This is a genomic window from Neobacillus sp. GCM10027624, from assembly GCF_042675345.1.
Classification (GTDB): domain Bacteria; phylum Bacillota; class Bacilli; order Bacillales; family Cytobacillaceae; genus Neobacillus; species Neobacillus cucumis_D.
The window spans coordinates 519,044-576,714 of record NZ_JBHTHD010000013.1 but is presented as its reverse complement, the minus strand read 5'-3'; the positions used below and the strand labels follow the sequence as shown (position 1 = coordinate 576,714).

The 57,671-nt window shown below is 39.3% G+C and carries 54 protein-coding genes and 1 riboswitch (2 of these 55 running past the window's edge); of the genes, 11 read left to right on the top strand and 43 right to left on the bottom strand.

The window, feature by feature from the left end; all coding sequences use genetic code 11:
• Window positions 1-1,954 carry the 3' portion of a glutamate synthase-related protein gene (locus tag ACFQZ9_RS23765; RefSeq protein WP_498945810.1) on the top strand. 2,516 nt of this gene lie to the left of the window's left edge, so 1,954 of the gene's 4,470 nt are visible here — the last part of the coding sequence; the start codon falls outside the window, past its left edge; the stop codon is at window positions 1,952-1,954.
• Window positions 1,955-2,125: 171 nt separating this feature from the next.
• Window positions 2,126-3,202 carry an FUSC family protein gene (locus ACFQZ9_RS23760; RefSeq protein ID WP_498945809.1) on the top strand — a complete coding sequence of 359 codons (1,077 nt, stop codon included), beginning with the start codon at window positions 2,126-2,128 and terminating at the stop codon, window positions 3,200-3,202.
• A 15-nt stretch (window positions 3,203-3,217) separates the two neighbouring features.
• Here the strand turns inward: ACFQZ9_RS23760 and ACFQZ9_RS23755 are convergent, their stop codons facing one another.
• The 5 genes from ACFQZ9_RS23755 to fabL form a co-directional block, all read right to left on the bottom strand.
• A complete protein-coding gene (locus ACFQZ9_RS23755; protein ID WP_498945807.1) occupies window positions 3,218-4,984 on the bottom strand; it encodes an ABC transporter ATP-binding protein in 1,767 nt (588 codons plus the stop codon).
• An 86-nt stretch (window positions 4,985-5,070) separates the two neighbouring features.
• Entirely contained in the window at window positions 5,071-5,601 is a 531-nt protein-coding gene (gene ntdP, locus ACFQZ9_RS23750) for a nucleoside tri-diphosphate phosphatase (RefSeq protein WP_198312093.1), read from the bottom strand.
• A 198-nt stretch (window positions 5,602-5,799) separates the two neighbouring features.
• On the bottom strand, window positions 5,800-6,057 hold the full coding sequence (locus ACFQZ9_RS23745) for a YgaB family protein (protein WP_198312092.1): 258 nt from the start codon (window positions 6,055-6,057) through the stop codon (window positions 5,800-5,802).
• A 178-nt stretch (window positions 6,058-6,235) separates the two neighbouring features.
• Complete coding sequence (locus tag ACFQZ9_RS23740) at window positions 6,236-6,559, bottom strand: gamma-type SASP family protein (RefSeq protein WP_498945806.1); 324 nt, start codon at window positions 6,557-6,559, stop codon at window positions 6,236-6,238.
• A 78-nt stretch (window positions 6,560-6,637) separates the two neighbouring features.
• Window positions 6,638-7,387 (bottom strand): enoyl-[acyl-carrier-protein] reductase FabL, encoded by a 750-nt coding sequence (gene fabL / locus ACFQZ9_RS23735; RefSeq protein WP_498945805.1) that lies wholly within the window; start codon window positions 7,385-7,387, stop codon window positions 6,638-6,640.
• A 114-nt stretch (window positions 7,388-7,501) separates the two neighbouring features.
• Here fabL and yfhS point away from each other — a divergent pair, with 114 nt between their 5' ends.
• Window positions 7,502-7,687: a mother cell protein YfhS gene (gene yfhS, locus ACFQZ9_RS23730; protein ID WP_498945804.1), complete on the top strand. Its 186-nt coding sequence runs from the start codon at window positions 7,502-7,504 to the stop codon at window positions 7,685-7,687.
• 20 nt (window positions 7,688-7,707) lie between these two features.
• On the opposite strand, the gene mutY is transcribed toward yfhS, so the two are convergent.
• On the bottom strand, window positions 7,708-8,808 hold the full coding sequence (gene mutY / locus ACFQZ9_RS23725) for an A/G-specific adenine glycosylase (RefSeq protein WP_498945803.1): 1,101 nt from the start codon (window positions 8,806-8,808) through the stop codon (window positions 7,708-7,710).
• 125 nt (window positions 8,809-8,933) lie between these two features.
• On the opposite strand from mutY, the gene ACFQZ9_RS23720 reads away from it, so the two are divergent.
• Window positions 8,934-9,914 (top strand): metal-dependent hydrolase, encoded by a 981-nt coding sequence (locus ACFQZ9_RS23720; RefSeq protein WP_498945802.1) that lies wholly within the window; start codon window positions 8,934-8,936, stop codon window positions 9,912-9,914.
• Window positions 9,915-9,944: 30 nt separating this feature from the next.
• Here ACFQZ9_RS23720 and ACFQZ9_RS23715 read toward each other — a convergent pair whose 3' ends face one another.
• A complete protein-coding gene (locus ACFQZ9_RS23715) occupies window positions 9,945-10,202 on the bottom strand; it encodes a YfhJ family protein (RefSeq protein ID WP_498945801.1) in 258 nt (85 codons plus the stop codon).
• Between the two features lie 133 nt (window positions 10,203-10,335).
• Between ACFQZ9_RS23715 and ACFQZ9_RS23710 the strand changes: the two genes are divergently transcribed.
• Window positions 10,336-10,518, top strand: coding sequence for a small, acid-soluble spore protein K (locus tag ACFQZ9_RS23710; protein WP_198312085.1), 183 nt, complete (start codon window positions 10,336-10,338; stop codon window positions 10,516-10,518).
• 12 nt (window positions 10,519-10,530) lie between these two features.
• Window positions 10,531-10,674, top strand: a complete 144-nt coding sequence (locus ACFQZ9_RS23705) for a YpzG family protein (protein WP_133337305.1) — start codon at window positions 10,531-10,533, stop codon at window positions 10,672-10,674.
• A gap of 107 nt (window positions 10,675-10,781) precedes the next feature.
• Here the strand turns inward: ACFQZ9_RS23705 and ACFQZ9_RS23700 are convergent, their stop codons facing one another.
• Window positions 10,782-11,105 carry a YfhH family protein gene (locus ACFQZ9_RS23700; protein WP_498945800.1) on the bottom strand — a complete coding sequence of 108 codons (324 nt, stop codon included), beginning with the start codon at window positions 11,103-11,105 and terminating at the stop codon, window positions 10,782-10,784.
• A 79-nt stretch (window positions 11,106-11,184) separates the two neighbouring features.
• On the opposite strand from ACFQZ9_RS23700, the gene ACFQZ9_RS23695 reads away from it, so the two are divergent.
• Window positions 11,185-11,862, top strand: a complete 678-nt coding sequence (locus ACFQZ9_RS23695; protein WP_498945799.1) for an SDR family NAD(P)-dependent oxidoreductase — start codon at window positions 11,185-11,187, stop codon at window positions 11,860-11,862.
• Window positions 11,863-11,869: 7 nt separating this feature from the next.
• Here the strand turns inward: ACFQZ9_RS23695 and recX are convergent, their stop codons facing one another.
• A complete protein-coding gene (gene recX, locus ACFQZ9_RS23690) occupies window positions 11,870-12,679 on the bottom strand; it encodes a regulatory protein RecX (protein ID WP_498945798.1) in 810 nt (269 codons plus the stop codon).
• Window positions 12,680-12,858: 179 nt separating this feature from the next.
• Here recX and ACFQZ9_RS23685 point away from each other — a divergent pair, with 179 nt between their 5' ends.
• Together ACFQZ9_RS23685 and ACFQZ9_RS23680 are read left to right on the top strand one after the other, a co-directional pair.
• A complete protein-coding gene (locus ACFQZ9_RS23685; RefSeq protein WP_310172496.1) occupies window positions 12,859-12,993 on the top strand; it encodes a YfhE family protein in 135 nt (44 codons plus the stop codon).
• A gap of 104 nt (window positions 12,994-13,097) precedes the next feature.
• A complete protein-coding gene (locus tag ACFQZ9_RS23680; protein ID WP_310172180.1) occupies window positions 13,098-13,286 on the top strand; it encodes a YfhD family protein in 189 nt (62 codons plus the stop codon).
• Window positions 13,287-13,570: 284 nt separating this feature from the next.
• On the opposite strand, the gene ACFQZ9_RS23675 is transcribed toward ACFQZ9_RS23680, so the two are convergent.
• The 11 genes from ACFQZ9_RS23675 to ACFQZ9_RS23625 all read right to left on the bottom strand — a co-directional run bounded on the left by ACFQZ9_RS23675 (window position 13,571) and on the right by ACFQZ9_RS23625 (window position 26,854).
• Window positions 13,571-14,248: a glycosyltransferase family 2 protein gene (locus tag ACFQZ9_RS23675; protein WP_498945796.1), complete on the bottom strand. Its 678-nt coding sequence runs from the start codon at window positions 14,246-14,248 to the stop codon at window positions 13,571-13,573.
• A 28-nt stretch (window positions 14,249-14,276) separates the two neighbouring features.
• Window positions 14,277-16,094 (bottom strand): glycosyltransferase, encoded by a 1,818-nt coding sequence (locus tag ACFQZ9_RS23670; RefSeq protein WP_498945794.1) that lies wholly within the window; start codon window positions 16,092-16,094, stop codon window positions 14,277-14,279.
• A gap of 180 nt (window positions 16,095-16,274) precedes the next feature.
• Complete coding sequence (locus ACFQZ9_RS23665; RefSeq protein ID WP_498945793.1) at window positions 16,275-17,510, bottom strand: homoserine dehydrogenase; 1,236 nt, start codon at window positions 17,508-17,510, stop codon at window positions 16,275-16,277.
• 70 nt (window positions 17,511-17,580) lie between these two features.
• A riboswitch (SAM riboswitch) is annotated at window positions 17,581-17,692 on the bottom strand.
• Window positions 17,693-17,784: 92 nt separating this feature from the next.
• Complete coding sequence (locus ACFQZ9_RS23660; RefSeq protein WP_498945792.1) at window positions 17,785-18,456, bottom strand: GNAT family N-acetyltransferase; 672 nt, start codon at window positions 18,454-18,456, stop codon at window positions 17,785-17,787.
• Between the two features lie 17 nt (window positions 18,457-18,473).
• Window positions 18,474-19,136, bottom strand: a complete 663-nt coding sequence (locus ACFQZ9_RS23655; RefSeq protein ID WP_498945790.1) for a GNAT family N-acetyltransferase — start codon at window positions 19,134-19,136, stop codon at window positions 18,474-18,476.
• 11 nt (window positions 19,137-19,147) lie between these two features.
• Complete coding sequence (locus tag ACFQZ9_RS23650; RefSeq protein WP_498945788.1) at window positions 19,148-19,996, bottom strand: carbon-nitrogen hydrolase family protein; 849 nt, start codon at window positions 19,994-19,996, stop codon at window positions 19,148-19,150.
• Between the two features lie 214 nt (window positions 19,997-20,210).
• Entirely contained in the window at window positions 20,211-21,143 is a 933-nt protein-coding gene (gene mmuM / locus ACFQZ9_RS23645) for a homocysteine S-methyltransferase (protein ID WP_498945787.1), read from the bottom strand.
• Window positions 21,144-21,526: 383 nt separating this feature from the next.
• Window positions 21,527-22,963, bottom strand: coding sequence for an amino acid permease (locus ACFQZ9_RS23640; RefSeq protein ID WP_498945785.1), 1,437 nt, complete (start codon window positions 22,961-22,963; stop codon window positions 21,527-21,529).
• A 90-nt stretch (window positions 22,964-23,053) separates the two neighbouring features.
• Complete coding sequence (locus tag ACFQZ9_RS23635; RefSeq protein WP_498945783.1) at window positions 23,054-24,508, bottom strand: aldehyde dehydrogenase family protein; 1,455 nt, start codon at window positions 24,506-24,508, stop codon at window positions 23,054-23,056.
• A gap of 56 nt (window positions 24,509-24,564) precedes the next feature.
• Window positions 24,565-25,605 (bottom strand): homoserine dehydrogenase, encoded by a 1,041-nt coding sequence (locus ACFQZ9_RS23630; RefSeq protein WP_498945781.1) that lies wholly within the window; start codon window positions 25,603-25,605, stop codon window positions 24,565-24,567.
• 28 nt (window positions 25,606-25,633) lie between these two features.
• Window positions 25,634-26,854, bottom strand: a complete 1,221-nt coding sequence (locus tag ACFQZ9_RS23625; protein WP_498945779.1) for a cystathionine gamma-synthase family protein — start codon at window positions 26,852-26,854, stop codon at window positions 25,634-25,636.
• Between the two features lie 426 nt (window positions 26,855-27,280).
• Between ACFQZ9_RS23625 and ACFQZ9_RS23620 the strand changes: the two genes are divergently transcribed.
• Entirely contained in the window at window positions 27,281-28,030 is a 750-nt protein-coding gene (locus ACFQZ9_RS23620) for a GntR family transcriptional regulator (protein WP_498945778.1), read from the top strand.
• Window positions 28,031-28,357: 327 nt separating this feature from the next.
• On the opposite strand, the gene argH is transcribed toward ACFQZ9_RS23620, so the two are convergent.
• From argH to ACFQZ9_RS23545, 15 genes are all read right to left on the bottom strand, one after another.
• Complete coding sequence (argH, locus tag ACFQZ9_RS23615; RefSeq protein WP_498945777.1) at window positions 28,358-29,734, bottom strand: argininosuccinate lyase; 1,377 nt, start codon at window positions 29,732-29,734, stop codon at window positions 28,358-28,360.
• 95 nt (window positions 29,735-29,829) lie between these two features.
• Window positions 29,830-31,041 carry an argininosuccinate synthase gene (locus ACFQZ9_RS23610; RefSeq protein ID WP_498945776.1) on the bottom strand — a complete coding sequence of 404 codons (1,212 nt, stop codon included), beginning with the start codon at window positions 31,039-31,041 and terminating at the stop codon, window positions 29,830-29,832.
• An 80-nt stretch (window positions 31,042-31,121) separates the two neighbouring features.
• Window positions 31,122-32,093 carry an ornithine carbamoyltransferase gene (gene argF, locus ACFQZ9_RS23605; RefSeq protein ID WP_498945774.1) on the bottom strand — a complete coding sequence of 324 codons (972 nt, stop codon included), beginning with the start codon at window positions 32,091-32,093 and terminating at the stop codon, window positions 31,122-31,124.
• Window positions 32,094-32,096: 3 nt separating this feature from the next.
• Window positions 32,097-35,309 carry a carbamoyl-phosphate synthase (glutamine-hydrolyzing) large subunit gene (gene carB, locus ACFQZ9_RS23600; protein WP_498945772.1) on the bottom strand — a complete coding sequence of 1,071 codons (3,213 nt, stop codon included), beginning with the start codon at window positions 35,307-35,309 and terminating at the stop codon, window positions 32,097-32,099.
• The gene (locus ACFQZ9_RS23595; RefSeq protein WP_198312124.1) at window positions 35,296-36,372 is read right to left on the bottom strand and encodes a carbamoyl phosphate synthase small subunit; all 1,077 of its coding nucleotides are present in this window, start codon (window positions 36,370-36,372) and stop codon (window positions 35,296-35,298) included. The genes carB and ACFQZ9_RS23595 overlap by 14 nt, the downstream gene beginning before the upstream one ends.
• A 5-nt stretch (window positions 36,373-36,377) precedes the next feature.
• Window positions 36,378-37,577: an aspartate aminotransferase family protein gene (argD, locus tag ACFQZ9_RS23590; protein WP_498945770.1), complete on the bottom strand. Its 1,200-nt coding sequence runs from the start codon at window positions 37,575-37,577 to the stop codon at window positions 36,378-36,380.
• On the bottom strand, window positions 37,577-38,374 hold the full coding sequence (gene argB / locus ACFQZ9_RS23585) for an acetylglutamate kinase (RefSeq protein WP_498945768.1): 798 nt from the start codon (window positions 38,372-38,374) through the stop codon (window positions 37,577-37,579). The genes argD and argB overlap by 1 nt, the downstream gene beginning before the upstream one ends.
• Before the next feature lie 15 nt (window positions 38,375-38,389).
• Window positions 38,390-39,616, bottom strand: a complete 1,227-nt coding sequence (gene argJ / locus ACFQZ9_RS23580) for a bifunctional ornithine acetyltransferase/N-acetylglutamate synthase (RefSeq protein WP_498945767.1) — start codon at window positions 39,614-39,616, stop codon at window positions 38,390-38,392.
• Window positions 39,617-39,652: 36 nt separating this feature from the next.
• Complete coding sequence (gene argC / locus ACFQZ9_RS23575) at window positions 39,653-40,690, bottom strand: N-acetyl-gamma-glutamyl-phosphate reductase (RefSeq protein ID WP_498945766.1); 1,038 nt, start codon at window positions 40,688-40,690, stop codon at window positions 39,653-39,655.
• 217 nt (window positions 40,691-40,907) lie between these two features.
• The gene (locus ACFQZ9_RS23570; RefSeq protein ID WP_198312065.1) at window positions 40,908-41,339 is read right to left on the bottom strand and encodes a DUF4395 domain-containing protein; all 432 of its coding nucleotides are present in this window, start codon (window positions 41,337-41,339) and stop codon (window positions 40,908-40,910) included.
• Window positions 41,340-41,487: 148 nt separating this feature from the next.
• Window positions 41,488-42,762, bottom strand: a complete 1,275-nt coding sequence (locus tag ACFQZ9_RS23565; RefSeq protein WP_498945764.1) for an ammonium transporter — start codon at window positions 42,760-42,762, stop codon at window positions 41,488-41,490.
• Window positions 42,759-43,169 carry a hypothetical protein gene (locus ACFQZ9_RS23560; RefSeq protein WP_498945763.1) on the bottom strand — a complete coding sequence of 137 codons (411 nt, stop codon included), beginning with the start codon at window positions 43,167-43,169 and terminating at the stop codon, window positions 42,759-42,761. The genes ACFQZ9_RS23565 and ACFQZ9_RS23560 overlap by 4 nt, the downstream gene beginning before the upstream one ends.
• A gap of 137 nt (window positions 43,170-43,306) precedes the next feature.
• Window positions 43,307-44,737, bottom strand: coding sequence for an NAD-dependent succinate-semialdehyde dehydrogenase (locus tag ACFQZ9_RS23555; RefSeq protein ID WP_498945762.1), 1,431 nt, complete (start codon window positions 44,735-44,737; stop codon window positions 43,307-43,309).
• A gap of 42 nt (window positions 44,738-44,779) precedes the next feature.
• Complete coding sequence (gene gabT, locus ACFQZ9_RS23550) at window positions 44,780-46,159, bottom strand: 4-aminobutyrate--2-oxoglutarate transaminase (protein WP_198312062.1); 1,380 nt, start codon at window positions 46,157-46,159, stop codon at window positions 44,780-44,782.
• Window positions 46,160-46,168: 9 nt separating this feature from the next.
• A complete protein-coding gene (locus ACFQZ9_RS23545; RefSeq protein ID WP_286180213.1) occupies window positions 46,169-47,578 on the bottom strand; it encodes an amino acid permease in 1,410 nt (469 codons plus the stop codon).
• A gap of 213 nt (window positions 47,579-47,791) precedes the next feature.
• On the opposite strand from ACFQZ9_RS23545, the gene ACFQZ9_RS23540 reads away from it, so the two are divergent.
• A complete protein-coding gene (locus ACFQZ9_RS23540) occupies window positions 47,792-49,186 on the top strand; it encodes a sigma-54 interaction domain-containing protein (RefSeq protein WP_198312061.1) in 1,395 nt (464 codons plus the stop codon).
• Between the two features lie 46 nt (window positions 49,187-49,232).
• Here ACFQZ9_RS23540 and ACFQZ9_RS23535 read toward each other — a convergent pair whose 3' ends face one another.
• From ACFQZ9_RS23535 to ACFQZ9_RS23500, 8 genes are all read right to left on the bottom strand, one after another.
• On the bottom strand, window positions 49,233-49,688 hold the full coding sequence (locus tag ACFQZ9_RS23535) for an N-acetyltransferase (RefSeq protein WP_198312060.1): 456 nt from the start codon (window positions 49,686-49,688) through the stop codon (window positions 49,233-49,235).
• Window positions 49,689-49,905: 217 nt separating this feature from the next.
• A complete protein-coding gene (gene glaH / locus ACFQZ9_RS23530; protein ID WP_498945760.1) occupies window positions 49,906-50,844 on the bottom strand; it encodes a Fe(II)-2OG oxygenase family protein in 939 nt (312 codons plus the stop codon).
• 306 nt (window positions 50,845-51,150) lie between these two features.
• Window positions 51,151-52,368 (bottom strand): L-2-hydroxyglutarate oxidase, encoded by a 1,218-nt coding sequence (lhgD, locus tag ACFQZ9_RS23525; protein ID WP_498945759.1) that lies wholly within the window; start codon window positions 52,366-52,368, stop codon window positions 51,151-51,153.
• Window positions 52,369-52,385: 17 nt separating this feature from the next.
• The gene (locus ACFQZ9_RS23520; protein WP_498945758.1) at window positions 52,386-53,042 is read right to left on the bottom strand and encodes a GntR family transcriptional regulator; all 657 of its coding nucleotides are present in this window, start codon (window positions 53,040-53,042) and stop codon (window positions 52,386-52,388) included.
• 187 nt (window positions 53,043-53,229) lie between these two features.
• Window positions 53,230-54,132 carry a nickel transporter permease gene (gene nikC, locus ACFQZ9_RS23515; protein WP_198312057.1) on the bottom strand — a complete coding sequence of 301 codons (903 nt, stop codon included), beginning with the start codon at window positions 54,130-54,132 and terminating at the stop codon, window positions 53,230-53,232.
• Window positions 54,133-54,144: 12 nt separating this feature from the next.
• Window positions 54,145-55,152 (bottom strand): ABC transporter permease, encoded by a 1,008-nt coding sequence (locus ACFQZ9_RS23510; protein WP_198312056.1) that lies wholly within the window; start codon window positions 55,150-55,152, stop codon window positions 54,145-54,147.
• A gap of 89 nt (window positions 55,153-55,241) precedes the next feature.
• Window positions 55,242-56,855, bottom strand: coding sequence for an ABC transporter substrate-binding protein (locus ACFQZ9_RS23505; RefSeq protein WP_498945756.1), 1,614 nt, complete (start codon window positions 56,853-56,855; stop codon window positions 55,242-55,244).
• A 56-nt stretch (window positions 56,856-56,911) separates the two neighbouring features.
• On the bottom strand, window positions 56,912-57,671 hold the 3' portion of the coding sequence (locus ACFQZ9_RS23500; RefSeq protein ID WP_198312054.1) for an ABC transporter ATP-binding protein. Its footprint extends 209 nt past the window's final position; 760 of the gene's 969 nt are visible here — the last part of the coding sequence; the start codon falls outside the window, past its right edge; its stop codon occupies window positions 56,912-56,914.

The following is a 57,671-nucleotide window of genomic DNA, read 5'->3' as shown; positions in this document are numbered from 1 at the left end:
AATTTCATCCATGTCATTCGGTTCGCAGAATGAAATTGCCTTTAGAGCATATGCAGAAGGCGCTGACCGTTTAAATATGGTGAGCTTAAATGGTGAAGGCGGGGAAATTAAAGATATGCTTGGTAAATACCCAAAAACACGGGGACAGCAAATCGCTTCCGGTCGTTTTGGAGTAAATGCCGAACTGTTAAACTCTTCGAACCTGTTAGAAATTAAAATTGGTCAGGGTGCAAAACCTGGTGAAGGCGGACATTTACCTGGCTCAAAGGTAACAGCAAAGGTTGCTGCTGCACGTAATGCAACATTAGGCTCTGATTTGATTTCGCCATCAAACAACCATGATATTTATTCGATTGAAGATTTGGCGCAAATGATTCTAGAATTAAAAACAGCAAACGATCAGGCGAAAATTGCTGTTAAAGTTCCTGTTGTTCCAAATATCGGTACAATTGCAGTTGGAATTGCAAAAGCCGGCGCAGATATTATTACACTAAGTGGTTTTGACGGTGGCACAGGTGCCGCAAGAATTCATGCCCTACAGCATGTTGGCTTACCAGTAGAAATTGGCGTAAAAGCAGCACATAACGCCCTATTGGAAAGCGGACTCCGCCATAAAGTTGAAATTTGGGCAGATGGCGGTATGAAAAGTGCAATGGATGTAATCAAAATCATGCTTCTAGGGGCAAATCGTGTTGGCTTTGGAACATTAGCCATGCTGTCAATCGGCTGTACTACTTGCCGCGGTTGCCATTTGGATACTTGTCATGTTGGGATTGCAACTCAAATTGAATCAGAGGTTCAAGCAAAGGAACATGGACTAAGACGTTTTGTTCCACGTCAATTTGATTTAGCCGTACAAGGAATCATGAATCTTTTCACTGCTTTCGGTCAGGAATTAAAGGTACTTGCAGCCTCCCTTGGAATTCGTGATCTGCAGGAAGCAGTCGGCCGCTCAGATTTATTAGTACAAACAAGCGGACACCAAAACTTAGACCTTTCCTATTTGCTAAAAACACTTGAAATCAGTCAATTTACGAAAACAGAGGTTTCAAAAACAATTGCTGAAGCTCAAATGCAGGTAGCCGTTGGGGCAGAATATCTTGATGCAAGCATTGATCAATTGCATAGTTCCCGTGAGTTTGAAAGTGTTACATCAGAGCAAAGGGTTTTAGGAAGCCGTGTTTCCTGCCACCGTGTTAGAGGCAGACTTGATGGTTCATACAAACAGTTAAAACCTGTACAGTTGAAGTATCGCGAAGGTTCCATTCCAGGAAATGGCTTAGGTGCATATAACAGCGAAGGCATCGTAATAACCGTTAATGGCGGCGGTCAAGATGGTGTTGGTAAGACATCCTTCGGAGGTAATATTCAAATCCTGAAATCGAAGGGCAAGAATGGCCGTTATTACAATGGCTCAGTTGGAAAAGGCTTTGGGTATGGTGCCCAAAAAGGACTTTTAATTGCACAGGGTAATGCTGATGCCCGTGCTGGAATTCGTCTGTCAGGAGCTGATTTAATCATCGGCGGTTCAGTAAAAAAACAAATTCCTGTGCAGGAAAATGGCAATATTGGCTCCAATGCAAACATTAAGGGATTTGCCTTTGAATATATGACAAATGGCCGTGGTCTTGTTTTGGGAGACCCAGGTCCATGGATTTGCGCTGGTATGACTGGTGGTGTAGTCTATACACGCCTTCAGCCTGAAATGGGATTAACAAAAGAGGCGATTCAAAGAAGAATTGCCAAAGGGGCTAAAGTCTCTGTTAACCCATTAAATGAAAATGGAAAAAATGATGTGAATGAACTTTTAGGCCAATACATCAGCTTACTTGAGAATGATGGCCAGGTTGAAGAAGCAAAACAGCTTCAATCCCTTCTAGCTAATTTGGAAGACCATTTCGTGCAAATTGTTCCGGTTAAAGAGCAAGCAGATCCATCCGTTTCAACAGAATGATTCAAAAGGAAAAACCATCCGCAAATCGCGGATGGTTTTTTTGTAGAAATTTCTTACATAAAATTCATATTAAATCTCTTGATTATATGTTTTAATCCATGTATAGTCTTTTATTGTTTCACATTGAACAAACTAGTATTAGATAATTTTTTGAAAGGAATTTATGCTTTTATGAAGTTAGGCGCCCGCATTTTAAAAACGGGAATAGCAATCATTTTGTCCCTTTATCTTGGTCAGCTGCTGCATTCGCCATCACCGGTATTTGCCGGCATCTCTGCCATTTTTGCGATTCAGCCAACCATTTATCGTTCGTATTTAACCATTATTGAACAAATTCAAGGAAATATCATCGGGGCATTACTCGCGGTATTTTTCGTTCTTACATTAGGAAATCATTTTACCGTCATTGGATTAGCTGCCATTATTGCCATAAGTATCAATCTTAAGCTGAAACTGGAAAATACCATCGGTCTCTCCCTCGTCACATTGGTCTCGATTATGGAAACTACTGGCGGGAATTTCATTCCGTTTGCGGCCATCCGGTTCTCTACCATCATGATTGGGGTATTTTCAGCCTTTATAGTCAATTTAGTGTTTATGCCGCCAAAGTATGAAAGTAAGCTTTATTTTAAAATATCGAGCACCACCGAAGAATTAATCCGGTGGATTCGCTTAAGCACCCGGCATGACTTTGAACATCATCTGCTGAAAGAAGAGATTGAAAAGCTTAAAGATAGTCTCATTAAAATGGAACAGTTTTATGGGATGTACAAGGAAGAACATAATTATTTTAAGAAAAAAAACTTGGAAAAGTCACGCAAGCTGGTGGTTTACCGGCAAATGATTTTCACGGCCAAAAAAGGTGTCGATACCTTAAGAAAACTTCATCGCTTTGAAAATGAAATCCTCCTGCTGCCGGAACATTTTCAACAGGCGATTCAAGAGCAGCTGGATAACCTTATATACCACCACGAACAACTCATGCTCCGGTTTATTGGGAAAGTACCGGAACCTGCAACCGGTTCTGGAGGAAATGATTTTTTAAATAAAAAAGAGCTATATGACCTTTTTATCGCTCATCAAAGGGAATACACGGAACCAGATAATCCGCATCTTTATCATATCATGCAAATCACTGCATTTATTATTGACTACGGAGAACAACTTGAACATCTTGACACGTTAATCTCCAGCTTCTATTCCTATCATGATAATGAGGTTCCCATTGAAGAAAAAGGCCAGGAATAAAAAACCGAAGCAGATTTATGCTTCGGTTTTTTCCTTTTGGTCCAGCTGTTGAACCTGAAATAATTTATAATAATTCCCTTGTTTCGACATTAATTCTTCATGGCTTCCTATTTCGACAATTTCACCATGTTCGATGAGAACAATCCGATTGGCATGGGTAATCGTTGATAATCGGTGAGCAACAATAAAGGTAGTCCTGTCCTTTGCAAGCTCCTCAAGGGATTCTTGAATAAGATGTTCACTTTCCAAATCAAGGGCTGATGTTGCTTCATCCAAAATTAAGATAGGCGGATTCTTTAAGAATACACGGGCAATCGCAATTCGTTGTTTCTGGCCGCCAGAAAGCTTTACGCCCCTTTCCCCCACCCGTGTGTTATAGCCCTCTGTAAGATTTAAAATAAATTCATGAGCATTTGCCGCTTTCGCCGCTTGAATAACCTCTTCTTCTGAAGCATCTGGTTTTCCTAACAAAATATTTTCTTTCACCGATTCACTGAAAAGAATATTATCCTGAAAAACCACTCCAATTTTGTCTCGTAAGGATTGTACCTTAAAGTGACGGATATCAACCCCATCCAGTATGATTCTTCCTTCTGTTACATCATAAAACCTAGGGATTAAGCTTACGAAGGTTGATTTTCCACCGCCGCTCATCCCAACTAAGGCGATGGTCTCCCCCTTTTTAACATCTAAGGAAATATTCTTTAATACCTTCTCTTCTGTTTCTCCATACGAAAAATTAACTTTCTCGAATGAAAGATCTCCATTAACGGTTGTACAGTCAATGGCATTCGGTGCATCGACAATATCATATTTTTCATCCAGAAATTCAAACACACGGTCCATAGATGCGAAGGATTGAGTAATAGTTGTTGAAGAGTTAACCAATCTTCTTAATGGATTATATAGCTTATCGATATAAGCAAAAAAGGCCACCATTGTCCCTAAAGAAAGATCATGATGGATGACTAAATAGGCAGAATAACCAATGACAATTAAGGGGGCAATATCCGTAATCGTATTAACTGCAGAGAACGCCTTCGCATTCCAGCTTGTGTGCTGTAGTGCTTTTTCTAAAAAGTTCTTATTCTGCTTATCAAATTGAGTCTGCTCGTAGTCCTCAATCGCAAAGCTCTTAATGACAGGCATCCCTTGGACCCGTTCATGTAAATAGCTTTGGACCTCTGCAAGAGCCTGCGAACGAATTCTGGTAAATTTGCGCAGATTTCCAAAAAAGTATCTTACAGAAATAGCGTAAAGCGGGAATAGCAGGATGGAAACAATCGTCAGCTTCACATTCATCGAAAACATAATAATAATGGCAATGACAATGGTTGCAATATCCAACCATAGATTCATTAAACCGGAAATGACGAAGGTTTTCGTTTGCTCGACATCATTAATTACACGAGATATAATTTCACCAGCTCTTGTGTTCGCATAATATCTAAAGCTCAATTTCTGAATATGGGTATATAGCTGATCGCGGATATCATAGAGAATTTTACTTGAAGTCCATTGTGCAAAGTATTGCCGATAATATTCAATTGGCGGCCTAAGAATGACGAAAATAACAATCATTACTCCCAGCATGGTCATTAACTTATGAATTTTCGCCTCATCGGCTAATGAGTGATTATTAATAATATCATCAACCACGTATTTAATCAGCATTGGGATGATTAACGGGATTCCGAACTTTATAACCCCGATCATAATGGTTCCGAGGATTTGAACCCTGTATGGCTTAACAAACTGTAGGTACCTGCGTATACTATTCAAAGAATTCTCCCCTGTTCTACATATGCTTTTACATCCAAATAAAAACCTGTTGATGATTGTTTCAACAGGTCTAAAAGCATTTTTATCTAGCGTCGATATGTTAAATAACGTTCATACCAAATATCAATGAAGTCTGGTGCAAAAGGGCCTTTCCGCTGACGAATCCAGCGAATGAGCTTATCTACGTTTCTCTTCAGAATTTGGTCGATTACTTCAGGGTATTTCATCTCTCGGCGATGGCGCTCATATTCATCTTCATCTAATAAATTAAATGTCATATCGGGATAAACCTTTATATCCAAATCATAATCAATATATTTCAGCGCTTCCCCGTCAAAAATAAACGGAGAACTTAAGTTACAATAATAATAAATCCCGTCTTCCCGAATCATTCCAATCACATTGAACCAGCATTGGGAATGAAAGTAACAAATAGCCGGCTCCCTAGTAATCCATGTTCTTCCATCTGATTCTGTTACAATCGTCCGATCATTTCCGCCAATCACTAAATTTTGCGATCCTTTTAAAACGGTTGTTTCTTCCCAGACCCGATGGATGTGCCCATTGTGTTTATAGCTATGTATTTGTACTGGTTCTCCTTCGATGGGTACGCCCATATTCTCCCCTACCTTCATTCCTGAACGCTTTGTAACCTATTCGAATAAATTTTTAAAAACCGGTAAATGGCAACAAAGTACAATTCCTCTTTTATATTATTATAACGGTTGAACAAGGATTTTAAAACAAAAGAGCCATTGAATTCAATGACTCTTAAGGAAAAATTTACGTATTTTCTTATATTTAGCCTTTTTTCACTACCTTGAAGGGGTTAAGTTTGTTACTTGATAGGACTGGATGACATCTTCTGTTTGTTTTTCAAATATTAATTGAATCTCTTTTAATTCTTTTTTCATTTGTTGAATATCAGACTGAATACTCTCAAGCTCCGTTTCATTTTGCAGCTTTTGCAATTCTGCTTCAATCTCAAGACAGCGTTCCAGCTCGGCTTGAAGGTATAATAATTTTTCCATTGTGATCATTTGTTCGGAAACTAATCGGTTAAATTGATCCAACCCATCACCGCCTTATATTTTGTACTATATAAGTATTCTTGAACAAATCCATTTCTCCTTTGACTATTTATGTAAACTTTATGGAACATTTGTCGAATTAACGAAGAGGGATTAATTTAGAAATAAAAAAGAAGGCACTCTTCCGATTGAGAGCGCCTTCCATCTGTGTTAACTTATTTTAGCTTTGACCAAATTGGCCAGAACCTTGGTTTTTACGAGCTTCTGCAGCTTGGTTTTGCTTTCTAACCTCTGCAGCATTTGTTTCGCTACCAAATTCTGTACCAAATGCTCCAGCTGCACCTGCTGCACCTGCACCAGCATTAGCACGAGCTGATTGAGCATTTTGTTGTCTTACTTCTTGAGCGTTTGTTTCGCTCGCAAATTCAGTTCCAAATGCTCCTGCAGCACCTGCACCTGCTTGAGATTGAGCGTTTTGTTGTCTTACTTCCTGGATATTAGTTCCAGCTGAAGTTTTGTTGGCTTGTTGGTTGAATTTTGCCACCTGTAATCACCTCCACGAAATTAATGTACCCCCGAGGTGTGTGGACTATCCAAATTATTTTTGAAAAATAATTTTTTCTTAAACCAATAAGGAAATACCGCCATCCACAATAATGGTTTGTCCTCTAATCATGCTTGATGCATCTGATAATAAGAACATAACCGTATTAACCATATCATCAATTTCGACCATTCTTCCCGCAGGTGTTTTGTCTTTTGCCTCCTGAAGGAGTTCTTCGCGATTTGGAAAATGCTTCAGTGCCTCGGTATCAACTGCTCCACCGGAAACAGCATTCACGACAATATTTTTTTGAGCAAGCTCGACCGCTAAATACCTTGTTAAAGCTTCAAGTGCCGCTTTAGAAACACCCACTACCGTGTAATTTTTTAGATAGCGAATGGAACCTAGTGAGCTTATACTGACAATTTTTCCGCCACCGTTCTTCTCCATCAGCTTTGCAGCTTCCTGCGCGCAAAATAATAATGCCTTACTATTAATGTTCAACGTCCAGTCCCAATGAGATTCTTCAAGCTCCATTAACGGACGCTGCACACCGGAGGCAGCATTGTTAACAAAAATATCTAATCGTCCAAACTCTTGGTCAATTTGAGCAAACATATCTTTTACTTTATTTACATCCCCAACATTGGCTTTAATGATCAGTACTTTTCTACCAAGGGCTTCGATTTGTTCGGCGGTTTCTAAGGCTCCACTCTTACTTCTGGCATAATTAATGACAATATCATACCCTTCTTTGGCTAATCTGAGAGCCGTTGCTTTTCCAATTCCCCTGCTGCTTCCTGTAATTAATGCTACTTTTTGTGACATATGTATATTTCCCTTCTTCATTTGTGATTTCTTATTATTTTATCGCTTCTATGCATAGAAGACAATTGATTACAAAAGACTAAGTTGAATAACATGATTGAAAGGAAGAGGTAAATGTATAATGGGCGAGATATGACAGAACTTTCAATGATTTCGATTAAAGAGTGGGATGATCAAGAATTATCCTTTTTTCAGCATTCATTGCAGCAAATGGTTCCATACTTAAATAGTGAAGGACAAACGATTCATCGGGAAATTATCGAAGAAATCATGGACCGCGGGGGACTTAAAAAAGAATGAACACCGTGATCGTACGGCGTTCATTCTTTTTTATATTCTTGATAAAGCTTAAAGATTTTTTGGGTAAAAACCGGAAGGGCGTAATCCTCTGTATGATCTTGTGAAACAAATTTCCACTCTTGATTCTCGGTAAAATCCGTTGAAATCGTTCCTGTATAGACTTTTATCTTCCAAATTAAGTGGGAGAAAACATGCTCCACTTGACCAATCATCTTACCTAAATGAAGATTGAGACTTAAATCCTGTTCAAAAAGGCGGGCGATTTGATCACGGTTATTTTGAATCGGATGGTTGATTTCCAAATTCGGAAATTCCCATAAATTTGCGAGAAGTCCGGATTCAGGCCGTTTATGAATAAGCAAATCTCCTTTTTCATTAGCAAGAACAACTGCAGCAAGCTGTACTTCACGCTGTTTATTTTTCTGAGATTTGATTGGAAGTTCCGTCTGTACACCCTCATGAAATGCATGGCAATGTTCACGTACAGGGCAAAGCAAACAAGAGGGGGAGGTTGGAGTACAGATCAATGCACCTAATTCCATTAATGCCTGATTAAATTCTGATGGTTCTTCATGGGAAATGAGCTCTCTTACAGCTTGCTCAAAAACTTTTCGGGAAGAGGGTTTGGCGATATCCTCCCAAATGGAGAGAATTCTTGATAAAACTCTCATCACATTCCCATCCACTGCCGGCTCGGGTACTCCATATGCAATGCTTAAAATTGCTCCAGCCGTATAAGGTCCAACCCCTTTAAGAGTGGATATTTCCATTGGTGTATTGGGAACAACACCATCATATTTTTCTTTTACTTCTTTAACTGCAGAATGTAAATTTCTTACCCTTGAATAATACCCAAGACCTTCCCAAGCCTTCAGAACCTTATCTTCATTTGCCTCTGCTAAGGTCTCGATCGTTGGAAACCAATCAATAAAACGGTTAAAATAAGGTATAACCGTATCCACTCTTGTTTGCTGCAGCATGATTTCTGAAACCCATACTTTGTACGGGTCCTGGTCCTTTCTCCAGGGCAGGTCACGCTGCTCATTTTTAAACCATGTAATTAAATCAACTTGAAATTCTTTTATATTTACTTTCGATAAATTATTTAGAACATTTTTCATTACATTTGGGCCTCCAACTTGTTAAACAATACAAAATGAGGGAATATAATAGTATGCATTGTATTACGATAATCCATATTGATCATTTTGACAAGAATTGATTAGATTAAAGGAGGAACTTCCTTTTGGATACCGGAACTCACGTTGTCATGGGGATTGCCCTTGGAGGTCTGGCAACACTTGACCCCGTCGTAGCAAGCAGCCATGCAGCAACAACTAGTGTTTTAATCGCAACGATTGCAGGGTCACAAATACCTGATATTGATACTGTTTTAAAATTAAGAAATAATGCAATTTACATTCGTAATCATCGCGGGGTAACGCACTCCATACCGGCAGTAATTTTATGGCCGCTTGTACTTTTAGCTGTGATTTACCCATTTTTTCCAGCCGTCAATTTACTGCATTTATGGGCATGGACATTTTTCGCAGTATTTCTCCATGTATTTGTTGATATCTTTAATGCTTATGGTACCCAGGCCCTTAGACCATTTTCGAATAAATGGGTAGCTTTAGGTGTCATTAATACTTTTGACGCTTATATTTTTGCGATTCATGTTGTGGGGATTTTTATTTGGATATTTGGAGCAAATCCTGGATACACCTTTTTGATTATGTACTTTGTTATTATTGGTTATTATTTACTAAGGTTTCGCGTCCGACATAAGGTTTTATTGGAGGTCCGTAGAATTGTACCGGATGCGACGGATATTATCATTGCACCAACCATGAAATTCCACCAATGGCGGATTGCCGCAATGAATGAGAAACAATTCTTTGTCGGAAAAGCTGTAAAGGATAAAGTGGAGATATTAGATTTATTTAATCGGATTCCAGTACCTGAAACCCCCGTCATTAAGGCAGCTAAAAAAGACAAAAACCTGTCTGCATTTTTATCCTTCTCACCTGTTTACCGGTGGGAAGTGGATGAATACGATGATTTTTATGAAGTCAGGTTTATTGATCTCAGGTATCGAAGCAACGGCCATTACCCTTTCGTTGCAGTTGTTCAATTAGATTGTGACCTAAACCGAATTAGCTCCTATACCGGATGGGTCTTCAGCGAAAAGAAACTGCGGAAAAAATTAAGTATTATACCAAGCTGATCAATAGAAAAGCGATGACATTTTATTTTGTCATCGCTTTTTATTTAAAAAATCCTTATATTTCGGATTCGTTGCGATAAAGTCATGAAGGCGATTTCCATAATTTTCAATCCATTGTTTTACAATCCGCTCCGTCATTTCGCTGCCAAGATAGTCTCTGCCTGCTTTTGCAGAGGTCGTTTCAAAATCATCCCATAATAATTCAATCCATGTTAGGGCCTCGTCATAGGTGAGTTGGTTATTTTTAGCCAGTAAATAATCGCATAACCGCTCATGGTACTCGTTCATACATTCACTCCTTTGCCATTTTCTTATAACATATCTGAATCTAATTAAGCAAATAATATAGATACGTGGTCAGCATTGATCTTTTGATGCTTTGCTTTTCACGATTTCTCATTCCTTTAGATGGAGGTACAGCATGAGAAACAAACAACATAACTTTCCTAATCAAAATAACAATAAGTTAGAGGGAGAGCCAAGAGCAAAAGCAGAGTATGCTTCAAAAAGAGCAGATGGAACCACTAATACGCATCCACAGGAACGGATGCGGGCTTCTGGTCAGCGCGCTAATGATAATGATACACCTGATTCTTTAACCTAGGGAGGCGTTACTGTGGGTAAACAGAAATTTTTCCAAAATAAGCCATTTTCAACACCATGGGCTAGTGCAAAACACCAACATTCTCAGATAAATGGCGAAAGCAAACTTACCCAAGACCTCATTATTTTAAAGCACCAAACCAGAAAACAGTCATAGGAAACAACCAAACCAGAGAGTTTTCTCTCTGGTTTGCTTTTTTGTCCAGCTTCAGCGCCTAGCACCTCGAGGTTGTTTTGGGTCTAACCAAGGCGCTTCCGCTTTTCTTATTTCAACCACTTTAACATAGAAATCGGCACTGCCTCTTCTTTTCCATCGCCTTTAAGTCGATACCCCCAGGCAAAAACTCCATTTAGATAATCGATTTTAAAGTATTGCCCCGGATCCCCTTCAAGTTCATAAATTTCACCCGGCTCAAAGGAATCGGGACTTATTAAATAGGCACGAGCCATCAATACTTTCCTTTCAAGGACAGCAAACTCATTTACCCTTCCTAATTGCTCTGCTTTCCGTGCTTTCTCCTGAAGAGTCGCAATTTCTTGGCGTAATTCATGTTCGCTCAATTCACTATATCGTTTCTCCTGGTGCATGTAATCCACTCCCAAAGTATCGTTAGCCACCATATTTAAGTATAATTATTTTTGTAGAATTAATAAAGGAGTTTAGCAAATGAAAACAATCATGGTAACCGGTGCTGGGTCAGGGTTAGGGAAAGAATTGGCCTTATTATTTTCTAGGCAAAATTATCATCTGCTTTTAACGGGACGGAACGAAGAAAAATTAAGGAGCACGAAAACGGAAATCGAAGCAGTTGGCGGGAGTGCAGATTATCTCCTATTAGATATTCGAAACCATAAAGAGGTACAAGAAAAAATCGACGAAATTAGCGGGTCTTTTGAAATTTATGGATTGGTCAACAACGCAGGAGTGGGACATTTCGGATCTTTCCAGGAGATGACGCAGCAGGAAATTGCGGAGATGTTGGACACGAATGTTCTTGGAACTATCCTAATGACAAAATCGGTTCTACCCTACTTGATTTATCATGGTGAAGGAAAAATTATCAATATTATCTCAACAGCCGGACTTCGCGGTAAGGTAAATGAAGCCGTTTATGCAGCTAGTAAATTTGCGATTCGCGGCTTTACTGAAAGTCTTCAAAAAGAATTTGATGGCAGCAAGATCCAATTTACTGCCGTTTACATGGGCGGTATGGATACTCCATTTTGGAATGAGAGCAATCATGTGAAAGACCCTTCCCGTTTTCGTTCCCCAAAAGAAGTTGCAGAAATAATTGTCCAACAAATCAATCAGGATTCCATTATCATTGAAAGTAAAAAATCATGACATTTTGTCATGATTCTTCTTTTTCTGCTAAGAATTTTTCTATTAAATCCATCGAAAAGCCTTTTCGATATAGTGCTTGTTTCATCTTTTGTTTATACTCAAAACCACTAAGATGACTGTATTTGCGATAAATCTTTTCTCCTTGAAACCTGATAGCTTCCATTTCCGCATCCGAATCCTTGTCCAGTTCACTTTCATTTACAGCAATTTGAATGATCTCAAATGGATATCCTTTTCGAAGCAGTAATCCTTCAAGCTTTTGTTTTACAATCCGCTCAGAGTCCTTTGTATTCTTTTCAAAAAACTTTTTAGCAAGTATCGAAGCTTTTTCAACTTGCAGATCATAAGGAAAATCCTGAAGGGCTTGTCTTGCAAAGTCCTCTTTTATTCCCCTGTCTTTTAATTCCAACCAAATTAAATCTGGTCCCTTGTCTGTTGTATTTACTTGGGTTCTGACAAATGCGTGGGCATATTCCCAGTCATCAATATATTTTTGGGAGGTTAATTTATGAAGAACCTCGTTAATAATGGGCTCATCAATTTCTTTTTTGGATAAATAATCCCTTATTTCTTTTTCGGACCGCATTCTTTTGGATAAATACTGGATAGCATGATGATAAGCTTTACGAATATCGTCCTGATACTGAATTTCCAGAAAGGAGAAGTCGTCGAGCTCCATACCCTTTTTTAGCTGAAATTTTATTAAGACATCACTATCAACACTAAATGCAAATTCCTCGCCTTTTCCATAATCCATAAAAACATTATAGCGATCCTGATTTTTCTGCTGCGTGGTGATTTTCGTAATGATTGCCATTTTCCTCACCTCAACACTACTTTACCATGTTTTTCATGAAATATCGCAAAGAATTGAAAATACACAGTATCATTCCTTCCCTAAAAGGTAAAAATGGAAATAAGTACATATTGTGCTTAATTAAAATCCACTAAGCTTAATGACATTTAGCAAAAATATGTTGAAAGGAATGAGCAAAAATGGCGGAAAAAAAGAAAAAGGATAAGGATCGCGGAAAATATTCCTTAACCAGTATGCAAGAAGTAAGTTATCAAAGAGAATTTAAAATGGCAGACCGCGCTGGAGGATTTTCAGACAGAAAAACCAAGTTGTAATGAAACTTTGAAGCATTTCCCATTCATGGACCTTTGTTTTTTGCTAACACTAAGAAAGGAACCAAGAAGGTTCCTGAAAGTTATCAATGAAAGGGGTTTTCGTAATGGGTCGTTCACGTGGGCATGGATCTCGTGATAAAAATAAAGCATCACTTCCACAGGTGCCAAAAAATCTTAAATCAGATGGAATCGATGAAGAGTATTCTGCTGAATTAGCCGATCAGGCAGATTTAGAGGCACAAGCACGAGCAAATGCCGCGAATCAGCGTGTAAATACGAAAAGAAATAGATAACCTCTTTAAAAAAGTTTGAATTTGAAAAAGAAGCAGGCGTCCTGCTTCTTTTTCACTCTATTTTGTGGATAATGTGGATAATGTGGATTCTACATTAAAACCTCTTAAAATATAGGCTTTAAAGCTTTTCACATTTTGTTAACAATTTTTGTGGGTAACCCTGTGGATAATGTGAATAAGTGTGTAGAATGCTTATAATATAGGACTTTCGATGTGGATAGTATAGTGAATAAATGAATTTTCATTCATTTATCACAATTTAAAATAAACAATAAACTCTACTCTTAATTTGAGACAAGTGGATAAAAATCATCGGTATAGGATACGATATCCCCCCACCCCATAAAGTCTTCATCCGAAACCTTCCACGTATGTTTTTCTGTATCGTGCCGTATTACCGCAAAATGGAAACGATTCGATGAATAAACATTGAAACCGGCTTTTTTACATTGGTCGATAAAAAAGTAATCCTCCGCACGATTTACTTTTTCAAATTGAACTTTTTCAAAAACTGATTTTCGAAACATCAATGTGGCCCCGGCAACCGTGTCAGAAAAGGAATTCTCTTCTCCAGGCACTAAGACTAAGGCTTTTTTATTTTTAAAATAAATATAGTATGAACTTTTGCCGAGGATCGAAACCTGTTCGTCTTTAAAGGCCTGCATCGAACTAGAAATATATTCAGGACCATAGTAGTCGTCATCATCAAATTTGGCAATAACATCATGGTTAGCCTTTAGGACGCCAAAATTTAAACAATCTCCCAAAGCTGCTTTTTCATGAAGTTGAAAAACACGCACGTTTTGATAATTCTTCGCTTTCTCCAACCATTTGTCGATACTCATCGAATCTTTATTAAGGATTATAATTAACTCTTTATCCTTCCAGGTTTGCTGTTGATAATTATTAAAAACATTATTAATAAATTCATCTCTAATGGTGCAAGTGATAATGGAAACCATTTTTTCACTCCTTTCCTTTAAAATGATTTTACGAAGCAATAACTTTTTGAATAAAATTGGCCAAGTTTTTATATTTCCCTAGATTATTTAGTTTCCGCAGGTCTGATTTCAGTTCGTTTATTTGCTCTCCTCCAAAACCGGCCGCACCTAAAATATTAAAATGGCGAATATCCACTTTCAGCAAAAGGGCGATGGTTTCAAGGATGGAGATGAATTTATTTTGAAATTTTTTTGTTTTTTTGCCGTATTTATTAACCAAACTTTTATATTCTTGCAATATATCGTTCATGGTTGCTAAACCCGTTATTCTAGATAGTTCTAAACTAAGAATTAGAATGTCCACTTCATGATGCTTTTTAATAAATAAATGATAATTCTCGATTGCCTCTTTCCACTTACTTTCTGCGACAGGATGCTCTTGATGATAGGATACTAGATTCTTTGCATTGAGATACTTTGCCCCAGCCTTATAAAGGCGGTATCCTAATTCCCAGTCCTCATATCCATACTTTACAAATTCCTCATCAAATAACCCGGCCTTGTTTAATAGCTCTTTTCTGATCGAAACATTACCGGTGAGAAGGGCCATCCACGGAAATTCAAAGCCTTCTAAGTCCGTTCCATATTTACGGGTAATGGTTCGAAACCAGGAGTTGGCATTCTTAATTAAAGCACCATAGGTCTGATTTGAAATATCACTTTTGTTAATGAGAGGATAAGGCTTTGCAGCCGCTTTTTCATATTGATTAAATTTATTATTAAGGTTTTCATTTCCTTTTACCATCTCAGCAATTTGGTCAAGTTTAGCACGATCATCTTTTGGAAAGATACAGGTAATAATATTTTTAGAATACATGACCCCCGACATAATAAGATTACTTTTTTCTTGGTGATACTTAACGTGATTCTGCACAAAATTACGGTCAACAAGCATTTCTGCATCTAAAAATATCAGGATGTTCCCGCTCGATGATTGAATTCCTAAATTACGCACCTTTGCCCTTCCAAGATTTTCGTTGTTTCGAATATATTTAAATTGATATGGCGCTTGATAGTTTTGGAGGGAGTCTTTTGTTTGATCTGTAGAGGCATCATCAATTAAGATGACTTCCATTTTTTCCAAATTGAATGTTTGGTTTTCAAGAGAATATAGGGTGAAAAGGTTTAGTGGATACTTATTGTAGGAAGGGATAATAATACTTACCTCTATTTTATTATTCTGATCACTCTTCAAACCTCTATATTTTTCAGTCTTTTTTTCATTATTCTCCGATACCGGTTCTTTGTTGATTTCTCTAGTGATTTTTTCAGGCCAAATGGCATATAGGCCATTCTCCCGCCCTTTCAGTCTAGCATTCATATTTACTTTAAGCTGATTTTCGCTTCTGCTATGATTCCAGATTCTAACTTCTTTAATATCCCCGATAAAGAACACTCCCGGCGGGTAAACAATGGAACCTGATGGAGAGACATATTTTTTTGGACTCATTTCCCCTTCTTTTACGAAAGTACCATTGATGAAAAGAAAGGGTCTTTTCTCCTTATAAACAACGGCCACATGTACCCACTCATTAATGGATGTCTCATAAACCAATGTGGCGTAAATATTGTTTTGTGTATATTCATAGACAGACACTCCATTCAATCCAACGGAGACGCAGATTCCGGAGCCATTTTGATCTTCTCCTCTTGCAGGACCAATAATATAATTTTTTCCATTACTGTTTACTGGAATTTCCCTAGACTGTTTATCGATTTGATGAATGTTTCCAGGCTTAACCATAAATTCATAAGTAAATGAATTTTTTAAATTTCCGATCAATCGGTCAGTGATGTTTCCTGACATGTTGCACCCCTTTTCCTTCCTTATCCTAAAACCTCGTCCGATTTAGTATAGCTTTTACACAATATGTACAAGGGTATAAATTGGACTAGACTATCTCCCATTTATGTGATGGGTTTTAAATTTTTTCATAAAAAAATAAGACAGCAGCCTTAGAAAGAGGGTGCTGTCTAGTGAGATATTTTATACTGTAACGGTTAACTTTTCCTTTCTATCTTGAAGGATTTGAGTTCCATCTAGAATTGGGTAATAACTTAGTGACGGATACTCTTTAGCTTTTTGTAAAATCTTCTCATCAGTGGTCTCAACAATAAAGGTTTGATCAGACAACCGTTCAACAGGGAGGATGGAAGGACTTAATTCTGTTCTACTCACCCCACTTATTAGCCAAAAATTATTTAATGAGCCAGTAGCGTGAGATAAAGCTTCTTTTACAGGATTAGCCTGAAGCTTTTTTTGCTGATTACTTTGGCTTACATAAACTAGGTCCTCGATAACTGCACTTGCGGTCGGAAACATTCCGGCGCCAGGACCTTGCAGAGTTATTCTGCCCACGATGTCCGAGTATACATTTACCGCATTTTCGACCCCTTCCACATGATAGAATGGATGGGACTTGCTGACGAGCACGGGCCTTACACTTCCAATAAGTGTATCCCCTTCCTTTTGAATACTCACAACATGCTTGAACCGAAAACCAAGCTGGTCTGCCGCTTCAATTAATTCACTTGTAATAGAAGTGATCCCGACGCGTTCCACAGCCTTCCAATTCGGCGCATTTCCAAAGGCTACTCTGCTTAAAACCATTAATTTATAAAATGCATCAAAACCTTCCACATCATTGGTTGGGTCTGCTTCTGCAAATCCCTTATCCTGGGCTAATTTTAAGGCATCAGCAAATGACTGCTTTTTCTCACGCATTTCTGTCAAAATGAAATTGGATGTCCCGTTTACAATGCCTTGAATTTGCTGAACACGATTAACCTTTAACAATTGTCTTAAGGTTTGAATGATTGGAATTCCACCCGCAACAGTCGCTTCAAAGCCAATCGATACTTGGTGTTCATCAGCAAGATCCAACAGCTCTTTTCCATGGTGTGCAAACATTTCTTTGTTTGCAGTAATAATATGGCAGCCTCTTTCAATTGCTTGTTTTAAATAGTTAAAGGCCGGATCCTTGCCCACAATCGCATCAACCACAATATCAAGCTGTGAAAGATTGATAATTTCATTGAAATCCGTTGTGATAAGAACATCCTTTGCGATTTTTCTTTCTTTTTGATTATTTTTAATTAGAACGGCCGCAACCTCCACTTTCTTTCCCAATAGTGCTTCCAGTTCACTTGCATGTGTTTGAATGGTTCGATAAACTCCTTCGCCTACTGTCCCAAACCCTAAAATGGCTACCTTTACTGTCATTATTGATCCCCCCGTTATTAAAAAATGGAAAAAAGAAAACCCTCTTCATAAGAAGAGGGCAGTCATCCTCCTCTTATCTTTCAGGTTAAATATAACCTGCAGGAATTAGCACCTTTTCAAGGAATACCTTGAAGGTTGCCGGGCTTCATCGGGCCTAGTCCCTCCGCCGCTCTGGATAAGAGTATTTATAAAATTGTTAGTTTAATTTTCCATGTTATGAATGAAATTGTAGTTGATTCCTACAAAGCTGTCAATCTTTTTTGAAAATTCTTTTTTACAGGGGTAATAAAGAAATTATGTCCCGTTCCTTCACTTGATTAATCATTTCAAGCCATTCTTGAGGTTTATTTGAAAGAATTGAGTAATAGTTAGTCAGAAACTCTACTACTAAAGCTGCCTGTAAATGTTCCAATTCATTATCCATTGGCATAAAGCATAAATCCAATCCTTTTACCGCTTCGCCATTATTCTCCCAGGAAGGGTGGACATAGGAAAGGTCAAGACGTTTGTAGCCCAAATGAGACAATACCTCCCTGCGAACATAAGGATCCATCACTTTTACTCCGCCAAACTCGTGATTTTGAACACGATACGGGTCATAGATTTCAGCAAACATACCAAATAGTTCGTTTCCATTGTCTAGTGCTAGTTTTTTTAAGTCTTTTAATCTATTTTGAGCTAAGAATCGGCCAAGGCCAAGCCCGGGCCTACTGATAATCGTAAAATCTGTCATAGCAATATTCCATTCGGGATAGTATCGATATTCCGTTGCTCCTACAACCTCTTCCTCCTGTATCGCAACAAACACCCGAATACTTGGATCCTCTAATGGTTCTCTCCATAACTCATACTCTAATACTTCTTCTTGGGGAAAAATTTCTCCCATTAATTGATGCAGCTTTTTAAAATTCGGATCCTTAATACTCGTAATACGTTTATATTCCATTTTCCTTAAATCCCCCTTTATTTAAATGGGTTTTTCCATTCCATTAAAACAGCATAATTACAGGATTCTTCATCCTCAAGATAGTTTTCTGCAAGTCCAATTGGGAACCTGCCACACTGTAGCAGGAAAGTGATTACAGGGTCCTTAACCTCTCCCTTAATAATTGCCTGCAAATACTCTTCCGGCGCCATTTTATTTGCAAACTTATGATAACCCGGCATTCTCCCGCCGCCAAGCAACCGCTCAAGATCCTTTTGGATGACAACGTGGTACATGGACTGCATCATTAGTTTTCCGAGCCCCAGGTTGCGATACTTTGGGCGGACACTTATATCGACAATGTACAACGTGTTGCCGTCCGGTTGGTGATTGCGGATATAACCGTGGTCAGTAATCTCCTCCCACTTATGGTTTCGATGGTTCGGATCAAAATCAACGCACAAGCCTGTCAGGGAACCCGCTAATTCACCGTTGACTTCAACGCATAATGCTCCTTCTTGAAAAAGGGTAACATGGTTTATTAATTGTTCCTCGTTCCACCATAATTCTGAAGGAAATGGCGGCGGGAAACATTCTTTTTGAATTTCTATGAGGTGGGGAAAATCATTCTTTGTATAATTGCGTACAAGCACAGGTACAGGCCGATTTTGGTCAAAAACATAAAATTCACTCCGATACAATAGGCCCCCTCCTATTTTTCCCAATCTGTATATAGATCCGTTCTTCGGTCACGCCAAGTAGTCACGGAGCCACGTTCTCTTACTTCATAAAGAAGTTCAAAGTCTAGGTCTGCCGTGATGATCATGTCATGATTGATTTCGCCTTCCGCTAAGATTCCTTGGGGTGGAAAAGGTATATCATTTGGTGTGATAATGGCGGCCTGGCCAAAATTTGCCCGCATAAAGTCCACCGTCGGAAGGGAGCCGACCGTTCCTGTTAAAACAACATAAACTTGGTTTTCAATCGCACGAGCATGGCTTGTGTAACGAACGCGGTGAAATCCATGACGATCATCAGTACAGGATGGACAGAAAATGACGTCCGCACCCTTAGCTTTTGCCATCCGTACGATTTCCGGAAATTCAATATCGTAGCAGGTAAGGATTGCAATTTTCCCTTTTTTCGTTTCAAAAATTTGAAAGGATTCCCCTGCTTCCATATTCCATTCATTTACTTCGGTAGGCGTGATATGAAGCTTGGCCTGTTCGCCAATTCGTCCATCTGGGTAAAAGAGATGAGCGGTATTAAAAAGCTTACCGTTTTTTTCTAAAACCTGGGTCCCTGCGATAATATGCATGTTGGTTTGTTTTGCGAAGTTGGAAAATAGTTCACGGTATTGGTCTGTAAAGCTTGGTAGATCGTCTATTTTCTTTCCTTTTCCGATGGATAGGAGCTGAGTGGTAAAGAACTCGGGAAAAAGAACGAACTCGGCGCCAAATTCTTCAGCCGTTTTTATATAATGCTCGCACTGGCGAGCAAATTCTTCAAAGGATTGGATGGTGTGTAGATGGTATTGCACAGCAGAAACTCTTAATTTCATTTTTCTCCCCCTGTTACTGATTTAAAATGACACTTATGAGAATTATCTATCATTTTGGTATTTTCTTCAATGGAAATGATTATGTAAAGGGGGAGGATTTCTAAATCTCTTTGGGCGTATTTTAGCGGCTATTTATAAAGTCCTTTTTAACATCATATGGGTATATTTTAATAACTCGCAATCTCCATCACCAAAATCCTTACTTTTTTATATCTTACCTCGCCCATGCAGAAATAGTCGTTATGTTCTCTGGTTTTGTCCTGCAGCAGCCACCAATCAATCGGGCACCGCATTCATACCAGTGATGGGTACTGTATCCGTAAGTTTCTTCAGATGATTCCCCATTCCAAGTTTTAGTGACTGCATCGTACTGCTCGCCTAAATTTGGATATACGATGATAGGTTTAACTGTGTGACTGTGCACTTTATTTATCAGCGAAGAAATGTACTGAGGCCGCGTGCAGTTTATGCCGACGGCAGCCACTTGATCATATTTATCCAGCCATTCTGCACACTCAGCAACCAGGGTCCCATCACTAATATGAAACCCGTCTTTTGCACTGAAGCTAATCCATGCATAGGTTTTGGGGAACTCTTCTAATAACCTGACGATTGCTCTGGCCTCCATCAGACATGGAATAGTTTCGCAGGCAAGGATATCGGCACCGGCATCAATCAAGGCTTTCATACGGGGCCTATGGAAATTCATAAGTTCTTCTTCGGTCAACATATAATCTCCTCGATATTCAGATCCATCAGCAAGGAATGCGCCATATGGCCCTACTGAACCGGCTACTAAAGGCTTCGGTCGGTTTGACCGGTTCTCGGGTATTCCCCAGAATTCATCGCGTGCTTTTAAGGCTATCTGGACGGATTTCTGGATGAGAATGAGCGCTTCAGCCTCGTTTAAACCGCGTCGGGAGAATCCTTCGACAGTTGCCTGGTAACTGGCGGTGATAGCACAATCTGCCCCCGCTTTAAAATAATCTGTATGTACCTGTTTGATAAGCTCAGGATTTTCGATAAGTATGGTTGCCGACCAAAGACTGTCGTTCAAATCACAGCCATGACGCTCAAGTTCAGTTGCCATTGCACCGTCTAGTATAACTAACGGGAATTTCTCTAATATGTTCTCAATAGGATTCATTACAGTACCTCCGCTAAAGTAATTTTCTGTGCTCCCTTAGAAATGATAAAAAAACGAGGACTTTCTATTTCTAATATCTCAGTGTTATAGAGTTCATCAATATAGACCAAAGTGGTAAAAATGTCTTTGCAATACTTAAGTTTAAGTTAAACAAATTTTAGGTAGATTCGACGCGATGAATTTGGTTAAAAAGGACAGACCCTCCTGCGAAAGAGGTCTGTCCAAAGTCAGGTTAAATTCATTCAGCAATGGTTTGGATTAATAGAATAATAGTCTGACAACCGCAAGATATTTGTAGTATTTTTCATTAACAGTTTTTCACAACATTAATGATAGTATCTATAGTATATTCCAGTTTAATAGATCTCTTATAGCAAACCTCTCTACTTAATATTATCTATATACTGACTGTGTTCATCATGAGAATCTAATAGATTCTTTTTTCCGCGATTCTTCATATAGTAGAAAAAATAGCAAAAAACAATAAAGGGTACTCCGCTGTATAGAGCAATTCGTTGGCTTTGATCGAAAGCAAGTCCTACACAAGAAGCAAAACATAAAACAAAAGCAGCGATGGGCACAATGGGATACAGAGGTGTACGAAATTTCAAATGTGTAATATCCCCTCCCTCTTTAATAAAACGCCTTCGAAACATATACTGCGATAACACAATTCCCATCCACACAGTAACCACGGCAAATCCTGAAATAGCTACAAGCACTAAATAAACTGTATCTGGTGCAACTACACTAGAGAATAACGACAAACAGGCTACTGCCATACTTAAAATTAACGCATTAAGCGGCACTCCTTTTGAGGTTACCTTTCCTAAGTGGGGGCTTATTGTTTTTTCGTTGGAAAGAGACCATAACATACGAGTAGATGCATAAAGACCGGAATTTGCTACGGATAATAAAGCTGTAAGAATAACGAAGTTCATGATATCAGCTGCATAAGGAATTCCTATATTATCAAAGACCATAACGAATGGACTTTCAATGACTCCTGCTTCTTTCCAAGAGATTAATCCAGATAATACAAATATAGCGCCGATAAAGAAAAAAACGGTTCTCCAAATTACATTTCTTACGGACCGGGGAATGTCTTTTTCAGGATTTTCGCTCTCTCCGGCGGCAATTCCAATAAGTTCTGTTCCTGAAAAGGCAAAGTTTACGGAAATCATAGCCATTAAAACTGGAAGCATCCCATTAGGAAAAAGACCTCCTTCGCCAGTAAAATGTGAGAGCATGGGGGCAGACGTATGGCCTTTCATTGGTATGAAACCAAACATCGCAGCTCCCCCCAAAATGATAAATAAAATAATGGTAACTACTTTAATTCCGGCAAACCAAAATTCTGCTTCCGCAAAAAATTTTACTGAAAAGGCATTTAGTAGAAAAAGGGCAATCGCAAAGATGGCACTCCATATCCAAACAGAAGTATCAGGGAACCATCTCTTCATTAATAGACCTGAGGCGGTAAATTCCGATCCTACTGTTACCACCCAAGTAAGCCAGTACATTACACCAATAGTAAATCCGGTAGCAGGACCGACATACTTTGTAGCATAGGTTTGAAATGAACCGGTTACCGGCATGGCTACAGTTAATTCTCCTAGGCATAGCATAACAAGATACATAATCAATGCCCCAACCAAATATGCGAGAATCGTCCCTCCTGGTCCAGCTTGATTAATGGTATAGCCCGTACTTAGAAAAAGGCCCGTTCCAATTACCCCTCCTAGCGATATCATGAACAAATGTCTGCTTTTCATTGTACGCTTTAACTGATTTTGATCAGAATTATTTGTCTGTAGCATCCAGTTTCCTCCTTTGGTATAGGTAACCACGCGGCCAACCTATTAGGACAATTTCTATTAAACTAGCATTATACCACTAATTTGTTTTTATTATCTTTTAACGGCAACCTTAAAACAAACAACTTTTGGTTCGGTCATTTCTTGAAGTGCAAATTTAATTCCTTCACGACCTATACCAGAACCTTTTACCCCCCCAAAAGGCATCGCATCTATTCGATAATCGGAGCTGTCATTTACAATAACCCCGCCTACATCCAGCTTCCGTACAGCCCCCAAAGCATGGTCTAAATTTTGAGTGAAAATACCTGCTTGTAAGCCGAAAGCCACATTGTTAGATTGAAAAATAGCTGTATCAAGATCTGGAACACTATAAAGGGTAACAACTGGTCCAAAGACTTCTTCCGTTGCCAGCTTGCAATCAGCTGGGACATTCTCTAAAACAGTTGGGTAATAAAAAGCTCCCTCTCGTTTGCCGCCACAAAGCAATTTTGCACCGCTTTCAACGGCTTCATTAACCCAACTCTCCACCCTCTTTGCTTCCTTTTCTGATATCATTGGACCCATATCGGTTTCCTCTGAAAATTTATTACCCACTCGATACCTTAGAGTACGAGTAAGGAACCTTCCGACAAAGTCCTGATAGATCCCTTCTTGAACATATACTCTTTGCACTCCAAGGCAATTTTGACCTGCAGCCCAAAAGGCTCCGGAAACAGTTGATTCAACGGCTTCTTCTAAATCAGCGTCTTGCAGAACGATAACCGGTGAGTTCGATCCTAACTCCATACTGAACTTTTTCATGCCCGCCTTTTGCATAATCGCTTGGCCAGTAGAAAGTCCCCCTGTAAAAGATATCATTCGTATCGCCGGATGGGTAATCAGGCTTTCTCCCATATCACTTGGATAGCCAGTAATGACGGATAAAACTTTAGGAGGCAAACCTGCTTTTTCAAATGCTTCTGCCAATAATAGAGCACTTAATGGTGTAGCTGGTGCTGGTTTAACGATGATCGCATTTCCAGCAGCAATAGCTGGCCCCACTTTATGAGCAACAAGGTTTAATGGATCGTTAAAAGGCGTGATGGCCACAATGATTCCAATAGGAAAACGATAATAATATCCCATGCGATCTTCACTTCCCGGCATTTGGTCAAATAAAATCGTTTCTCCATTTATTCTCCTTGCCTCTTCAGCACTAATACGAAGAGTCTCAATACAGCGCAATACTTCTTTCCTTGCCTCTTTAATTGTTTTACTTCCCTCACATGCAATGGTGGTTGCGAACTTTTCTTTATGCTCATAAATCCAGTCAGCAGCACGATTTAAAATGGTGATTCTTTCGTGCGTCGACATGTCAGCAGCAATTTTTGCTCCCTTTTTTGCCTCCTCTATAGTATGAAGTACATCTTCCTCATTAGCGGCAGGGACAGTTGCGATTAAACGATTATCTTGGGGGTCGAAGACTTTAATGCTTTTGGATCGGGATACCCACTTTCCAGCTAGAAACATCTTATTTTCTTTTGTCTGTGTCTCTATAAATGTCATTGTGTAACCACCTCATATAACTAATTTTTCATTTTGTAAGTTAATAGTGTAAAAGATTACAATTGACCGCGGCTAATATTAATTAAATCAATAAGAATAGAGAATCCGGTTTCCTTTCGGCCGGCTCCGGCACCAATAAGCGTGATTGGACCGGCTAAATCGCAATCATATGTAATGGCATTTTGGGCACCTGAGACTCCAGCTAAAGGATCTGTAATCGGTATCGCTTCGGGACCTACCCGTGCGATGACTTTATCACCATCTTTTATACATTTAGCAATAAGTTTCCACCTTTTACCCTCAGATTTTGCCCATTGGATATCTTGTAGTGTAAGATGACTAATTCCTTCACATTCTACTTCTTCTCGTTTCATCGGAACGTTCATGACAATATTAGCTAGAATAGTAGCTTTATATTGGGCATCATACCCCTCGACATCACTTGTAGGATCGGCCTCTGCATAGCCAAGAGTTTGTGCCTCAGCCAATGCCGCCTCATAACTCAGGCCTTCTTCCATTTTGGTTAAAATATAATTGGTCGTTCCATTTAAAATCCCACGTATTTCAAAAATAGTATTTCCTGCCAATGCAACGAGGGGCATTCTCAATGCAGGTGTTCCGCTCATGACGGTTCCTTCAAAGCCCCATCGAACATGATTCTTTCTAGCTAACTCAATCAGTTCTTGGTAAGCTAAAGAAACTGGACCTTTATTACTCATAACTACATTCTTTCCGCTTTCAAATGCTGCCTTACAATGATCGATGGCAGGTTGGCCTGTTTTTACGTCTGTAAAAGTAATTTCTACAACGGTGTCCGCATTACTTTCACGGATAGTCTGAAAACTATCCCATCCTCTTACCAAACCAGGGCTTTCCGGGTAGCAATTAAGTTTCCCTGTTTCCTTTACAGCTTGTAATGCTTTAGCAATATCTAAGCCTTCTGGATGATAAAGAGATCCCTTAACAAAATCGGAAATCGCAACAATTTTTGCATCAAAACCAAGTCCGCTGCGTAACAATTCACCTTTTTCTTCTAAAATTTCTGCAAATCCTTGACCAACTACACCAAAACCAAGCAACGCAATTTTATGTGTCATACTTTATACCTCTTCCATTGTTATATTTTCACTTGCTGCTATTAACAGGCAATTGCGATTCTAAAAGGGAAAAAGCTTGTTCTAAATCCGAAATAAGATCTTCTGTATCTTCAATCCCTACGGAGATACGAACCAAACCCTCTGGAATACCAAGAGCTTTGCGTTCCTCAAGAGTACATTCAACATGGCTGGTGGTTCTTGCCGGTCCGTATATTGTTTCCACAGCCCCAAGATTTCCAGCTTTGTGTGCATACCGTAATTTTGGCAATAAAATTTTTATCGCCTCCATTTCATCTTTCAATACAAAACTTAATATTCCGCCAAAACCCTTCATCTGTTTCTTTGCAATTTGGTGATGTGGGTGTGTTTCTAATCCAGGATAATAAACTGCTTCTACAAGTTTTTGCTTTTGCAAATACTTTGCAATTACCATTGCACTCTTTTCTTGCTGCCTGACACGAAGTTTTAACGTTTTCATCCCTCTTAAAATCAGATAAGCCGACCATGGGTCCATGGTTGCTCCATTAATTTCACGATAGTGATAAACTCTCTTCATCAGTTCTTTGGAGCCGCACACCACACCCCCTAACGCATCGGCATGTCCGCTTAAAAATTTAGTGGCACTATGGATGACGATATCAACTCCTAATTGAATTGGATTTTGATTAATAGGAGTAGCAAAAGTATTGTCTATTATCACCAATGCCCCCATCGATTTTGCAGCTTTCACCATTCTTTCAATATCCGTAATTTTCATGGTAGGGTTGGTAGGAGACTCCAAATATAAAACCTTGCATCCTTTGGCCACTTCAGCTTCAATTTCTTCATGATTTCCAGTGTTGCATAACGTTACATCTACATCGATATTCGGTAAAAATTCAGTAAAGATTTTATTGGTTCCTCCATATGTATCTTTCAGGGATATTACCCGGTCGCCTGGTCTTAAAAAGGTATATAAAGTACTGCTAATAGCAGCCATTCCCGATGAGAAAGCAATCGCTTCCTCCGCCCCCTCAAGAATTCGTACCTTTTCTTCAAAAGCTTGGACAGTTGGATTTGTCATTCGATTGTAAATATGTCCAGGTTTATTTCCGATAGCAACTTCTTGCCACTCATCCACGTCATCGTAATTGTAGGCTACACTAAGCACCACAGGTACTTGGGTTGCATTGTAAGCAAGAGATTCCTTTTCTCCTGCCCATACAGCTTTTGTACCGTCTTGTATATCTTTAAAGTTTCTATTGCTCATGTTTCTACCACCTCTCATTTTGAAAATGTCCTTTTGTATCCCAACTAAATTTTGGTTAAAAAATCCTCCTTCACGATAAATTGTTTGCACTTCTCTTTTTAATGCAATACCTTCTTCGGACACCATTTTATTAAGATACCTCAAATTATACAATATATTGCATAATGTATAATACGCTGAATTATCTGAAAACTATCCGTATAAAAATTATATAATGGACCTTTTCTATTTTCAATGTTAAATTTAAAAAAAATATTTTAAAATTTAACTGTTTAGTTTTAATAATTAAGATATATTTGTATTGAACGGTCTTAAGAAACCACCGCTCCGCTTCTTCTGCTATTCTTTACCCTTCCTAAAATAGGAACCTATTATGGTATAGATTAATAACATATTAGACTTGGAAACAATAGATTTAATAGGATAATGAGTTACTTTGGGGACGATATTGAAGAGATATTGAAGAATTTGGATGCTCATGCTAATATAAAAAGCGAGAATTTCCACTTTTTTTACTTAGGGGGAATAACAATCAAAAAGAGGTACCGATCACTAAAAGACCATGTATATGATTATATAGCCACAGAAATTCAGAATGGAACATTGCTTCCCAATCAAAAGATAAATGAAATAGCACTAAGCGAGAAATTAGAAGTAAGCAGGACCCCTGTAAGGGAAGCCTTAATCCAACTAGCTTCTGAAAATTTACTAGAGTTCTTTCCCCGAAGAGGATTTATCGTTAAAGAAATTGATACCAAGAAAAAGCTCGATGTTTTTAGTGTTGTTGGTGTACTAGATGCCTTTGCAGCAACTTTAGCTCTGGAGAATTTGACCGAAGATGACATGGAACTAATGGAAGAGTTGGTTAGGAAAATCGACCTTTCCATTTCTCAGAAAAATTATTCGGATTATCAAAAATACCAAAACCAATTCCATAAAGTATACATTGAGAAGTGTTGCAACCCTACATTAATTGAGCTTCTTGATTCTTTACAGAATAGTTTTGTCAGGCAGATTTATTTAAGTAAAGATGAAGAAAAACTCTTTACAGCATTAGAACAAATGAATGAACAGCATAGACAAATTATTGATTACTTTAAGAATAAAGACAAAGAAAGCTTGGAGCACCTGATTAAGAATGAACATTGGAAAATAACTCATATCGATATGATATAAAATATGGGGCTGGTGAAATGATTTACTAGAAAAATAATTTAAGACAAATGATTTCCTTGGTAAATTTCGATTCCCGTAAAAACATGGAAATGGCGCTCATATCAGCGCCCCCAGCCTTCTTCCACAATACGAAACACCTGCTTTATGCTCCATTTCCAAAAATTTCCCAAAAAAACAGCGATTAGCATATGCCATCGCTGATCTATATTCCCTAATTAACCTGTAACGTTTGAATAAATCCTTTTCCACCTTTCAGTAAAAAATACATAACAAAAACCGGCAGCCCCTGGCTGCCGGCTTACTATCACTATTTAATTCTCAAATCTATTATTTCTGGAGTTTTCCTTCAGCAAGCTTAATTTGTCCTAGAACTTGCTCTGGTGCAGTACCGCCAAAGCTATTACGAACCGCCACCACATGCTCCGGTGCTAAGACAGTATAAATATCCTCTTCAAATAATGGGCTGAATTCCTGATATTCTTCCATTGTCAAATCGAGCAAAAACTTTCCATGCTGTATTGCATATAAAACAGTCTTCCCAATAACCTCATGCGCCTCACGGAACGGCAAACCTTTACGCACTAAATAGTCAGCAATATCGGTTGCATTGGAAAAATCATTATTAATTGCTTTCCGCATTACGTCTTTATTAACCGTCATGGTTTCAATCATTGGCGCCAATAATTTTAGTGAGCCTTCAAGCGTTTCAACCGTATCAAACATACCCTCTTTATCTTCCTGAAGATCCTTATTGTAAGCAAGCGGCAGCCCCTTAAGGACAGTCAACAAGCCAATTAAATTCCCGTAGGTTCGTCCGGTTTTTCCTCTTAGCAATTCCGGTACATCCGGGTTTTTCTTTTGCGGCATGATGCTTGAGCCTGTGCAAAATGAATCATCCAGTTCAACAAATTGAAATTCCTGGCTTGACCAAAGCACGAGCTCTTCAGAAAAACGTGAAATATGGGTCATAACAATCGAGCCAATTGACAGGAACTCCAAGATAAAATCACGGTCACTTACAGCATCCATGCTGTTTGGATAAATCGTTTCAAACCCTAACAGATCCGCCACTTTTTCACGGTTAATCGGGAAGGTTGTACCCGCTAAAGCACCTGACCCAAGCGGCAGCCAATTGATTCTTTTTAAACTATCAATCAATCTTTCTTTATCGCGCTCAAACATCCAGAAATAGGCCATTAAATGATGCGCAAACGATACTGGCTGAGCACGCTGAAGATGTGTGTATCCAGGAATTAATGTTTCTACATGCACTTTCGCCTGATCAACTAAGGCATGTTGAACATTTTCAACCAATGTAATCAATTCAGTTGTTTTTGTTCGTAAATAAAGATGCATATCTGTAGCTACTTGGTCATTACGGCTTCTTCCTGTGTGAAGTTTGCCGCCGACAGGTCCGATTTTTTCAATTAATAATTTCTCGATATTCATATGAATATCTTCATCTTCTACTAAAAATTCTACTTCTCCATTTTCGACCATTTGTTTAATAGAAAGAAGCCCTTGTTTAATTGTTTCAGCATCCTCTACAGGAATAATATCGCACTCCCCAAGCATTTGTACATGTGCCAAACTCCCTGCGATATCCTGTAATGCTAACTTTTGATCAAATGTAATAGAGGCTGTGAATTCCTCAACGAGCTTATTTGTTTCCTTTGTAAAACGGCCGCCCCAAAGCTTAGACATTGCTGCTCCCCCTTAAATATGAACAAGATTGCCCCCGAAAAATTTCGAGGGCTTCAAATGATTATTTGAATTAACGTATTTCAGCAGGCTCAAAATTATTTTACTACTGGATCTTTTTGGTTCACCTCAGAGTATACCTTAGTTGGAAGACCCCAAAGCTTGATAAAACCAACAGCTGCATTATGGTCAAATGCATCACCTTTTGCATAAGTTGCCAATTCTTCATTGTAAAGGCTGTGCACAGACTTACGGCCGACAACCGTATGATTGCCTTTATGAAGCTTAACGCGGATTGTTCCTGAAACTACTTTCTGAGTCTCATCAATAAACGCATCAAGAGCAGCTTTTAATGGTGAATACCATAGACCTTCATAAACAATTTTTGCCATGTGCTGGTCAACCTGGGTTTTAAATTGAGTTACTTCACGAGGCAATGTTAAAAACTCTAATTCTTTATGTGCATTAATTAAAATTAAGGCAGCCGGATTTTCATAGACTTCTCTTGATTTAATTCCTACTAATCTATTTTCAATGTGATCAATACGACCAACACCATGCTTGCCTCCAAGCAGATTTAAAGATTCAATCAATTGAACCAATGGAAGTTTTTCACCGTTTAAAGCAACAGGTACACCCTGTTCAAACTCAATTTCAAGATATTCAGCTTCATCTGGAGCTAATTCGATTGGATTTGTCCAATCGTAAGCTGCTTCTGGAGCTTCAGCCCAAGGATCTTCTAATACTCCAGCTTCACAAGCACGTCCCCAAATATTTGCATCAATCGAAAAAGGATTATCTAAATTAACAGGAATTGGAATCCCATTTTTCTCAGCATATTCGATTTCTTCATCACGGGTCATGCCCCATTCACGAACCGGAGCTACGACTTTTAAGCTTGGATTTAATGCTTGAATTGATACTTCGAAACGCACCTGGTCATTACCTTTACCAGTACAGCCGTGTGCGACCGCTGTTGCCCCTTCTTTTTCCGCTACTTCAACCAACAATTTTGAAATTAATGGTCTTGAAATGGCAGAAGATAATGGGTATTTACCTTCATATAAACAATTAGCCTTTAAAGCTGGTAAAATATATTCTTTTGCTAGCAATTCTTTGGCATCAACCATAATCGCTTTAATAGCGCCGACATTTAACGCTTTGTTTTTGATTGCCTCTAGATCTTTTCCTTCCCCAACATCAAGACCTAAAGCAATTACATCATAGCCATATTTTTCTTGAATCCATTTTACTGAAACTGATGTATCTAAACCGCCTGAATAGGCTAATACGATTTTTTCCTTTGCCATATCTATTTCTCCTCGCATCAACTTTGTATTTAAATTCATTTGATAGTATTATTATACATCAATATTCAAAAAAATAAAGACTATTTTTGCAAGAATTCTTTTAAAATCGCTTTTTGTGCATGTAAGCGGTTTTCTGCTTCATCAAAAACAACTGAATGAGGACCATCAATAATGTTGGCTGTGACCTCTTCACCGCGGTGTGCCGGCAGACAGTGTAAAAAGATAAAGTCGCTTTTGGCATGTTTACAAAGATCGTCGTTTACCTGAAAGCCTTCGAATGCCTTTAGACGTTTTTCTGTTTCTGCTTCCTGCCCCATACTGGTCCAGACATCTGTTACAACAACATCAGCATCTTGAATGGCTTCAACCGGATTATGAGTAATCGTGATTTGTGCGCCTGTTTCCTTGGCAATTTGCTCCGCATTCTCAACAATCGTTTGATTTGGCATATATCCTTCAGGGCTTGCAATACTGATATCGATTCCTACCTTAAGCGCCCCTTCAAGCAAGGAATGGGCCATATTATTATATCCATCGCCAATATAGCACATCTTTAATCCGGCTAACTTGCCTTTGTGTTCAAGAATCGTAAGAAGGTCTGCCATCACCTGGGTTGGATGCTGTAAATCCGTTAAGCCATTAATGACCGGAATTTCAGCATGCTGGGCAAATTCCTCAATCGATTCATGGGTAAAGGTACGAATCATCAATGCGTCTACATAACGGGAAAGCACTTTCGCCGTGTCTGAAATGCTTTCTCCTCTTCCCAACTGACTATCCTTCGAGCTTAAGAAAATTGCCTGTCCGCCTAGCTGCAACATCCCTACTTCAAAGGAAACTCTCGTACGTGTAGAGGACTTGTCAAAAATCATTCCTAATACCTGTCCGCTTAAATACGGATGTGGCTTTCCTTGCTTTTGCATAGCTTTAAGTTCCAATGCGACATCTAGTAAATACAGAATTTCATCTGTAGTAAAATCCGAGAGTTGTAAAAAGTTTTTCCCTTTAAAAGTAAACTGTTTTGAATCAGCTTTTTTCATTGTCTCAATCATCGATTACACCTCTATCCCAATTTTATAATATTCGCTTACAGTAAGAACTTCAAAATCTGATCGTAATTGATCATCAAGCCCCATCATTGCTTCTACCGTATCTAAATGTGTAAATACTTTTACATTGTAGCGGGTTGCTTGTTCACGGATATAAAAACCAAATTTCAGTTTGTTCCGTCCCTGATTTGGAATATTAATGACCGCACTTACTTTTTGTTGGCGGAAAAGTTCATTTACATCTTTTTCATCTTTTATGATATTTGCAACGGCAACGCCACTTTTTTCGAGAAATAATGCTGTTCCTTCCGTTGCAGCTATTTTATATTGATTGTTCACCATTCCCTGTATGATTGGCAGGCTGGCGGACTTTTCCCGGTCTGAAATTGAACAGAAAATATATTTTTCCTCATCTTGCGATTTGAAAGGGACAGCCTTTGCCAATGCCTCTTTGAAACTGGCACCTAGGCCTAGAATCTCACCCGTCGATTTCATTTCCGGTCCAAGAACATGGTCAACACCTTTTAATTTAGTAGAAGAAAACACCGGTGCTTTGACTGAATAATAATTTGGTTCTGGCAGCAGCCCCGATATGGCACTGATTTCAGTAAGAGAAACACCAAGCTGAACCTTGACCGCCCATTCAATCATCGATACTCCTGTTACTTTGCTGATAATCGGCACCGTTCTCGATGAACGCGGGTTTACTTCAAGCACAAATACTTGATTTTCATAGATAACAAATTGGATATTCATCATCCCAATAATCTCAGCAGACTTTGCAATTCGGTTCGCATAGTCAATGAGCGTTTCCTTTACCGAATGAGACATCGTAATCGGTGGGAAAATCGAGATACTATCCCCAGAGTGAACACCAGCTTTTTCAATATGTTCAAATATTCCCGGAACGACAATATTCACGCCATCGCTGATGACATCAATTTCACATTCTAATCCCGGCAGATAGCGGTCAACTAATAATGGCCACATACTCTCCTGTGAATTTTCTTGTAATTGTTCAATATAACTTTGAAGTTCCTCTTCTGAAAAAATCGTAAACATCGATTGTCCGCCGATGACATAAGATGGACGAACCAAAACAGGATAGCCTAATTTTTCTGCGGCTTCCACCAGCTCATCTGCATGGGAGACCGTTTTACCTTCGATATGAGGAATTTTCAGGTCTTCAAGAAGCTGATAAAATTCTTTCCGATCCTCCAAGCGATCGACATTTTCAACTGGCGTTCCAAGAATCTTTATTCCTTCTTCTTGTAAGGTATGTGCCAAGTTAATCGCTGTTTGGCCGCCGAATTGGATGAGAACTCCTTCGATATTCTCCTTTTCAATGACATGGAGAACATCCTCTGCAGCCAACGGTTCAAAGTAAAGACGGTCCGCAACGGAATAATCTGTACTGACAGTCTCAGGATTATTATTAATCACAACCGCTTCATAGCCCATTTTCTTTATTGCTTTTGCAGCATGAACCGAACAGTAATCAAACTCAATTCCCTGGCCAATTCGTATCGGACCGGACCCAATAACAAGAATCTTTCTATTATTAGACACCTCAACCTCGTCATAGCCCATCCAAGTAGAATAATAGTATGGTGTAACGGCATCGAATTCAGCCGAACATGTATCAACCATCTTATAACCTGGTTTCCAGTTAAGGACCTTCCATTTAAGTCTGATCTGTTTTTCCGGAATATCATAAATTTGTGAAAGCAGTTTGTCAGAAATATTTTTCCGTTTCGCATCCTTTAACAGTGAGGCCGGAACTTCATCCCAGGTATAGGAAGCTAATTCCTTTTCTAAATCAACAATCAAGCAAATTTTATATAAAAACCACGGGTCAATCTGGGTAAGTTCCTGAATTTTATTAAAAGAAATATCCCTTTTAAACGCCTCTGCAATGATAAATAGGCGCTGATCATTGGCTGTCTTCAGTTTTTCAAACAGTGCAGCCTCTCCTAGGTGTTGATAAGTCTTTGTGCAAAGCCCGAAAATATTCATTTCCATCGAGCGAATTGCTTTATTTAAAGCCCCTTCAAACGTGCGGTCAATCGCCATTACTTCCCCAGTTGCCTTCATTTGCGTACCTAATGTACGATCTGCCTCGGGAAATTTATCAAACGGAAAACGCGGCAGTTTGACAACGATATAATCAATTGCTGGTTCGAAGGAAGCAAAGGTATTTCCTGTTATCGGATTGATAATCTCATCTAAATGGTAGCCAATTGAGCATTTTGCTGCCATCCGGGCAATTGGATAACCGGTTGCTTTCGAGGCTAATGCAGATGAACGGCTGACCCTCGGATTTACTTCGATAATATAATATTGATTGGATTCAGGATGAAGAGCGAACTGAATATTACAGCCGCCGATAATCCCCAATTCACGAATTACTTTGACCGAAGAATCACGGAGCATCTGGTATTGTACATCTGTCAAGGTTTGCGATGGAGCGACTACAATTGAATCACCCGTATGAACGCCAACAGGGTCCATATTTTCCATATTGCAGACAATGATACAGGTATCATTTGCATCACGCATAACCTCGTACTCAATTTCTTTCCAGCCTTTGATGCTTCTCTCTACCAACACTTGATGAATTGGACTAGCTGCTAGCCCTTTTTTAAGAACGATTTCGAGTTCTTCATCATTATGGGCAAAACCACCGCCATCCCCTCCAAGGGTATAGGCAGGACGAATAATAACAGGATAGCCGATTTCTTTGACAAATTGTACTCCTTCATCAAAGCTATGAATAATGGCTGATTCAGGAATCGGCTCCCCGATTTCAATCATTAAATTACGGAACTTTTCACGATCCTCACCGTTTTTAATCGATTCGACAGGAGTCCCTAACAGCGCCACACCATATTTTTGTAAAATGCCCTGTTCATATAATTCAACAGTCAGGTTTAAACCTGTTTGCCCGCCAAGTGTTCCGATAATACCATCCGGCTTTTCTTTTCTAATAATTTTTTCAATGGCAGTAACATTGAGCGGTTCAATATAAACCTTGTCAGCAACGGTTTCATCCGTCATGATTGTAGCCGGATTATTATTGATTAAAACAACCTCGATTCCCTCTTCTTTAAGGGCTATACATGCTTGTGTTCCCGCATAATCAAATTCTGCGGCCTGACCGATCACAATCGGGCCAGAGCCAATGACGAGAACTTTCTTTAGATTTTTATTTAACGGCATAACGTGTCTCTCCCAAGGAAGTAATTTCTTTTACAAACTCTGTAAGAATATGTGCTGTATCGCTTGGTCCCGGATGTGCCTCCGGATGAAATTGAACTGTTTGAATAGGGTACTGATGGTGCTTTAGCCCTTCGATAGACTTGTCATTAACGTTGCGATAGGTAACAGCAAATACATCTGTGTCAATACTATTATCAACCACTACATAGCCGTGGTTTTGTGCAGTGATTTTCACCTTTCCAGTCATTAATTCTTTCACTGGATGATTGCCTCCGCGGTGTCCGTATGCAAGTTTTTCTGTTCTTGCACCGAAGGCAAGGGCAATCAACTGGTGCCCAAGACAAATCCCCAATGTTGGGAAGTGCTGGCAAATTTTCTTAATTTCCGGGAACCACTTTTTCAATTCCATTGGGTCTCCAGGTCCGTTACTAAAAAGAACTCCATCCGGATTTAAAGCTTTGATTTTTTCAAAAGGTGTATTGTAAGGGACGATGGTCACAGAGCAATTCTCCGCTAACAATGCTGTTAAAATCGACTTTTTAAATCCAAAGTCCATTAACACTACATGTGGACCATTGTTTTTAAAATATTGAATTTTTTTCGTTGAAACTTTTTCCACCCAGAGGGAAGAATTCACTGTTGAAGCAATGCCTTCCACCTTTTTAGTACTTAAAAAACCTTTTACCGTTCCGCGGCTGCGGATGGTTTTGACTAAGAGTCTTGTATCTACCCCTGCAATCCCGGGAACACCTGCCTCCATCAGCTTTTCTGAGAATTTACTGATAGACTGATAGTGACTTGGTGTTTCACACAAATCCCCAATGATTACCCCGGAAAGGGCCGGATGGACACTTTCATCATCCTTCGCGTTGATTCCATAATTCCCGATGATTGGATAGCAAAAAGTAATGATCTGTCCTGCATAGGAAGGATCCGTAATGATTTCTTGATAACCGGTCATACTTGTATTAAAAACGACTTCTCCAAGAGAGTCCTTATTTGCACCAATTAAAATTCCTTCAAAAACTTCCCCAGTCTCCAAAGTAAGATATCCCTGCTCCATCATGCTCACTCGCCTTTCTGTATACTTTGGAATGCCTTCTCCAACTTCGTAATAAATTCATTTACCTCATCGATTGTAGCGGTTAATGGAGGCAAAACCCTTATCACATTAGGTCCAGCTGTAAGAATAAGCAGCTGCTCGCCGATTGCTTTTTGAACAATTTCAGCTGCATTCACATCAATGACGATCCCTTTCAATAAGCCTTTACCACGAACATCTTTAATAAAAGAATACTTTTCTGTTAAACTTTGAAGCTTTTCATCTAAATACGATGCGATTTCTCCAGCCTTTGATAATACATCACTTTTTACGATGTGTGTGATAGTGGCAACTCCCGCAGCCGTTGCTAATGGATTTCCTCCAAACGTGCTCCCGTGGCTGCCAGGTTCAAATGCTTTTGCTGCTTTTTCTTTGGCGATAATCGCCCCAATTGGAAAACCAGAGCCTAAACCTTTTGCAACACTGATGACATCCGGTTCAATAGAGTATTGCTCATAAGCAAACAATGTACCGGTCCGTCCGATGCCCGTCTGGATTTCGTCAACCATCAATAAAATATCGTTCGCCACGCAAATTTGCGCCAGTTTTGTAACCCATTCCTTGTTTGCTGGAATGACTCCGCCTTCCCCTTGAACAAGTTCAAGTAAAACGGCAGCAGGTTTGATTTCTGCCAGCTGTTCAATTGCTTCGTTATCATTAAAAGGTAAATAGCGGAAGCCCTGAACCAAAGGAAGGAAGCCCTGTTGTATTTTCTCTTGCCCCGTAGCTGAGAGTGTTGCTAAGGTTCTGCCGTGAAAGGATTGCTCGAAGGTGACAATTTCATAAGAGTCCGTCCCTTTTACCTTTTGTGCATATCGACGTGCTAATTTAATGGCTGCCTCATTTGCTTCCGCGCCGCTGTTACAAAAGAAAACTTGATCGCCACAGCTGTTTTCTGTTAAAAGGGCAGCAAGTTCCTGTTGATTCGGTATATTATAGAGATTGGAGCAATGCCATAGATTTTGGACTTGTTCCTCAAGTTTTTCTTTAACTGAATCCGGTACATGACCTAAATTACATGTAGCAATACCGGAAGTAAAATCTAAAAATTGAGTTCCTTTGTCGTCCCACACATAGCTTCCTTTTCCTTTTACTAATGTAACTGGGAAACGATTGTATGTAGCCATTAGTGGCGATTCAAGGGAAACGGAAGTGTTATTTGTCATTACACAATCTCCTCTTCTAGAACGATTTTCGTACCAATCTTTTTACCGTTTACATAGTCTATTAGACTATTTTTCTCAAAGCCGTTGATGATGGCAACCTCTGGTATATTGTGAACAAGTCCGTCAATTGCAGCCGTAACCTTGGGAATCATTCCACCGTAAATGGTTTTATTTTGAATCAATTCCTCAACTGCCGCCTTCGATACTTGATCAAGCTTCTTTTTTTCACCATTTGCTTCAATTAAAATTCCCGGAATATCACTGATAAAGCAAAGGTTTGCTTCTAACACTTTCGCAACGGCGCTTGCAGCAATATCCCCATTTATGTTGTAACGCTGCCCATTTTCATCAATTCCAATTGGTGAAATGACGGGAATATATCCTTGATCAATGATGCCTTCCACTACACTTTTGTTCACTTCGACAACTTCGCCGACAAAACCAATTACTTCGGAATTTTCAACCGGTTTCGCCTTTAATAGAGAGCCATCTACCCCGCTGACACCATAAGCATTACCGCCCGCTTCAATAATATTTCTAACCACTTGTTTATTAACTGAACCGCTTAGTACCATTTCCACGATATCCAGAACCTGAAGGCTCGTTACCCGCAGGCCGTTCACAAAGGTGGTTTCAACATTTAAGTTTTTAAGTAATCCAGTAATTAAAGGTCCTCCACCGTGGACAATAATGGGAGTCCACTCGCCCGATTCATGGATTTTTACGATATCCTCATAAAATGATCTCGGCAGATTTTCTAACACACTGCCGCCACACTTAATCACTAGGTATTTCACTTTTGTGCCCCTCCTCTATGTGCGATAGGATCCATTGATTTTGACATAATCATAGGTTAAATCGCATCCCCAGGCTGTAGCACTTTGATTTCCTTGATTTAATTCAACAAATATTTGGATGGTTTCCTGCTCTAAATAGTTTTTAACTTCCGCTTCATCGAATGGGCAAGGCAAGCCATTTTCAAACACTTGATAAGGACCAATCGCTACCTTGATGGCATTAGGTTGAACTTGAACACCACTATATCCAATCGCCGTAACAATTCTGCCCCAATTTGCGTCAGTTCCAAAGATGGCCGTTTTAACCAGGCTGGAAGAAATAATCGATTTCCCGACTATGCTTGCATCCTTCTGACTTTGTGCCCCTTCAACGGTTACCTCGATTAACTTTGTTGCTCCTTCACCATCGCGGGCAATCTTTTTAGCCAGCTCCTCAGAAACGATTTTTAAACCCGTTACAAATCCATCCCAATCTGGATGATCTTTCGTTAACAGATTGTTTTCTGCAAGTCCGTTGGCCAAAACTAACACCATATCATTTGTACTTGTATCTCCATCAACGGTAATCATATTAAAGGTTTGATTTGTCACATCTTTAAGGGCAAAAAGCAGATCCTCATGGGATATATTTGCATCAGTTGTAATAAAACCAAGCATTGTTGCCATGTTTGGGTGAATCATTCCAGAGCCCTTTGCTGCTCCGCCAATACTGACTGTTTTCCCGTCAATTTGAATTTGGACGGCAATATGCTTCACAGCTGTATCTGTTGTTAAAATCGCTTGTATAAAGTTTTCTTCAGCCTCATTTTCCGCCTTTAAAATTTGGCCGATTCCCGGATTGATTTTTTCCATAGGAAGCAATTCTCCGATTACGCCCGTTGCCGTTACAGCAACAAGGTGTTCAGGTATTCCCAGTTCATTGGCAAAAGCCTTTTGCATTGTGGAGGCATCTTTTAATCCCTGCTCCCCTGTGCAAGCATTGGCGTTACCGGAATTCACAAGAACAGCTTGAATTTTATGTTCCTTGGCAATGCATTCTTGTGTAATGACTAACGGTGCAGCCTGAAAAATATTAGTTGTATATACCCCGGCCGCAGTAGCGGGAACCTCAGAAACGATATAGCCTAAGTCCAGCTTTCCCTTCTTAATCCCGCAATTCATCCCGCCTGCGTTAAATCCCTTTGGTAATGTAACGCCTTTTTCTTTTAAGACAACCACTTTATGATTAGAAATTGCTTGCATCAAGTTTTCCCTCCTGTGCTTCCCAAAAATAATGTTCTATGGATACATCGGAATATCGCTAAGCCCGATCTGTTCATCCCAACCGTTCATAATGTTTGTATTTTGAATTGCTTGCCCTGCTGCCCCTTTTACTAAATTATCAATCACCGAAATGATGGTTAGACGAGCGGTCCGTGGGTCAACATGCAACCCGATGTCACAATAATTACTGCCAAGGACCTCTTTAGTTGAAGGAAGGTTACCCATTGGTCTTACCCTTACAAACGGCTTATTTTTATAAAATTCAGCGTATAATTCATGCACTTCTTTGGTTGAAATATTTTCATTTAAGTTTATATAAGTCGTACACATAATTCCTCTAGTCATGGGTACTAAGTGAGTTGTAAAGGAAATCGTGATCGGTGTTTGCGCTTCATCACTAAGAGTTTGCTCAATTTCCGGTATATGTTGATGGGCTCCAAGTTTATATGCCCTTATGTTTTCATTTATTTCACCATAGTGGGAGGTTAATGAAAGCCCTCTCCCTGCTCCAGATACCCCCGATTTTGCATCTATGATAATAGACTTGTAATCTGCTAAACTTGTTTTCAAAATTGGCAAAAGCCCAAGTGTAGCTGCCGTTGGGTAGCACCCGGGATTGGAAAGCAGATTAGCATTCTTTATATTTTCTGCGTAAATTTCACTAAGTCCGTAAACTGCCTGATTTAAATAATTTTCATCTGCGGGTGAATGTTTGTACCACGATTCGTACTCAACAGTAGACCTTAGTCGGAAATCACCAGATAAGTCTACGCATTTGATTCCATTTTTTAAAAGCTGGGGAACAAGGTCTTTGCTTACACCTGAAGGAGTTGCAAGAAAAACCATCTCATTATTTTTGCTTAATTCACTTGGATCAAATGTTTCGAGCGATAAATCTACTATATTCAACAAGTGCGGATATGCTTCACTAAATTGGGTACCGGCTTGCGAGTTAGATACAACGGTACCAATTTCTAAATATGGATGTTTATTAAGTAACCTGATTAATTCAATTGCCCCGTATCCCGTTCCACCGATAATCGCGACCTTCAATCTTTTCATCTCCCGAATTCGTCTTCTTGTTGTATTATTATACCGTTTGATTAATAAATATTCAATATAAAAACAATTAAAATATCAGTTTTAATTGAATTTTTAATAAAACGTAACTGAAAACGCTTACATATTTCCGTGTTAGAATATACATTTTTTATACAAATAAAAAAGCAGAATTCCCGCAGTCTGCAGATTTCTGCTTTTTCTTTTCTAATTAGAGTGTTTTTTGTTTTCTTCTATAAGTGTACATTTTCCATTGATAATGGATGAAGCATCCGATACAAAATCCTAAGATTGCCACGAAAGCTGCTATTGCAACAAGAATAGTGAATATATAACCGACTGCATTCCATCCTGTAAAAAAGCCTATGAAGCCTAATCCTAAACATATAACGGCAATTTTTTGGTTAAATTGCTGCTGAACCCAATCTTCAGGAATGTAGGCGTTTGGTTCTTTTCGCAAAAATTTCTTTGCAATCTGCATAATGGGATTAAACCCCAAAAATAGTCCAAGGAGACCAGAAATAAATGGTACGAGTAAAAACCATTCTTGACCAGAAAACAATGTTAAAACAGAGCATATAACAATGACCGATTGATTTGTCCTCACGAGCGGTCGTGGTATAGAGCGGATAGATCTTGACAATTTAATCCAACCTTTCTTATTGGATTTATAGGTTTAATGTTCTATATATTCTATCCATTTAATCTCGTTTTGTACACAAAATAATCTTTCCTTTTTTAGGGGGAATAAAAAAATCGTTAAAGCTTTGGCTTTAACGATTTTTCTATTTTTACCTTTCCTTTTCTTTCCTATTTAAATACTCATCTACTTGAAGAAACTCAGGAGATGTATGGGTTGCCATGATCCCATGGTAACTTATATCCAAACCAAGGTCTTCTTCATCACCTGAGGCGCGAATTGGTACCCATTTATTAATCAGTTTTAAACCTGCCCATGTAAGCAGGAATCCCCATCCACATAAAATGATTAATCCTAACAACTGAATCCATAATAAATGCCATCCCCCACCTTCTAAAAGGCCCCCTTTTGTTGCAAAAAGGCCAACAGCGATTGTTCCCCATACACCTGAAACAGCATGAACTGGAAATGCGCCAACTGGGTCATCGATCCGTTTTGCTTCCAACCAATTCGTCGCCCCCATCATCAACAAACCAGAAATTGCCCCGATTAAGATGGATGACTGGTCGCTTACAAATGCACAACCAGCTGTTATCCCCACAAGCCCTGCAAGGGAGGCATTAATAACAGACGGGGCATCCGATCGGCCGTATCGGAATAAAGTGTAGAGTAATGCGGTTGCCCCTCCCGCTGCTGCTGACAGCATTGTTACAATAGCAATGTGACCTATTCTAACATCAGTTGCTGTTAGTGTACTTCCAGCATTAAACCCAAACCAGCCGAACCATAATAAAAAGGCTCCTACTGAAGCAAGCGGCAGATTACTAGGCAAAGCAATGGAAGAGGAGTTTTTTGAAGTAAATTTACCTTTTCTTGGTCCGATTAGAATGGCTGCAGCTAATGCCGAGAACCCTCCTAAAGCATGTATAACAGCAGAACCTGCAAAGTCTTCCATTCCTAATTTCCCTAACCAGCCGCCGCCCCAAACCCAATGCCCGGCAATGGGATAGATCAGAGTAGTCATTAATATGACGTATAAAAGATACGCCCGGAAATTCACTCTTTCCGCTAACGCACCAGAAACAATGGAAATAACCGCAATAACAAAGGCACCTTGGAAAAGCCAAAAGGTGTCCGTCGAAATTGACAATTTTAAATAGGAAAAGTCACCTTTTAACATGAAGCCGTCCTTACCGATTATACCGAGCAGGTCAGAACCATACATTAGGGCAAAACCGATTAAATAATAACAAAGTGTACCAATCGTAATATCAGCAAACACCTTCATAATGATATTGACACTGTTTTTTGAGCGAACAAAGCCTGCCTCAAGGAGGGCAAATCCACCTTCCATTAATAGAATCATAGCCGCAGTCAGAACTACCCAGATTGTATCAAGACCCGATTGAATTGCATGTATCGTCATTGCCATTGCCCCCCCATTCCTTTATAGCTTTCAAGTTCCTCTATAACACTATGAGAAAGAACAATTGCTTGTTTCTCTTCATTTTGCACCAAACCTATAATTCTCTCTAATTCATTAATTTTTCTCTTAATATCTTCTATGTTCATTAATCGCTGTTTCACATTAACAAGATACTCAACTGCTTGGTGATGGCTGGGGGGACGTCCTGTGAAAAACTTTTTTATTGCTGGTAATGATTGATACCAAGCCTCGTGTGTTCTTCTTTTTTCTTCGTACTTTATAATTTTGTTTTTAATTTGAACAATTTCTTTTTCCTTATAATTCTTTATTTCTTGCAAGATACGAACTAATTCCTTGGGATCAAATTGAAATTCTAAAGTGCGATATAATTCATCAATGACGTCCATGTTATATCTCCTCACATGAAGTGTTACTTTTTCTGATTATATTGAGAATTTTCATATTAGTCAATATAAAATTCTCCCCTTTTTATTTCCATAGAAAAAAGGAACCCCTTTATTTAGAGGTTCCTTGCATTAATAGTTTAAAATGCAATTGATACATATTTTACTTCGAGATATTCATCAATTCCGTAATGCCCGCCTTCGCGTCCTAGACCACTTTCTTTAAATCCTCCGAACGGTGCCTGTGCAACCGTTGGAAGCGCATCATTAAGCCCAACGATTCCATACTCAAGCTTTTCACTGATTCGAATCGCCCTGCTTAGACTTTCTGTATAAACATAGGCAGCCAATCCGTAAATTGAATGATTCGCTCTCTCAAGTACTTCCTCTTCTGTTTTAAACGTTGCCACTGGTGCCAGTGGTCCGAATGTTTCCTCTTTCATACAAAGCATTTCATCCCCAGCATTTGTGATAATCGTCGGCTCAAAAAAGTAACCATCAGCAATATTAGCCCTGCTGCCGCCTTGAAGCAGTTGCCCACCCTTGCTAAGAGCATCATCAATTTGTTCCTTTACTTTATCAATGGCATGTGAATCAATCATTGGACCAATGTCTGTTCCTTGATCTAATCCATTTCCAATCTTTAATTTCGCAACAGCTTCCCGGAACTTTTCATTAAATTCGGCTTCAATTGACTCATGGACATAGATTCGATTCGTACAAATACAAGTTTGACCAGCATTCCTGAACTTTGAGCCAACAACCCCTTCAATCGCCTTATCAATATTTGCATCATCCATGACGATAAACGGAGCATGACCGCCTAATTCTAAAGAAATTTTCTTTACGGTATCTGCGGCGCCTTTCATGAGCATCTTCCCAACCTCAGTTGAACCAGTAAACGTTAGTTTACGAACACGCTCATCCTGCAGCCAAGCATCGCCAATTGCCCGGGAATCTCCGGTCACGACATTTAACACACCTTTTGGAATTCCAGCCAAATGTCCAAGTTCAACAAGCTTTAAGGCCGTTAACGGAGTTTGAGTGGCTGGCTTAATCACAGCAGTACACCCGGCCGCAAGTGCAGGAGCCACTTTCCTCGTAATCATCGACGCAGGGAAATTCCATGGTGTAATGGCTGCAACTACACCTACCGGTTGTTTCTGAATAAGAATTCGTTTATTCGGATGGGAGGATGGGATGGTTTCGCCATAAATCCGTTTTCCTTCTTCTGCATACCAAGAAACATAACTGTTCGCATTAATAATCTCACCCAATGCCTCTTTCAAGGGCTTTCCTTGCTCTTCTGTCATAATCCGCGCGAGATTTTCTTTATTTTCATCGATTAATTGAAACCATTTCATTAATAATTGGCTGCGTTCCTCAGCCGTTTTAATAGACCATTCCTTAAAAGCGGCAAATGCTGCATCTACCGCCTTTTTTGCTTCAACCTTTCCCCCTTTTGGAACTTCTGCGATCACCTGATTATTCGCAGGGTTAATTACCTTAATCATTTCCTTATTTTCACTTTCAACACTTTCCCCGTTGATCTGCATTAAATGTGTGCTCATACGAATTCTCCTTTTCTATTATTTTTCAAAAAAGTTCTATGTTTATACTAAACTAACGCTGCCAGAAGAAACGAGCGCTGCCTCAATGGAATTTTCCAAAATGGTTAACCCTTCCGCCAATTGCTCATCGGTAATGACCAGCGGCATAAGAAGACGAATGACATTGCTATAAATACCCGCGCTTAGGATTAACAATCCTCGTTTGTTCGCTTCTTTTATAATTTGATTGGTCAAATCTTTTGCCGGCTCTTTTGTTTTTCGATCCTTTACAATTTCAATGGCACACATAGCCCCAAGTCCTCTTACATCACCAATGCAATCAAATTTGTCATAGAATGCCTTAAACTTATCCATGACGATTTTACCGATTTCTTCCCCGCGCTGATTTAGCCCTTCTTCTTCAATAATGTCCAAAACAGCTAAAGCCGCTTTACATCCCAAGGGACTGCCGCTATAGGTTCCGCCAAGCTCCCCTGGGTCTGCCGCATCCATAATTTCTTTACGTCCAATAACGCCGCTGATTGGCACCCCTGCTCCCATCGATTTTGATACCGTAAGCAGGTCTGGAACCACATCGAAATGCTCAATAGCAAAGTAACGGCCGGTACGGGCAAATCCAGTTTGAATCTCATCTGCGATAAAAAGAATTCCATTTTCTTTACACAATTGAGAGACTCCCTGCACGAAGCGTTTTCCAGGAACAATAAATCCACCTTCACCTTGAACCGGCTCCATCACAACGGCTGCAATTGATTCAGGCGCCACATCACTTACAAAGAAATTACGAAATTCCTCAAGCACAAAATCTTCATACTGCTCTTCTGTTAACCCATCAGGGCGTCTGTACATATATGGAAACGGTGCTCTGTAAACCTCAGGAGCAAACGGACCAAATTCAAATTTGTACGGTTTCACCTTACTTGTCATGGTCATCGTCATTAAGGTCCGGCCGTGATATCCTCTTGAAAAAGAAATAATCCCTTGTCTTTTTGTATACTTACGTGCAATTTTTACGGCATTTTCGACTGCTTCTGCCCCACTATTTTGTAAAAGTACTTTCTTCTCATGATCTCCCGGGGCAAGACTGGCAAGTTTTTCAGCCAGTTCAATGTAAGATTCAAACATCATCACATTAAATCCAGTGTGGATAAATTGATCAACTTGTTCATGTAGTGCTTGTTTCACTTTTGGATGACCATGTCCTACGTTTTGTACTCCGATTGCTCCGACAAAATCAATAAAGGTGTTACCATCCACATCTTTGATTAGCGCCCCATTAGCGGATTCTGCAAAAGCCGGAACCCCATAACTTACGCCTTTTGGTACGATATTTTCACGTCTTTCAACTAAACTTTTTGATTTTTCCCCTGGTAAATTCGTTTGGATTTTTGCATTATTCATGATAATCTTCCTTTCGTTCATAAAATAAAATTAATCATTTGCTATTTTTTCAGAATTAAATCCAATATCCTGCTGGTTCTTGACCTTCTCCTTTTTTCTGTAAAAAAGAAAGTAAGAACCAATCACTAGGATTGTAAGGAGTGAAGTAAGATAGAATTGTTCACGCATTGAATCGATAAAAGCTTGGGCAACAAAAATAATAAATAGGATGACAATCGTAGCATAGGTTAAATGAGGGAATAACCACATCTTCACTTTAAGTTTTTTAGGATCTTCCTTTTCCGCTCTTAATCTCAAGCGTATATGGGAGAAAGCAATAAAAATATACATCACGATGGTTACGCCACCGGAAGCATTAGCCAAAAATACAAACAATCCATTTGGCGAGACAAATTTAAACGCGGCGAATATATAGGTAAAGATAACGCTTACAGCTAAGGCCCAAAGCGGAATCCCTCTTTTGCTGACCCGAGATAGGAACTTTGGAGCCGTTCCCTTTTTCGATAGAGCGTACAGCATCCGAGAACTTGTATAGAGCCCGGAATTTAAAACAGAAAGAAGTGAAATGAAAATTACTCCATTCATGACTTGAGCAGCTGCCGGAAGACCCGCCATATCGAAAACACTGGCATAAGGAGACTGCAGCAAATCCTTTGCACCCTGTGGGATAATCATAACTAATATCGCTACAGAACCGACAAAGAACAGCAGAAGCCGCCAAACTACAGCATTGATCGCCTTTATGATATTCTTTTCAGGGTTTTCCGACTCTCCCGCTGCAATCGCTGCTACCTCACTCCCTGATAGCGAGAAGGTAATAAAGATTACACTTAGGAGCACAGGCATCCATCCATGTGGGAAGAACCCGTCGCCCGACATCAGGCTGCTAATCCCTGTCGCTTTAACTCCTGGAAACAATCCAAAAATAATTACTGTCCCAACGCATAGAAAAATAACAATAGCAGAAACCTTTATAAAGGCTAACCAGTATTCAAATTCCCCATAGGCCTTAACCGAGAAAACATTCGTGGCTGTCATTAAAATAGGAAAGACTAAACTTGCTGCCCATGCAGGTATAGAGGGAATCCAATTGTGGACAAATGTTCCCAATAAGGTTGCTTCAATCGCGACAATAATTACCCAGTTGAACCAGTATAACCAGCCAATCGTATACCCTGCCCACGGACCAAATGCTTGCTGTGCGTAAGTAGCAAAGGAACCACTATCAGGGTTAACAACTGCCATTTCTCCCAGCATCCGCATAATCAGAACAATCATTAATCCGGCAATGATATAAGAAATCAGCGCACCAGGTCCTGCTGACATAATCATCGTTCCGCTTCCTATAAATAGGCCTGCACCGATTACACCGCCAATCGAAATCATGGTTACATGCCTTGTCTTCAGATCATGTTTCAGTTCATGATTTTGAAACCCCACTAAACATCCCCCCAATTTTATCGATATACATCTATATTTAATGCAATTAACGTGCCAACAGTAATTTCCCTTAAATTAGACAAAAAAGTCGAACTTTTTTAAAAAATCGATTCATTTTCGAATTAAATGTAGATTTTTTCGATTCATTTATTGATTATTGATTCGATTCTGAATTATATTTAAAGTAGATTACGAGATACAAAAGGAGAACTCATGTCGATAGCAGAAATTATTTTAGAGACTCTTGTAAAAACATCCAATAACAATATCACCATCACGGATGAAAAAGGGGTTATTTTGTATACCAATAGTGAGCATTGGACGGTTTATGAAGACGGACCAAAAGAATACATTGGGAAATCTATTTTTGAACTTCAGGAACTAGGAATCTTAACGCCCTCGATTACGGCAAAAGTACTAACAGAACAAAAACCCATTCAAATTATGCAAAACACAAAAAAAGGAAAAATCATCATGTCGACAGCTTATCCCATTTACAATGATAAGGGGGAAATCATCCGGGTTATTAGTTACGCCCTTGACCGAACGGAAATTAGCAGCCTTCAGGCTCAGTACGAACAATTAGAAAGAAAGTTAAAAGAGTATCAAATCGAGATGGAGGAACTAAAGGGCAGAGAGGACATCCTCTATCGAAGTAAGGAAATGCAGCAAATCGCTAAAACCATCCAGCGGGTAGCCCCTACCGATGCTACAGTGTTGATGTTAGGAGAGTCTGGAGTTGGAAAAAGCATGCTAGCCCGAAAATTGCATACTTATAGCAACCGGCATAAAAAACCTTTTATCGAAGTAAATTGCACCACCATCCCAGCAAGTTTATTTGAATCGGAAATGTTCGGTTATGAATCCGGGTCCTTTACAGGCGCCCAAAAAAACGGGAAACCAGGATTGATTGAACAAGCCCATGAAGGTACGTTATTTTTAGATGAAATCGGAGAACTGCCCTTGTCCATCCAAGCAAAATTATTAAAGGTTTTACAAGAAAAAAAGTTTATCCGAGTGGGCGGAACAAAAGAGCGACATGTTGATTTTAGGTTAGTAACAGCTACAAATAAAAATTTAGAAGAAATGGTCCAAAAAGGAGAATTCCGTCTCGATTTATTTTATAGACTGCATGTAATTCCCCTTTCTATTCCTGCTTTACGCGATCGAAAGGAAGATATTTCTCTTTTGATTAATCATTATATTGAGTTAATGAACAAAAAATATAAAACAGCGAAAAAATTACACCCATCTGTATTTGAAAAATTACTTAATTATAAATGGCCCGGGAATGTTCGGGAATTAGAGAACTTACTTGAAAGACTTGTTTTAACTACCGAAGAACCTATTATCCGTCAGCATTCACTCCCCACCTCCATTCTGGGCGAGGGATCCACACACGAGGAGGATATCTCCCTGATTGAAAATCTGATAACAGAAGAAACGAATCTTAAAACTGTATTAGATCTGGTGGAAAAGTGGATGTTGGAAAAAGCTCAAAAGCAATGTAAATCCACTTATGAAATAGCTAAATATCTTGGTATCAGCCAGCCATCGGTTATTCGTAAACTAAAAAAACACAAAGAAGAGTTAGATAATTTCCAATAACCTAGTCATGAAAAACACCTCATTCGTTCAGAATGAGGTGTTTCGTTTATCCGATATGTTTGATCATGGCTACTTCATCACAGCAATTAAACTTAGGGCAGTTCATACAATCCACCCAAACCTTTTCAGGCAAAGTCTCCTTTGCCACAATCTCAAAGCCGCATTTTTTGAAAAATTCTGTTTCATAAGTGAATGACATTACACGGCTAATTCCAAGTTCGGGTGCATCCTCTACGAGGCGATTCACCAACTTTCGGCCAATCCCCTTCCCGGCATGTTCCGGAGATACAACCAATGAGCGTATCTCTGCAAGATCTTGGCCTAATACATGTAATCCCGCAACACCCAGTATTTTATTATTTTCTTTCATAACATACAAACATTGTAAATGTTGATAGAGTGATAAGTATGTGCGTGGCAGCACAATTTCTTTTTCCGCATATATTTGGATTAAATTATAAATATCTTTTACATCCCCGGTTACTGCACGATAAATATCCATCTGTTTGCTCCTTTTGTAATAATATTATAAATATACATCTATATGTATTTTTACTCAATATAAATATTTTAAGTATACAATATATTATCGTGTTCTATTTTTCCACAAATGTTTTTTTAAATAAAAAAGACAAATTCATTTTCTGAACTAGGTCCAAGAAAATGAATTTGTCCTGTATATTTACCCAAAGGGGTAGGGTAACAAATTAAAATGATTGTTATTGATTGAAGCGTCCGCGCTGACGGAGTAATTCCCTGTTTAAGTTTGGATTTTTTTCAAAGGCAGCACGGCCATGAAGCCAGAAAATATTATTAACAACTACAAGATCTCCTACTGGAAGTTCCAACTCTGTTACACTCTCATCATTTTCCATTGAGTCGGACAAGTCACGAAGATATTTTGCTTGTTCAATTGTTTCAGGATAGACAAATTGATCGATAAAACACATACCAGGTTTGTTATGATAATTGAAAAAGGTTAGGCGCTCAATCTCTTGATCAACATTTTTGCTTTTTGGCGCTTTATAAGTGAATTTGTAGTTGGCTAACGGATGGCTCGTAAAATGGTCAAGCTCCTTCCAGTCATCAAGATGTAATAATCGTGATTCCCCGCCAACTGCATTTTCTTCCACCATCTTCATCATCAATAACCAGTCGGTAGGTTCATCCACAAACGTACCATCCGTATGGAGGGTAAATAAACGATACGCTTGGCGCAAATACGAATCACTGCTATCTGTATCCTTTACACTAAACCGCGCATAATACTTTCCAGACATAGAATCATGGTTAGGAGTTCCTAATAAATGAGAGATGGCTGTTGCAAAAATAACGTATTCGTCTGTATTTTCGGTAACACCTTCTAAACCAAGGGTAAATCCACCGGACTCCCTGTCATGAACAATACCGCGCAGGATTTCACCAAACTCTTCTCCTACCTCGTCTAATAAATAGGAAGTAACAAGAATACGAGCATATGGTGTGTATTCCAAGTGTTGAACAGAATAATTTTCCTGTGCTACACGATCAAGAAATTTAGCAATGCTTTCTTTTGACAACTGAATGTGGTACAAACGGTTCGTCTGCGGATGAACCTTTACTTCATAGTTTTCCGTTACTCTTTCAAATTTCGCGAATGTTTTTTCTGCAATACTCATGTTTCATTCCTCCAATTTTTAATAGAATTAGTATTTTAAAAAACAGGAAATATAAAAAAGCCAGTTGCAAAAGGATTCCTAAACAATTAGGAATTTACTTTTTTGCAACTGGCTTGGGTTCACTTGATCGTTCTACGGAAATAGAATCGTAGCGAATAGGCAGTCTGTTATTATTTTTCCTGTTTTCGATTATTTATAATTGTTCCCGATTTTGAAATGGTAGCTTTCAAAAGGAGAGCATACTATAAATATAAGTTACTTATAGTATAAAACTTATAAACTTACTTGTCAAACTCTTTTTAATATTTAAACGATTATAGCGGATTTTATTATTTTTGTTTCCGCAGGAATCCGCCTTACGATCTCTTTCCCAATCTCTATTGATGCAGTTGCTGCTGGTGATGGGGCATTACACACGTGGATCGAGCGTTTTCCCATTATAATATTGAAGTCGTCTACCATATTCCCATCATACTTTAAGGCCTGGGCCCGAACACCCGCCGGTGCTGGAATCAGATCATCTTCCTGAATTTCCGGTATTAATTCTTGAAGACTTTTGGTAAATTGCTTTTTACTGAAGGAACGGACATATTCTTCTATTCCTTCTTTCATAAATTTACCTGCAAGTTTCCAAAACCCTCCGTAACTTAAAACTTCAGCAAGGTCTTTCGCATTAAAATCCGTTTTTTTATACCCTTCCCGTTTAAAACTTAATACGGCATTAGGACCTGCATCGACTTCGCCGGAAATCATCCTAGTAAAATGAACGCCCAAGAACGGGAATTTAGGATTGGGAACAGGATAAATAAGGTGTTTTACGAGATAACGTTTTTCCGGTTTTAATTTAAAATATTCACCACGGAACGGGACAATTTTCATATCTGTTTTATACCCAGCAGCCTCAGCGACACGGTCACTGTGCAGCCCGGCACAATTGATGACCATATTTGCTTTGATTGTTCCTCTTGAGGTTTCAATGCTCACTTGATCTGATTCCTCGTGGATTTTTTCTACTTTTGTATTTAATTGAATCTCACCGCCGTTTGCAACAATGATCTCAGCAAATTTCTCACTGACTTGGCGATAATTTACGATTCCTGCCATTGGTACCCGTATTGCACCTACCCCTCTAACATGGGGTTCAATTTCCTTTAATTCATCGGATCCAATGCGCTGGATACTCAAACCGTTTTCTAATCCCCGCTTATGTAGATTCTCAAGAAGCGGAATTTCTTCCTGTTTGGTCGCGACAATGACTTTCCCGCATATATCATGATCAATCCCGTGGATTTCACAGAACTCCCTCATCGACTGACTACCCTGGCGTGCAAAGCGGGCCTTAAAGCTGCCCGGCTTATAATAAATACCAGAATGGATTACCCCGCTATTATGACCGGTTTGATGTTGTGCAACAGCTGACTCCTTTTCGATCACAACTACTTTTGCATCGGGAAAACGTTGATAAATGGCCATACCTGTTGATAGACCGACAATTCCCCCTCCAATAATTGCAAAATCAAACATTTGCAAATCCCCCTTTTTTAGTTATTCAGCTCTTCCATATACTGAATTAAATTATTCTTTGTTCGCAAAATATGAAATTCAACAGCTGCACGAAGTTCTTTCGCATCCCCCCGTAAAACAGCTTCATAAATCATCCGATGTTCCCGCTGTGTCTCACGGTGATAATCGACAAGTAGATTCGGTGCTATTGGTGAGATACCAAGCGTTTCCACCATTTTTTGAACTCTTATCCACGGACACCCTTTCCGTAATGTTTCATGAAAAGCGGCATTCAACTGAATATATTGATCATTGGTGGCATCTGATATTTCCAGCTCTTCCATTTGGATGAGGATATCCTTTAATCGGTTTTTATCTTCTTCTGTTAAAAAAGGAAGTGATTTTTCAACAGCCAGTCCTTCTAATAATGTACGTGTATGGTAGATTTCTTCGATGTTGTCTTTTGTGATCGGTGTAACAATAGCTCCTTTATGCGGAATCATTTCAACTAAGCCTTCCATTTGAAGCTGTGTTAATGCTTCACGAATCGGCATCCGGCTAACTTCTAGTCGTTCCGCCCACTCTTCTTGGATTAAACGGTCGCCTTTTTTCAATGTTCCATTCAAAATCGCTTTGCGAAGGCTCTTTGTTACAAATTTTACGACTGTAGACTTATCTTCACTTGTTTTACTCAAAATTTTATCCACCTCTTTTTAGATTGGATACAATATAATCAATATATCAGTAAAAATAGCAATTTTCAATATGTTTTTAAAGTAATTGGATACAATTATTTTAGATTGGATACAATTATGATAATAATCATAAAAAAAAAGCCTCTGGCAAATGTACTATTTTGCTAAAGGCTAATTTTTTATCGTTTTATTGCTTCATCTTTGGATCCAATACATCTCTCAATCCATCACCCATTAGGTTGAATCCCAATACTGTCAGCATGATGGCGATACCAGGGAAAAACAATGTCCATGGTGCCTGTACAAGATATTGCTTTGAATCCGAAAGCATTTTCCCCCATTCAGGTGTTGGTGCTTGAGCACCCAGACCAAGGAAGCCTAATGCTGCTGCTTCGATAATCGCAGTTGCAATCGCAAGGGTTGCCTGGACAATTACCGGAGAAATACTATTAGGAAGAATATGCTTAAACAGAATCCGAGTATCCTTCATCCCTACCGCACGTGCCGCCATAATGTATTCTTCCTGCTTTACACTAAGAACTTTCGAACGTACAAGCCGTCCGAAGTTCGGGATATTGATGACCGCAATTGCAATCAATGCATTTTGTAATGAAGGTCCCAAAATTGCCACAACCGCAATCGCTAATAGAATACTAGGGAAAGCCAGCATAATATCAAAAATACGAGAAATAATCGTATCGACCCAGCGCCCGTAATACCCAGCGACAATACCTAAAAGTGTACCAAGAACTACGGAGCCTAATACAGAGAAAAATCCTACCCATAAAGAAATTCTTGCTCCATAGACAATCCGTGAGAAAATATCGCGTCCAAAATCATCGGTTCCAAACCAATGTTTTCCGGATGGAGCCTGTAATCTTTCAGCCAGCACCTGCTCTTTATAGCTATACGGTGCGATTAAAGGCGCTACTATGGCTAAAACAATAAAAAATAGAACAATTGCTAAACCAATAACAGCTAATTTATTTTTGTAAAACGCTTGTACTGCTTCCTTCCACGGAGGTGTAAGCTTTTCTTCTTCAACGGCTGCCGAATTGATCTCGACTGTATTCTTTGCAAGTTCAGCCACTTAAAATCCCTCCTACTTCGTGTACTTTATTCGTGGATCAACAAATACATACATTAGATCCACAATTAAGTTAATTAAAACAAAGATTGCCGCGATAATCAGGATTCCTGACTGTATTACCGGATAATCACGGTAGGCAATAGCATCATATAAATAACGTCCGATTCCAGGCCAGCCGAAAATGGTTTCGGTTAGGATTGCTCCTCCCAACAAAAGACCCATTTGTAAACCGATTACGGTTAAAACAGGGATAACAGCATTTTTCAATGAATGCTTGTACACTACCCAAAACATACGAAGCCCTTTTGCCCGCGCTGTTCGGATATAATCAGATCGCATGACCTCAAGCATAGTAGCCCTTGTCATCCTAGCGATAATGGCCATTGGAATGGTTGCCAAAGCAAAACTTGGTAAAACCAAATGCTTTAAAACGGTACCAAATTGGTCAAATCTGCCCTGCAATAAGGTATCGACCAGATATAGATTCGTGATCGCCGAAACCGGGTCTCGGACATCCTCGCGTCCAGTGGTTGGAAACCAGCCTAAGTGGATGGAAAACGCCCATTGCTCCATTAAACCCAGCCAGAAAATCGGAAGGGATACTCCTACAAGTGCAAGAACCATAGCCACATAATCAAACCATGATTTTGAAAACCATGCACTGATAATCCCTGCATTTACCCCAACAACAACAGCGATAATCATTGCCACAACTGCAAGTTCAATCGTTGCTGCTAGGTAAGGCCAAATTTCTTCATTGATTGGACCTCTTGTCCGTAAGGAAGTTCCTAAGTCACCGTGAAGAAGTGCTTTAATATAGTCAAAATATTGTATGTACCAAGGATTATTTAAGCCTAATTGTTCAGTAAGCGTAGCAATCGCTTCTTTTGTTGCTCTTTGGCCGAGGATTACCTGTGCAGGGTTTCCGGGAATGGCGTGGATAATAGCAAAAACGACTAGGGTCATTCCAAATAATACCGGGATTAATGAAAAGACACGGCGTACCGTATATGTAAACAACTTTCTCACCCTCTTTTTTCAATGATGGTTTATGAGTCCGATGCTGTAGTTAACAAAAGGGGAGGCCAAGCTCCCCTTCCGCAACAAGATTATTTGAAGTATACGTTTGTAAATGGCTCAGACCCTGTTGGATGTGGAAGATATCCAGCAACATCCTTAGCAGCTGCCATTAATGGTGTTGAGTGCACAAGCGGAATCCACGGTGCATCTTCGTGAATAATTTCTTGAGCTTGTTTATAAAGATCATTACGTTTTGCTTGATCACTTTCCTGTTGAGCCTTGATTAAAATGTCATGTAATTTGTCATTGCTGTACTGGGAATAGTTATTACTTCCAATGCTGTCTTTATCTAATAATGTGTAAATAAAGTTATCAGCATCTCCGTTGTCTCCCGTCCAACCAAGCATATAGGCATCAAATTCACCTTTGTTTGCTTTATCTAGGTAAGTCGCCCAGTCAACCGATTTAATTTCAGCTTTTACACCAATTTTGCTAAAGCTTTCTTGAATAACCTCAGCTACTTTTTGTGCTTCTGGCATATATGGACGTGCTACAGGCATTGCCCAAAGATCCATTTTAAATCCATTTGGATATCCTGCTTCAGCCAATAGTTTTTTCGCCTTTTCTAAATCATATGGATATTCTTGAATGGCATCATCATAGCCTTCAATGGAAGGAGGCATTGGGTTCTTCGCCGCAACTGCTTTACCGCCATAGAAGGAATCAATAATCGCTTTCTTATCAACTGCCATGTTTAATGCTTGACGAACAAGCTTGTTATCAAATGGTTTACGCGTCACAGTTAAACCGATGTAACCTACATTCATAGAAGGGCGCTCGATTACCTGCAAATTCGCATTGGATTTTACTTGCTCTTCATCAGAGTTGTTCAATCCATCCATGATGTCAATTTCACCGTTTGCTAACGCATTAAGACGTGCAGTGTTTTCAGGAATAACACGGATAATCACTTTGTTTAACTTAGGTAAGCCTTTTTGCCAGTAGTCTGGATTCTTTTCAAGAACGATCCGGTCATTTTGTTTCCACTCAACAAACTTAAATGGACCTGTTCCAACTGGATGTTCTCTGAATTTATCACCATATTTTTTAACAGCAGCCGGGCTGGCAATTCCAAATGGCGACATTGCTAAGTTCTTTAAGAATGGAGCTTGTGGTCTTTTTAAAACAAATTGAACGGTATTCGCATCTACTGCTTTTACTTCTTTAATAACATGACCTTTGTCCTTCTTAAAGCCGCCGAACATTGTATAGTAAGGGAATTTATCAGCATCTCCATTCATCCAGCGGTCAAAGTTAAATACAACAGCATCTGCATTGAAGTCTGTGCCGTCATGGAATTTAACTCCTTGACGAAGATGGAATGTGTAAGTTAAACCATCTTTCGATACTTCCCACTTTTCAGCTAGTCCTGGTCGTACAACTGTATCTTGCGGACCATAATCAAGAAGCGTTTCAAAAATATTTTCTGTTACTCTGTAGGTTTCCCCTTCAGTCGTTGTAATTGGGTCCAATGAAGTGGAATCACCACCGCGTGCAAAGACAAGCGTATCTTTTTTCGATCCGCCGCTTGATGCAGTGTCTTTTTTACCATCAGCGTTATTACTTGTTTTACTGCTGCAGCCAACAAGGAACATGCTGATTGCCAAAATCGAAATCAGTAACAATTTCATTGTTTTCTTCATGCGTTCGTTTACCCCCATTTTTTCTTTAAAAATTTTTATCATAAACGCCTCATGCTTTACTCGTTAAACAAGTGGCATGCTACGTAATGACCATTCACATTTCGTTCTGCTGGTCTAGTCGTTTTGCAGATGTCCATACATTCCGAACATCTTGTGTGAAAAGCACAGCCTGAAGGAGGGTTGGCCGGACTTGGCAGCTCTCCCTCAATTAAAATCGTTTCCCTTTTAATATCAGGATCCGGAATGGGTACGGCTGAAAGAAGTGCTTTTGTGTAAGGATGCAATGGATTTTCGTATAGTTCCTCACTATCAGCTAATTCTATTAATCTACCTAAATACATTACGCCGACCCGGTCACTAATATGACGGACGACCCCTAAGTCATGGGCGATAAATATGTAAGTAAGTCCAAATTCCTGTTGGATATCTTTCATTAGGTTCAATACCTGTGCCTGAATCGATACATCGAGAGCAGATACAGGTTCATCGGCGATAATCAGCTTCGGTTTCGTCATCAATGCTTTCGCAATTCCAATCCGCTGGCGCTGGCCGCCGCTGAATTGATGCGGATATCGCTTTGCGTGATAGCTGCTTAAGCCAACTACTTCAAGCATTTCTTTTACCCGTTTCTGTCTTTCTTCTTTTGTTCCAATGCCGTGGACAATCAATGGCTCCTCAAGAATCTGTTCAACAGAATGGCGGGGATTCAAAGAAGCATAGGGATCCTGGAACACCATTTGGATATCCCTGCGCGTTCTTCGTAATTCTGATTTCGACATACTGGTAATCTCTTTATCTTCAAAAATAATTTTCCCG

Coding starts and splice junctions, on each gene's coding strand:
- ACFQZ9_RS23760 (WP_498945809.1), top strand. CDS start 2,126: ATGAAGTTAGGCGCCCGCATTTTAAAAACGGGAATAGCAATCATTTTG.
- ntdP (WP_198312093.1), bottom strand. CDS start 5,601: ATGGGCGTACCCATCGAAGGAGAACCAGTACAAATACATAGCTATAAA.
- fabL (WP_498945805.1), bottom strand. CDS start 7,387: ATGTCACAAAAAGTAGCATTAATTACAGGAAGCAGCAGGGGAATTGGA.
- yfhS (WP_498945804.1), top strand. CDS start 7,502: ATGTATAATGGGCGAGATATGACAGAACTTTCAATGATTTCGATTAAA.
- mutY (WP_498945803.1), bottom strand. CDS start 8,808: ATGAAAAATGTTCTAAATAATTTATCGAAAGTAAATATAAAAGAATTT.
- ACFQZ9_RS23715 (WP_498945801.1), bottom strand. CDS start 10,202: ATGAACGAGTACCATGAGCGGTTATGCGATTATTTACTGGCTAAAAAT.
- ACFQZ9_RS23710 (WP_198312085.1), top strand. CDS start 10,336: ATGAGAAACAAACAACATAACTTTCCTAATCAAAATAACAATAAGTTA.
- ACFQZ9_RS23700 (WP_498945800.1), bottom strand. CDS start 11,105: ATGCACCAGGAGAAACGATATAGTGAATTGAGCGAACATGAATTACGC.
- ACFQZ9_RS23695 (WP_498945799.1), top strand. CDS start 11,185: ATGAAAACAATCATGGTAACCGGTGCTGGGTCAGGGTTAGGGAAAGAA.
- recX (WP_498945798.1), bottom strand. CDS start 12,679: ATGGCAATCATTACGAAAATCACCACGCAGCAGAAAAATCAGGATCGC.
- ACFQZ9_RS23685 (WP_310172496.1), top strand. CDS start 12,859: ATGGCGGAAAAAAAGAAAAAGGATAAGGATCGCGGAAAATATTCCTTA.
- ACFQZ9_RS23680 (WP_310172180.1), top strand. CDS start 13,098: ATGGGTCGTTCACGTGGGCATGGATCTCGTGATAAAAATAAAGCATCA.
- ACFQZ9_RS23675 (WP_498945796.1), bottom strand. CDS start 14,248: ATGGTTTCCATTATCACTTGCACCATTAGAGATGAATTTATTAATAAT.
- ACFQZ9_RS23670 (WP_498945794.1), bottom strand. CDS start 16,094: ATGTCAGGAAACATCACTGACCGATTGATCGGAAATTTAAAAAATTCA.
- ACFQZ9_RS23665 (WP_498945793.1), bottom strand. CDS start 17,510: ATGACAGTAAAGGTAGCCATTTTAGGGTTTGGGACAGTAGGCGAAGGA.
- ACFQZ9_RS23660 (WP_498945792.1), bottom strand. CDS start 18,456: ATGGAATATAAACGTATTACGAGTATTAAGGATCCGAATTTTAAAAAG.
- ACFQZ9_RS23650 (WP_498945788.1), bottom strand. CDS start 19,996: ATGAAATTAAGAGTTTCTGCTGTGCAATACCATCTACACACCATCCAA.
- mmuM (WP_498945787.1), bottom strand. CDS start 21,143: ATGAATCCTATTGAGAACATATTAGAGAAATTCCCGTTAGTTATACTA.
- ACFQZ9_RS23640 (WP_498945785.1), bottom strand. CDS start 22,963: ATGCTACAGACAAATAATTCTGATCAAAATCAGTTAAAGCGTACAATG.
- ACFQZ9_RS23635 (WP_498945783.1), bottom strand. CDS start 24,508: ATGACATTTATAGAGACACAGACAAAAGAAAATAAGATGTTTCTAGCT.
- ACFQZ9_RS23630 (WP_498945781.1), bottom strand. CDS start 25,605: ATGACACATAAAATTGCGTTGCTTGGTTTTGGTGTAGTTGGTCAAGGA.
- ACFQZ9_RS23625 (WP_498945779.1), bottom strand. CDS start 26,854: ATGAGCAATAGAAACTTTAAAGATATACAAGACGGTACAAAAGCTGTA.
- ACFQZ9_RS23620 (WP_498945778.1), top strand. CDS start 27,281: ATGAGTTACTTTGGGGACGATATTGAAGAGATATTGAAGAATTTGGAT.
- argH (WP_498945777.1), bottom strand. CDS start 29,734: ATGTCTAAGCTTTGGGGCGGCCGTTTTACAAAGGAAACAAATAAGCTC.
- ACFQZ9_RS23610 (WP_498945776.1), bottom strand. CDS start 31,041: ATGGCAAAGGAAAAAATCGTATTAGCCTATTCAGGCGGTTTAGATACA.
- argF (WP_498945774.1), bottom strand. CDS start 32,093: ATGATTGAGACAATGAAAAAAGCTGATTCAAAACAGTTTACTTTTAAA.
- carB (WP_498945772.1), bottom strand. CDS start 35,309: ATGCCGTTAAATAAAAATCTAAAGAAAGTTCTCGTCATTGGCTCTGGC.
- ACFQZ9_RS23595 (WP_198312124.1), bottom strand. CDS start 36,372: ATGGAGCAGGGATATCTTACTTTGGAGACTGGGGAAGTTTTTGAAGGA.
- argD (WP_498945770.1), bottom strand. CDS start 37,577: ATGACAAATAACACTTCCGTTTCCCTTGAATCGCCACTAATGGCTACA.
- argJ (WP_498945767.1), bottom strand. CDS start 39,616: ATGCAAGCAATTTCTAATCATAAAGTGGTTGTCTTAAAAGAAAAAGGC.
- ACFQZ9_RS23565 (WP_498945764.1), bottom strand. CDS start 42,762: ATGACGATACATGCAATTCAATCGGGTCTTGATACAATCTGGGTAGTT.
- ACFQZ9_RS23560 (WP_498945763.1), bottom strand. CDS start 43,169: ATGGACGTCATTGATGAATTATATCGCACTTTAGAATTTCAATTTGAT.
- ACFQZ9_RS23555 (WP_498945762.1), bottom strand. CDS start 44,737: ATGAGCACACATTTAATGCAGATCAACGGGGAAAGTGTTGAAAGTGAA.
- gabT (WP_198312062.1), bottom strand. CDS start 46,159: ATGAACGAAAGGAAGATTATCATGAATAATGCAAAAATCCAAACGAAT.
- ACFQZ9_RS23540 (WP_198312061.1), top strand. CDS start 47,792: ATGTCGATAGCAGAAATTATTTTAGAGACTCTTGTAAAAACATCCAAT.
- ACFQZ9_RS23535 (WP_198312060.1), bottom strand. CDS start 49,688: ATGGATATTTATCGTGCAGTAACCGGGGATGTAAAAGATATTTATAAT.
- glaH (WP_498945760.1), bottom strand. CDS start 50,844: ATGAGTATTGCAGAAAAAACATTCGCGAAATTTGAAAGAGTAACGGAA.
- lhgD (WP_498945759.1), bottom strand. CDS start 52,368: ATGTTTGATTTTGCAATTATTGGAGGGGGAATTGTCGGTCTATCAACA.
- ACFQZ9_RS23505 (WP_498945756.1), bottom strand. CDS start 56,855: ATGAAGAAAACAATGAAATTGTTACTGATTTCGATTTTGGCAATCAGC.